This is a genomic window from Streptomyces cyaneochromogenes, from assembly GCF_003963535.1.
Taxonomy (GTDB): domain Bacteria; phylum Actinomycetota; class Actinomycetes; order Streptomycetales; family Streptomycetaceae; genus Streptomyces; species Streptomyces shaanxiensis.
The window spans coordinates 10,611,577-10,669,247 of sequence record NZ_CP034539.1; the positions used below are offsets into that span (position 1 = coordinate 10,611,577).

Annotated in this window: 44 protein-coding genes (2 of these 44 only partly in view); 25 read left to right on the forward strand and 19 right to left on the reverse strand. The window is 67.6% G+C overall.

What is annotated here, in order from left to right; translation table 11 throughout:
• Positions 1-89: the final stretch of a helix-turn-helix domain-containing protein gene (locus tag EJ357_RS47695; RefSeq protein ID WP_126399012.1), read on the forward strand. The gene continues 1,090 nt to the left of window position 1, outside the view; 89 of the gene's 1,179 nt are visible here — the last part of the coding sequence; its start codon lies beyond the left edge, outside the window; its stop codon occupies positions 87-89.
• A complete protein-coding gene (locus tag EJ357_RS47700) occupies positions 89-1,126 on the forward strand; it encodes a hypothetical protein (RefSeq protein ID WP_126387473.1) in 1,038 nt (345 codons plus the stop codon). Before EJ357_RS47695 ends, EJ357_RS47700 begins: the two co-directional genes overlap by 1 nt.
• 469 nt (positions 1,127-1,595) lie before the next feature.
• On the opposite strand, the gene EJ357_RS47705 is transcribed toward EJ357_RS47700, so the two are convergent.
• Positions 1,596-2,207, reverse strand: a complete 612-nt coding sequence (locus EJ357_RS47705; RefSeq protein ID WP_126387471.1) for a hypothetical protein — start codon at positions 2,205-2,207, stop codon at positions 1,596-1,598.
• A 131-nt stretch (positions 2,208-2,338) separates the two neighbouring features.
• The gene (locus EJ357_RS47710) at positions 2,339-3,616 is read right to left on the reverse strand and encodes a NucA/NucB deoxyribonuclease domain-containing protein (protein ID WP_126387469.1); all 1,278 of its coding nucleotides are present in this window, start codon (positions 3,614-3,616) and stop codon (positions 2,339-2,341) included.
• Positions 3,617-4,752: 1,136 nt separating this feature from the next.
• Here EJ357_RS47710 and EJ357_RS48830 point away from each other — a divergent pair.
• Both EJ357_RS48830 and EJ357_RS47715 read left to right on the forward strand, forming a co-directional pair.
• A complete protein-coding gene (locus tag EJ357_RS48830) occupies positions 4,753-4,890 on the forward strand; it encodes a hypothetical protein (RefSeq protein WP_175647237.1) in 138 nt (45 codons plus the stop codon).
• 757 nt (positions 4,891-5,647) lie between these two features.
• Entirely contained in the window at positions 5,648-7,399 is a 1,752-nt protein-coding gene (locus EJ357_RS47715) for a helix-turn-helix domain-containing protein (protein ID WP_175647236.1), read from the forward strand.
• On the opposite strand, the gene EJ357_RS47720 is transcribed toward EJ357_RS47715, so the two are convergent.
• Positions 7,380-9,596 (reverse strand): tetratricopeptide repeat protein, encoded by a 2,217-nt coding sequence (locus EJ357_RS47720; protein ID WP_126387465.1) that lies wholly within the window; start codon positions 9,594-9,596, stop codon positions 7,380-7,382. The two genes, EJ357_RS47715 and EJ357_RS47720, sit on opposite strands and share 20 nt — an antisense overlap.
• Positions 9,597-9,625: 29 nt before the next feature.
• A complete protein-coding gene (locus EJ357_RS47725; protein WP_126387463.1) occupies positions 9,626-10,069 on the reverse strand; it encodes a hypothetical protein in 444 nt (147 codons plus the stop codon).
• Positions 10,070-10,410: 341 nt separating this feature from the next.
• Between EJ357_RS47725 and EJ357_RS47730 the strand changes: the two genes are divergently transcribed.
• Entirely contained in the window at positions 10,411-10,977 is a 567-nt protein-coding gene (locus tag EJ357_RS47730; RefSeq protein WP_126387461.1) for a hypothetical protein, read from the forward strand.
• Positions 10,958-11,392 (forward strand): hypothetical protein, encoded by a 435-nt coding sequence (locus EJ357_RS47735; protein ID WP_126387459.1) that lies wholly within the window; start codon positions 10,958-10,960, stop codon positions 11,390-11,392. The genes EJ357_RS47730 and EJ357_RS47735 overlap by 20 nt, the downstream gene beginning before the upstream one ends.
• 121 nt (positions 11,393-11,513) lie before the next feature.
• On the opposite strand, the gene EJ357_RS47740 is transcribed toward EJ357_RS47735, so the two are convergent.
• Positions 11,514-11,987, reverse strand: a complete 474-nt coding sequence (locus EJ357_RS47740) for a hypothetical protein (protein ID WP_175647235.1) — start codon at positions 11,985-11,987, stop codon at positions 11,514-11,516.
• A 193-nt stretch (positions 11,988-12,180) separates the two neighbouring features.
• Between EJ357_RS47740 and EJ357_RS47745 the strand changes: the two genes are divergently transcribed.
• The 3 genes from EJ357_RS47745 to EJ357_RS47755 all read left to right on the forward strand — a co-directional run bounded on the left by EJ357_RS47745 (position 12,181) and on the right by EJ357_RS47755 (position 16,104).
• A complete protein-coding gene (locus EJ357_RS47745; RefSeq protein ID WP_175647234.1) occupies positions 12,181-14,373 on the forward strand; it encodes an NACHT domain-containing protein in 2,193 nt (730 codons plus the stop codon).
• 223 nt (positions 14,374-14,596) lie between these two features.
• Complete coding sequence (locus tag EJ357_RS47750) at positions 14,597-14,980, forward strand: effector-associated constant component EACC1 (protein ID WP_126387455.1); 384 nt, start codon at positions 14,597-14,599, stop codon at positions 14,978-14,980.
• Positions 14,977-16,104 carry a caspase family protein gene (locus EJ357_RS47755; protein WP_175647233.1) on the forward strand — a complete coding sequence of 376 codons (1,128 nt, stop codon included), beginning with the start codon at positions 14,977-14,979 and terminating at the stop codon, positions 16,102-16,104. Before EJ357_RS47750 ends, EJ357_RS47755 begins: the two co-directional genes overlap by 4 nt.
• 70 nt (positions 16,105-16,174) lie before the next feature.
• Here the strand turns inward: EJ357_RS47755 and EJ357_RS48835 are convergent, their stop codons facing one another.
• Positions 16,175-16,345, reverse strand: coding sequence for a hypothetical protein (locus tag EJ357_RS48835; RefSeq protein ID WP_175647232.1), 171 nt, complete (start codon positions 16,343-16,345; stop codon positions 16,175-16,177).
• Positions 16,346-16,873: 528 nt separating this feature from the next.
• Positions 16,874-17,299, reverse strand: a complete 426-nt coding sequence (locus tag EJ357_RS47765) for a hypothetical protein (protein WP_126387451.1) — start codon at positions 17,297-17,299, stop codon at positions 16,874-16,876.
• Positions 17,300-17,799: 500 nt separating this feature from the next.
• Here EJ357_RS47765 and EJ357_RS47770 point away from each other — a divergent pair, with 500 nt between their 5' ends.
• Complete coding sequence (locus EJ357_RS47770) at positions 17,800-20,244, forward strand: ATP-binding protein (RefSeq protein WP_126387449.1); 2,445 nt, start codon at positions 17,800-17,802, stop codon at positions 20,242-20,244.
• Positions 20,245-20,328: 84 nt separating this feature from the next.
• Here EJ357_RS47770 and EJ357_RS47775 read toward each other — a convergent pair whose 3' ends face one another.
• Positions 20,329-20,955 (reverse strand): hypothetical protein, encoded by a 627-nt coding sequence (locus EJ357_RS47775; RefSeq protein ID WP_126387447.1) that lies wholly within the window; start codon positions 20,953-20,955, stop codon positions 20,329-20,331.
• 361 nt (positions 20,956-21,316) lie between these two features.
• Between EJ357_RS47775 and EJ357_RS47780 the strand changes: the two genes are divergently transcribed.
• The 8 genes from EJ357_RS47780 (at position 21,317) to EJ357_RS47815 (ending at position 31,296) form a co-directional block, all read left to right on the forward strand.
• Positions 21,317-22,090, forward strand: coding sequence for a DUF6083 domain-containing protein (locus EJ357_RS47780; protein ID WP_228472875.1), 774 nt, complete (start codon positions 21,317-21,319; stop codon positions 22,088-22,090).
• Positions 22,087-22,569 (forward strand): hypothetical protein, encoded by a 483-nt coding sequence (locus EJ357_RS47785; protein ID WP_126387445.1) that lies wholly within the window; start codon positions 22,087-22,089, stop codon positions 22,567-22,569. The genes EJ357_RS47780 and EJ357_RS47785 overlap by 4 nt, the downstream gene beginning before the upstream one ends.
• Positions 22,566-24,089, forward strand: coding sequence for a UvrD-helicase domain-containing protein (locus EJ357_RS47790; protein ID WP_126387443.1), 1,524 nt, complete (start codon positions 22,566-22,568; stop codon positions 24,087-24,089). Before EJ357_RS47785 ends, EJ357_RS47790 begins: the two co-directional genes overlap by 4 nt.
• Positions 24,090-24,439: 350 nt before the next feature.
• A complete protein-coding gene (locus EJ357_RS47795) occupies positions 24,440-25,606 on the forward strand; it encodes a hypothetical protein (protein WP_228472877.1) in 1,167 nt (388 codons plus the stop codon).
• A complete protein-coding gene (locus EJ357_RS47800; protein ID WP_126387439.1) occupies positions 25,599-26,162 on the forward strand; it encodes a hypothetical protein in 564 nt (187 codons plus the stop codon). Before EJ357_RS47795 ends, EJ357_RS47800 begins: the two co-directional genes overlap by 8 nt.
• Before the next feature lie 4 nt (positions 26,163-26,166).
• Positions 26,167-26,817 (forward strand): hypothetical protein, encoded by a 651-nt coding sequence (locus EJ357_RS47805; RefSeq protein ID WP_228472878.1) that lies wholly within the window; start codon positions 26,167-26,169, stop codon positions 26,815-26,817.
• Positions 26,814-29,885: a coiled-coil domain-containing protein gene (locus tag EJ357_RS47810; RefSeq protein WP_126387436.1), complete on the forward strand. Its 3,072-nt coding sequence runs from the start codon at positions 26,814-26,816 to the stop codon at positions 29,883-29,885. Before EJ357_RS47805 ends, EJ357_RS47810 begins: the two co-directional genes overlap by 4 nt.
• Positions 29,878-31,296 (forward strand): Wadjet anti-phage system protein JetD domain-containing protein, encoded by a 1,419-nt coding sequence (locus tag EJ357_RS47815; protein ID WP_126387434.1) that lies wholly within the window; start codon positions 29,878-29,880, stop codon positions 31,294-31,296. The genes EJ357_RS47810 and EJ357_RS47815 overlap by 8 nt, the downstream gene beginning before the upstream one ends.
• 148 nt (positions 31,297-31,444) lie before the next feature.
• Here the strand turns inward: EJ357_RS47815 and EJ357_RS47820 are convergent, their stop codons facing one another.
• The 6 genes from EJ357_RS47820 to EJ357_RS47845 all read right to left on the reverse strand — a co-directional run bounded on the left by EJ357_RS47820 (position 31,445) and on the right by EJ357_RS47845 (position 40,164).
• Entirely contained in the window at positions 31,445-32,473 is a 1,029-nt protein-coding gene (locus EJ357_RS47820; protein WP_126387432.1) for a hypothetical protein, read from the reverse strand.
• A 138-nt stretch (positions 32,474-32,611) separates the two neighbouring features.
• Positions 32,612-33,385, reverse strand: a complete 774-nt coding sequence (locus EJ357_RS47825; protein ID WP_126387430.1) for an ATP-binding protein — start codon at positions 33,383-33,385, stop codon at positions 32,612-32,614.
• A complete protein-coding gene (locus EJ357_RS47830) occupies positions 33,382-34,890 on the reverse strand; it encodes a Mu transposase C-terminal domain-containing protein (protein ID WP_407698544.1) in 1,509 nt (502 codons plus the stop codon). Before EJ357_RS47830 ends, EJ357_RS47825 begins: the two co-directional genes overlap by 4 nt.
• Before the next feature lie 608 nt (positions 34,891-35,498).
• The gene (locus tag EJ357_RS47835; protein ID WP_126387428.1) at positions 35,499-38,771 is read right to left on the reverse strand and encodes an AAA family ATPase; all 3,273 of its coding nucleotides are present in this window, start codon (positions 38,769-38,771) and stop codon (positions 35,499-35,501) included.
• The gene (locus EJ357_RS47840; RefSeq protein ID WP_126387426.1) at positions 38,705-38,923 is read right to left on the reverse strand and encodes a P-loop NTPase family protein; all 219 of its coding nucleotides are present in this window, start codon (positions 38,921-38,923) and stop codon (positions 38,705-38,707) included. Before EJ357_RS47840 ends, EJ357_RS47835 begins: the two co-directional genes overlap by 67 nt.
• Positions 38,920-40,164, reverse strand: coding sequence for a metallophosphoesterase family protein (locus EJ357_RS47845; RefSeq protein ID WP_126387424.1), 1,245 nt, complete (start codon positions 40,162-40,164; stop codon positions 38,920-38,922). Before EJ357_RS47845 ends, EJ357_RS47840 begins: the two co-directional genes overlap by 4 nt.
• A gap of 431 nt (positions 40,165-40,595) precedes the next feature.
• Between EJ357_RS47845 and EJ357_RS47850 the strand changes: the two genes are divergently transcribed.
• From EJ357_RS47850 to EJ357_RS47865, 4 genes are read left to right on the forward strand one after another with little or no spacing between them, the layout of a single operon-like run.
• Positions 40,596-41,423, forward strand: coding sequence for a hypothetical protein (locus EJ357_RS47850; protein ID WP_126387422.1), 828 nt, complete (start codon positions 40,596-40,598; stop codon positions 41,421-41,423).
• A 50-nt stretch (positions 41,424-41,473) separates the two neighbouring features.
• Entirely contained in the window at positions 41,474-42,619 is a 1,146-nt protein-coding gene (locus EJ357_RS47855; RefSeq protein ID WP_228472881.1) for a hypothetical protein, read from the forward strand.
• Positions 42,616-44,109, forward strand: coding sequence for a hypothetical protein (locus EJ357_RS47860; RefSeq protein ID WP_126387420.1), 1,494 nt, complete (start codon positions 42,616-42,618; stop codon positions 44,107-44,109). The genes EJ357_RS47855 and EJ357_RS47860 overlap by 4 nt, the downstream gene beginning before the upstream one ends.
• On the forward strand, positions 44,106-45,470 hold the full coding sequence (locus EJ357_RS47865) for an AAA domain-containing protein (RefSeq protein ID WP_228472882.1): 1,365 nt from the start codon (positions 44,106-44,108) through the stop codon (positions 45,468-45,470). The genes EJ357_RS47860 and EJ357_RS47865 overlap by 4 nt, the downstream gene beginning before the upstream one ends.
• Before the next feature lie 320 nt (positions 45,471-45,790).
• Here the strand turns inward: EJ357_RS47865 and EJ357_RS47870 are convergent, their stop codons facing one another.
• From EJ357_RS47870 to EJ357_RS47880, 3 genes are read right to left on the reverse strand one after another with little or no spacing between them, the layout of a single operon-like run.
• Complete coding sequence (locus EJ357_RS47870) at positions 45,791-51,175, reverse strand: SAV_2336 N-terminal domain-related protein (protein ID WP_126387418.1); 5,385 nt, start codon at positions 51,173-51,175, stop codon at positions 45,791-45,793.
• Positions 51,168-52,175 (reverse strand): AAA family ATPase, encoded by a 1,008-nt coding sequence (locus EJ357_RS47875; protein ID WP_126387416.1) that lies wholly within the window; start codon positions 52,173-52,175, stop codon positions 51,168-51,170. The genes EJ357_RS47870 and EJ357_RS47875 overlap by 8 nt, the downstream gene beginning before the upstream one ends.
• Positions 52,172-53,719: a vWA-MoxR associated conflict system protein gene (locus EJ357_RS47880; RefSeq protein WP_126387414.1), complete on the reverse strand. Its 1,548-nt coding sequence runs from the start codon at positions 53,717-53,719 to the stop codon at positions 52,172-52,174. Before EJ357_RS47880 ends, EJ357_RS47875 begins: the two co-directional genes overlap by 4 nt.
• A 108-nt stretch (positions 53,720-53,827) precedes the next feature.
• Here EJ357_RS47880 and EJ357_RS47885 point away from each other — a divergent pair, with 108 nt between their 5' ends.
• On the forward strand, positions 53,828-54,247 hold the full coding sequence (locus EJ357_RS47885; RefSeq protein WP_126387412.1) for a hypothetical protein: 420 nt from the start codon (positions 53,828-53,830) through the stop codon (positions 54,245-54,247).
• Positions 54,248-54,261: 14 nt separating this feature from the next.
• On the opposite strand, the gene EJ357_RS47890 is transcribed toward EJ357_RS47885, so the two are convergent.
• Complete coding sequence (locus EJ357_RS47890; RefSeq protein WP_126387410.1) at positions 54,262-55,233, reverse strand: lipase family protein; 972 nt, start codon at positions 55,231-55,233, stop codon at positions 54,262-54,264.
• Positions 55,234-55,415: 182 nt separating this feature from the next.
• Positions 55,416-56,924 carry a toll/interleukin-1 receptor domain-containing protein gene (locus EJ357_RS47895; protein WP_126387408.1) on the reverse strand — a complete coding sequence of 503 codons (1,509 nt, stop codon included), beginning with the start codon at positions 56,922-56,924 and terminating at the stop codon, positions 55,416-55,418.
• A gap of 395 nt (positions 56,925-57,319) precedes the next feature.
• On the opposite strand from EJ357_RS47895, the gene EJ357_RS47900 reads away from it, so the two are divergent.
• Both EJ357_RS47900 and EJ357_RS47905 read left to right on the forward strand, forming a co-directional pair.
• Entirely contained in the window at positions 57,320-57,580 is a 261-nt protein-coding gene (locus EJ357_RS47900; RefSeq protein WP_126387406.1) for a hypothetical protein, read from the forward strand.
• Between the two features lie 2 nt (positions 57,581-57,582).
• Positions 57,583-57,671, forward strand: partial view of a helix-turn-helix domain-containing protein gene (locus EJ357_RS47905; protein WP_126387404.1) — the 5' end (the start) only. It continues 859 nt past the right edge of the window; 89 of the gene's 948 nt are visible here — the first part of the coding sequence; its start codon is at positions 57,583-57,585; its stop codon lies off the right edge, out of view.

Sequence of the window (57,671 nt, forward strand, 5' to 3'; positions counted from 1 at the left end):
CCGCACCGCCCAGCAGGCCAAGTGCGCCTCTTCTTCCCTCCAACCGGGATCCGGCTTCCACTTCTGTTGACCAGGGTGCCGGCGCCTGATGGGGGACATCGCCAAAGGCGCACTCACAGGCGCCTGGAGCCTGCTTGTCGGCTGGGTGCTGCCCACCGCGATCAACCTCGCCGTTCTCACTACGGTCCTGCTGCCCAGCCTTCGCCGTGTCCCGGCGCTCGGGCATGCTGCAGACCTGGTCGCAGGACGAGGCGCGCTGGCCTTCCTCACCGCATCGCTGATGGTGGGCCTCGTGCTCAACGCTCTGCAGAACCCGCTCTACCGAATCCTGGAGGGCTACCTACTGTGGCCCTCCTTCGCGTACGAACACGGCTGCCGCCGCCACCAGGCCCTCAGGCGCCGCCTGACCGACCGCCTCCTGCTCATGCGCCTCGAACGCCGCGCGGCCGACTCCAGCCTGTCCCCGATCCACAGGGCCGACCTCACCCTTTTGCTCCACAGTCCCCACCTGGCCCGCCACCGGCGCCTGGACCGGCGCAGCACTGTCACCCGCCGGGCCCTCCTGCAAGAGCGCCTCGCCCGCTACCCCGTCGGGGACGGCCACCTCGCTCCGACCCGGCTCGGAAACGCGATTCGCCGCTTCGAGGTCTACGCCTACGACCGCTACCAGCTGGATTCGCAACTGCTGTGGAACGAACTGACCGCAACCGCACCCGAACAGGCGCGCAGGCAGGTCGATACCGCGCGCACCAGCGTCGACTTCTTTATCTGCCTGCTCTACGGTCACATAGCGCTGCTGCTCGCCGCGGCAGCAACCCTCACCTCCGCCGCCGGCACTGCGGCCGTGGCTGCTGCGGCAGTCGTCCTCTGCGTCCTCATTCCTGTGTGGTACCGCTGTGCCGTCAGCGCCACCGATGAATGGGCGGCCGCTGTACGGGCTCTGGTCAACGTCGGCCGGCACCCTCTCGCCGCATCGCTCGGTCTGGACATCCCCAAGGAACTTGCCGCGGAGCGCACGATGTGGTCCCTGGTTTCCCGTCTCCCACGCATCCCCTACCACGAGCATGCCGCGGCCCTGGACCACTACCGCCGCCCACCCGCCCGCACCAGTGACGACACGACGTGAAGAACGAGCTCGCCGTGCTCAAGGCATCCTGCGGCCGCCGGCACCGGGGCTGGCGGGCAAGCCGTAGAGAGTTCGGTACTGATGGTGGTGCGGACCAGGGCGGAAGGGCGCTGAAGCCGGTTGAACACCAGTTGCTGGCGCACGCAGGAGTCGGCGCATACTTCGGGCAGCGCTTCGGCGATCACGCAGGGAGTGCGGCAGCCTGGGCCGCTTGCTGCGCTCAGGACGGCTGTGCGGCAGGACGGGCCGGATGACCAGGCCAAAGACCGAGCGAGGGCGGCGGATGCTGCGGCTGCGATCCGGTAGTGCGGGTCGAACGCCAAGGCCAGGAGCAGCATGCCAAGCGCCAGCGTGGCATCGGAGTGTTGAGCACTGTGCGCCAGCACGCGTGCGCTGACAACCGTTGGACTGTGTTGCCACACATCCACGGGACCACGCCAGCGGCGGGCGAGGCCGCTTCGGATTCCGGCTACTGATCCTTCCGGCTCCTTCGCAGTGCCTCGTCGAGTCGGGCGCGGATCTCCCGCTCTGCTGTCGCCTCGGGGGGTTCAGCCGGGTGCATGCGCGGAGGATGCGGATTGGCAGCTTCTGCCTGTTCTTCTTCTTCGAGCCGATTACTGCCCCGCAGTGTGCGCGTGGGAGCTGGTTCGGCGGGCCACACCAACAGCAGGTACTCCTCCCGGGGTACCTGAGCGCTCTGGCTGCGAGCGGCATCCCTGCCGCGGGCGTGGACTCGGAGGCGGTACTGGGTAGTGTCCGCGGTCGTCAGGGGCATGTCCGGGGCAGGGGGACCGTAGTCGAGCGATTCGAGCCGGAGACGATTGCGGGGGGCGGTGACGGCCGCTTCCACGATCTCTTCCCAGGGCCGTGACTCGTCGATTTCTTCAGCCGGTTCCCTCAAGGCGCGGATGCTGACCCGGACGTATCCCGATTGGATGCCTGTGCGGACAAGAGCCCCTCCTTGGAGCATCGGCGCGATCAGCCCGTTGGACCAGTCAGCCGAATGCACCGGGATCTCCCCGTCATCCAACAGACCGAAGGTGCCTTCCGTGACGAAGACGTCGTGCCATGAGGCGTCCATGTATCCTCCTCCCGCTTCAGGCTAGCTTCGTCGGCGCCTGCTGCCCGCCCGCATGCGACGCCGGGGAGCGGCCGGGACCGGCGCTGCTCCCCGGCGCGCGGGCTGCGTGAAGTGACGCACTCTCAGTGGAGCTAGGGGGTCACCACTACACGGAACGGGTCTTTGTCGAGGACGCGTTCAGACCGATACAACCCGGTGTGCAGTCCGCCCTGGGAGCTGTTCTCTGTAGCGGTGATCATGCAGACGCTGACGCCTGTGGGGCCTTGCCCGGCAGGGATGCCGGGGAACTGGCATCCGTCGAAGGTGCGGCGGGTGCCGCCGGCTGAGAGGCCTTGATAGGAGCTGGCGACGGGGTATTCGTCGCATGATTTGCCGGACACGCTGGGCGCATCGCCACACGCCTTCTCGCGGTTGTCCCCGTTGACCGCCGGATCCGTCGTGCGCGTCAGTGGAGCCTCGAAGGTGGCTCCCGGCAGTCCCGAGGCTTGGGCGCGTGAGACATGGGAGGCCAGGTCAGGGTAGGCGGCCCGGCTGTAGTAGACGGCCGAGGCGTACCACGGCACGACGCAGCCGGGGACCGGACGGCCGGCGGTGTTGTTGTCACACCGGAACTGGCGGAACACAGGGACCACATACGTCGTCGAGGTGTAGCCCGGGTTCGTGAAGGTCAGGTTCCACCCTGTGCCGCACTCCCCGACGGCGCCAGTAGCAGTCGCTGTCGAGTCGAAGAACGCCTCGCCCGTGTGCCACTGGTTCAGCGGTTGGATCGGCTTTGCGGAAAACGAACCGCTCTCCTTGGTGCAGGCATACCCGACTCGTGCATTGCCGTTGTAGGAGGCCTTGAGCGCGTCGCCCCAGCCACTAAAGGCCGTGACGTCGAGCTGATGGGCTATGCGGGATTCACTGGTGCTGCCGTAGCTGTAGTTGATGAGGAGGAGATTGGCCTCACCTGTAGTAGTCCTTGTGCCATTGCGCACGACATACGTCTCGTAGTAGACCGAGTCGATCCGGCAGGCCTGAGTGCGCGTGGCATACACCACGCCCTGGGCGTCCTCGCACCACTGAGGCGGTGCAACTGCCGCCAGTTGCGGGTTGGATTCGCCGCTCGGCAGGGCCGGTATGGTGTCGGGAGCTTTGTACTCGATACACGAGCCCCGGCCGTTCTCATCCGGCTCAGTGCAACTCGCCCCCACGTCAGAGAGCCGGCTTGTACCCGTTTCGCTCGTGGGTTTGTCGGAGCCCGGTGTGGTTTCCGGGGTCAAGCGCGTTAATTCCGAAACAACGGCAGCTTCATTGCTGCTGTCCTGACTTCCCATCATGGCGGCAGCGGGAGCCGCACCAGCGAACACGGTGAAAGCCGCAGCTGTCGCTGCGATCGCGAACCAGCGTCTCTTTCGGTACTGCTGCACGACAGTTCCTCTCAGACGAACGCACCACGCATGAGCGCGCACCACTGAAACCTCACCGAACGCAGAAGGTCAAGAGTCGAAAGTTCCCGATGGGCTATTACACGCCAGGACAGAACGTCCGAAAGCGAAAGTCATTCACCTCGGGATCACCACAGATTTACGGCTGCTTCAGAATCCGCGGCGTCGTCGTAACGGGCCACGCCGGTATGCTTTCTGCCGCTCGGACGCCCATGGAGTCGGACAGGCGCTTGTTCTTCGCGGCCTCGTTCCGGAGCGGCACGCCAGATGACGGCCGCCCGCTCGGCCACCTCGCCGCTGTTGGCGCGGGCGGCATAGGTGGCGAGCCGGGACAGCATTTCTGAGACGGCCTCGTACCCGCCCCGTCGAGACCTGGGCCGCGGACACACTCACCGCGATCCTCGCCGGACACGCCGAGCGCGTGGCTAGTGAAGCCCAGCGGCCGCCTGCATCGAAGCCCTCCTGGGGCCCGCTGGCGCGAGGGTTACAACGGCTCTTCCTCGGCCCCACACGTAGCCGAAGTGCCGCGCCATATGAATCAGCGCCCGGCGCAGCGGCGCCTGGCGCTCCTGGCGTCGCATGGTGGGAGACCGGGTGATGGTGATGGCCATCTGAGTGCGGGCGCCGTCCCCGACGGGGGCGAGCGGGTCGAGGTCGAGCAGCTTGCCGAGAGCGGGGGAGGGCTGGTCGTGAGGGCCTTCGGCGCTCAGGCGAAACTCCGTGGTGGGCGGCCCGGCCCACTACAGCCGGGCCGCGTCACAGGCGACGTCGGGCAGGACCTCAGCGGCGCTGCACGGTGCACGCCCAACGGCGCGGTCATGATGGGGTATTTCGCGGAGGGCGAGAGCAGGGAGGACGACACCGTGATCGGCGTGCTGCAGGCCGTTCTGCATTTTGGAAGACGATCGTGGCGTGTGGGACGAGAAGACCTAACCCCTAGGGAATCCTTCTGACCTGCATGGTCGTTCTTTTAGCGGTGCCTGACCGGCAGGGGTGAGGCTCGTCTCTCCTAGAACAGGGAGGGCCTCGTTCTTTCGTGCGGGGTCTTGGCAGGCCCGCCGCAGGCGATCCGGGAGGACGCGTCCGGCGGGTCCAGGAACCACAGGTTGGCACCGCAAATGAATACCCAGATCCTGCTCCTCCTTGCGGTCATCGCCGTGATCGTCGGCTGCGCCGTATTCGCCACCCCGGCGTACACGATGCCTACGACGGCGGTCGCTTCTGGAACGGCGCCGGACTCTCGCCGCACGCCGTGAAACTGGTTGCGCGGCCCCTCAACAGGGGCAGACGCGGGTATCGTGCGCCCCCGGGCGCATCCTTCACGCCCCCGTGCTTCCTCCGTGCCCGGTGGTCCGCTCTCATGAGCGCTGACGTCCATCTTCCCTATGGCGTAGGCAACTTGGGCCTGCGCGCTCAGCGCAGAGCAGGAGTGTCACTGCCGTTGCGCGGTGGGGGTGCACTGGTTTGGGTCCGCCTCGTAAACGCGTACGGGCGAGGTAGCGGTAATGTCATGGTCGTCTTCCCCTTCGGCATCGGTTGCCGGACGGGAGGGGCCAGACGGTCCACCGGCCAGCTGACCCTTCACCCTTCCGTAACCGCCGCAGAAGGAAGGAGGCAGGCGATGCGCTCCTCCCCGGATCCCCCGGACCCGCGGGACGGAGACCAACGCCGCACTTAGCCGGGTCTCATACCCGCAGAGCCCCTCCGGTGCTACGGAGAGGCTCTGGAGTGACGGTAAAGGTTCGCCGACCCCGGACCCCGTGGCTGACCCAAAAAATCTTCCACGGGGTCCACCCAATTGTGGGTGGCCCCTAATCGTCACTGGTGTCGGACACCAACTGTGGTCGTCCGCAGCGGCCTTCGGGGAGAGGGCAATGCGCCTTGATGGCACAAACACACTGCTCAAGAGTCTTCGAGCAGCGTGAATTAACCCCCTGCTCCTCGGAGGCGACGCACGTAAAATGTACCGCGCCTGAGGGAGAGGGGCCTGCGATGGCGAGGGGTTTGGCGGTCATGTTCTCCGGCGCTCGTCTGCGGCAGGCACGCGCCGAGGTGCAACCGGGCGGGCTGAGCGCCGAGGAGCTTGCCAAGCGGGTGGGAGCGAGCAAGGCGCAGATCCTTGCCTATGAGCACGGTCAGCGCGTCCCTGACCCGCCACGCATCCGCCGGCTCGCCGAAGCATTAGGCGTCCGTCCGTTGGAGCTGGCGAACCAAGCTGGCATGGCCTACTGGCAGCTGGCCGACCTGCGTAGAGCCAATGGTCTGCGAGCCAGTGACCTCTGCCGGGAGCTAGAGCTGAATCCGCACAGCTACCGTCGGTTGGAGACGACAGGACTGAGTCCCGAAAGCCGCTACGGCATGGCGGTGCGCCTGGCGGGCACGCTGGGTGTGTCCGTGCAGGTACTGGAAAGGCATATCGCCAACGTTCCCGGAGTACGCCAACGCCTCGATCGGGTACGGGAGCTTCTCAGCACCCTCGTCGACACGCATCTTGCCCCGGGGTGTGCAGACGTGCCTGAACCGGAGGACGAGGTCGTCAAAGCCGTGGCTGCCCACTACGCGCGTTCCGCCCCGACTGTTGCACGCATCCTCCAACAGCAGATCATGGCCCTGCGGGAGATGCACCACCGGCAGGCGACGGAAGCAGCAACCGCGCACTACGGTGTCACGTCCGAGGACCAGGACCGTGCTCGCCGGCGTATGCAAAACGAAGCCGTACGCATTCATCAGTCGATCGTCACTCTTCCCCAGCGCATGGACGCCTTCTTCCGCGCGCAGTTGTCACCACATGGCTGGGAAACGCTGGGGCAGTTGCACATCGCCCGCTCCAGCAAGGCCGCACTGACCGCAGCGCAGAACACCCTGCCCCATGCCCCGTCCCTGGTTCCGTTCATACAGCCGGCGTCCATACAGGCAGGAGCAGGCAGGACAGCCCCCTACATGCTTTCTAGGGACGGGCAGCACCACTACGCCGCGTTCAAGCCCTGGTACGACGCCCTCTACCCGTGGGTGCAGGAGAGCCTGCGGCAGTTCGAAGCGCAGTTGGAGGCAGGGGAGCCACCCTCCCATGCCTGGCTGCGTCATTGCTTTGCCCAATCCCAGACTGTCCTGTTCAGTTTCGACGGAGTCCTGTGCCGGCTGTTCGCCGACAACGTGCGTTCGGTCTCCGGGCACTTGACCCAGGCGGCCCATAGCCTGCAGTTGGGCACCGCCCCGGGCGGAACCGCAGACCCGGTTGCTGTGCTGCGCTCGGTCGTCGACCAGGGATCGCCTGAACAAATCCGCGAGCTCGACGGAATTCTGACGTCGTATGAAACCGAAGCAGCCCGTCGCGCGGAACCCCTTCCCGGCGCCGCGCAACTGCTGGGAGTTCTCAGCCGCGGCCCTTGGCGCATCGCCGTCGTGACCGACCACGCGAGCGCTGCCGTGCAGACCTTCCTGACACACCTGCGCCCCGACACCGGCGATGCGCCCAACCTGGTGGACGTCTTCGGACGCCCCACCGACCCACGGCTGATGAAGCCCAATCCGCACGCCGTTTCGCTCGCCACCAGTGTCCTGGGCGGCGACCGCTCACGCACCGTGCTCATCGGCGAGTCCCTGGCCGACGCCCTGGCGGCCCAGGCAGCTGGTGTGCAGTTCATCGGCGTGGCTTCACAGCGCAGCCAGGCCCGCAGGCTCAAGCAGGCCGGTGCGGCCAATGTTGTGGAGACCCTGGCGACCCTGATCGCGGCAATCAGCAGGATCAACGGCACGCGATCGTGACACCGTCCGACGTCCCAGGACCAGCAAGACCTTCCAGAGCCCGCGCAGCCCGCTCAGTCTGTACATGACCTTCCCCCAGCACGGCCGACAACCCGTCGCGTACGTGCAGCAGCAGCGCACGGGCCCGCACGGTGTCACCCCTGTCGCGCAGCACGCACCCAAGCCGGTACCCGGTCCACAGCGTCTGCGGATGCACCTCGCCCAAAACCCGCGATCGAACCGCATGAACTCTCTCGAACTGCTGCTGTGCTCCTGTCAGTTCACCCTCGTCCTGCATCAGGCAGGCGAGGTTGTGGAGCGTCGTCAATGTCCTCGGATGCTCATCCCCCAACTGTTCACACCGCGCGGCAAGAACGAGCCCGTACTCTCTGCAGGCCTCCCGCAGCAGGCCCAAGTCATGTAATACCCGGGCCAGTTCATGCTGGGCCGACAGCGTGTGGCCGTGCTGCTCGCCCAGCAGGCGTCTGCGGACGTCGAGCACGGCTGACAGATGCTGCTGTGCTTCTTCCAGCCGGCCCAAGTCATGTAATACCCGGCCCAGTTCATGCCGGGCGGTCAGGGCATGGGCAAACTCCGCACCCCGGGCATCACGGTGCGCTTGCCACACCTTCCGGTACACGGTCTCGGCCTGGCCGAGCTCGCCGACGTCGTGCAGCGCTCCGGCCAGGTTGTGCTGGGCGGTAAGGGTTTCCGGATGTGCCGCCCCCAGCACACGCATCCGGATCCGCACCACCTTCCTGAACACCGCACCTGCCCGCCGGGAAAGGCCACGCGCCTGCAGGAAACGGGCTGCCATTTCCGCCGCAGCGGCGGCCGACACCTGGCCGGCGTCAGGCAGAGAGGCCAGATCGTCCTCCTGTTCCACCAGCTCCAGTGCATGCGGCGCCAGGACAGACCACGCAGCCCAGGAACTGGGCTCTTCGGGCTTGCCGACCTGCTCTACCGAGCAGGCGTCCTGCAGCAGACCGGTGACGAGGGACAAATAGCGCGGAGTACGGCTGACGTCTCTGATCAGCGGGTGCACACGCAAGCACTCCGGCGATCTCGCCGATTCCTCAGACTCATCCCCGTCATCGCCTTCCGGCGCAGGACACAAGTCGATGAGGCTCAATGCCGCCAATGCACGCAGCGTCCGCCACAGGGTGCCGCCGTCGATGCCCTCAAAACCGGGATGCCGTTGCAACACCTGTGCACGCAGAACCAGGGCATGGGGCACGGGGGCGTCAGCGAAAACGGACAGCAGCTCCAGGACGTCAGCCGCATAACGAAAGCCCCGGCGGTGCAGCAGATCCAGAGCCAGGCGCCAGGTGTCGGCAATCACCTGAGCCGGGTTGAGGCCCTGCCCCGCCGGCCCGTCCAGAGCCCGGCGGAACGCGTCGAATTCGGCGGGAGTCTCAGGCTCACGAAAAGCATCCGGCATCCCCATCACCTCGGCTAAGTAGACCCCTGCCATACGCAAAGCTAAAGGCAGCCCACCTAATCGGCGCGCCAGGCAGGCCGCGTCATCCAACGCTCCCGCATCCGGTCCCGCGTGATCCATCAGGACACAGGCAGCATCCCGCCCCTTCAGCGGCAGCACGGGATGCATGACCGCGCCGGAGCCCCAGGCATCCGCCGTTCCGTCACATGTCGTCACCAGGACCAGCCCGCACGGACACGAATGCGGCCGGATCCACCCTGTACCCGCTGCCAGCAGCCCTGGACCGTCCAAGAGACGCGGGTCATCCACCCCGTCAATCACCAGCAGCCACGGCAGCTCGGCGCGACTGAGCCGATGCCACAAAGCGTCCACGACACCGTCCGCTTCAAGCAGATCACCAGCGACCCCTATACGGCGGGCGACCGCCCGAAACCCGTCCTCGAACAACGCAGCCTGCCTGGCATCAAGCCACCACACACGGTGCTCCGACATAGGACTGGCCCGCATCTGCAGCATATGGACGATCTCCAAAGCCAATGCCGTCTTCCCGCTGCCGCTCAGCCCGTGCAGGACATGCAACCGGCCATCACCACCACGGCGGCACTGATCGAGCAGACAGTTCAAAAGCTCATCCCGGCCGCGCAACGGCAAGGCGGGATTCCGATACCCCAACGGCGCAGCGAGCGTCAGCGCTTGCGCCCGCCCCGCCGCCGCGGCGACCACCATCTGGCCGACCTCCAGACGACCGGCAGCCACCGCACCGTGCTGCGCGACCAACTGCTGAGCTCCGCCGCCTCCGACGGACATCAATCCCGGCGAGACCGTGTGATAGGTAAAGGGCTGCCCCCCAGCTGCACATCTCCCTCCACTCGCACCACCGCACCGGCCACCGATCCGCCTTCCGCGCGCACTTGCACATCTCCGCCCGCGGCAACGCCCCCAGCCCCGGCCTGCAGGCCAGGACCCCCCGATCGAGCAAGCGCGACGATCTCAGTCAGCTTCTCCACGGCAGCGAGGCGTTCCTCCACGTCAACCGACTCAAGCACCAGCTCCAGACGGGTCTGCCACACCCCCTCCCACCGCCCCCGCTGCCCCAGCAGATCGCTGGAATCTGCCAGCGCGGTCTCCATCTGGTCCAGCCGCGTCAACTCGGCGGCCTCCTGCTCGGGATGCCCGCGCCCCAACAGCCGGGCGACCGCCCGCCGCACCGTTGCCCAAGCATCTGTCCCCGCTGCCTGCACCACGGCCATCCCTCCGGCTGCCGCCACAGCCGCCACCGCCTCAGCCGACATCGCACCCCCCGGTTCCCGACGACAGGCGACCGCTTCGCACCCGGCCGCCGCTGATACCGAAGGTATTCCTCAACGCCGCTGCCATCACGCCTGGAAGGAAGCCGATCATTTGATCAGAATCGGCTTCCCGTGCGTAACTCAAGGAACAGGCAGACGCATAAATGATCAAGCCGACGTAGGAGAATCAGTGATAAACGCACGCAGGCACCCGCCCGGCTACAGTCGTGCCGACAACCCTGCAGTGACGGCCCTCTCCGGCGCCGATACTGACGGCGCGTTCTTCGAGGGGAGAGGTCGCCTTGATCCGTCCGCGGCGCGACAAGCGGAGGCGGGAAGCACAACTGGCGGCGCAACGCAGCCAATACAAGAAACAGGTAGGCGATCTGCGCCTCTTCCTGCTTCTGGAATGTGCTCCCCTGGTCGTCGACCCGCTCGAGATCGCAGACCAGGCGTTCCGTCGCGCGTTCGCACAGCCAGACCGCACCTTCACTTACTGCGACATCCGAAAGATCGCAGAAGAAATCGTGCGTGAGAAAAGGCAGGACGCAAACACCCGGGAATACGCTGACTATAAACTGGAGGACGTGTTCGATGCCTACCTCACCGAAGACCTGCAGCCCGTTCGTGAGGTACTGCGTGCCATCGACGCACTCAGCCTCGGAGAACGCCGCGCTGTGGAGGCCGAATTGATCCATCTCCTGACCAGTGAAGGACTGATCGAAACAGTCGGCGGCGCACCATCGACACGCCGAGGTCAGAAAGCGAAAGGCCTCGCCAAGCTGGCCCGGGCAAATGCCAACCTGTCCCTCCTCGAACCATTTTTCTCAACCATGAGAGGAACGTACAGTGGCCAGCAAGACGGATAGCGACCTCGCCCGCGTGCTGTACAGGTACTACATGACGCTTCAAGCGCGCCTGGCCGGCGACGAAAAGGACCTCGACCGCCGGTTCGATAAAATCATCTCCGACATCGACCGCCAGAACCGTCGAACTGCACTGAGCCGGATCAGCAGCGGCCGGTGCATCGCATGCGTCAGTACTGCCCTGCGCTCCGCACGCACAACCACCCTTGGCCAAGCCGGAGCAGGCGGAGCGGTCGCAGCCCTCGCCGCCAAACTCACTCAATACGCCCAAGGTTTGGCCAGCCTTGCGCTCACAGCGGTCACTGGAGCCGTAGCAGCTGTCGCCGTAGCCGCCATAATCGATGCCCGCAAACCGAAACGACGGCCCGGACAATCGCGACGCCGAACGGAAGAAGCCACGTCCACGCCCCACCCCTGAGGAACTGGCGTGACGCAGCACAGACAGAAACCCGAGACCACCCGCCGAGCAATATCGCGGACTGACCCCTGCACCGTCGCATGTACGCGCCGCCCGCCTCTGGTGCCCGCAGACGGGAGAACTAGAGCGTGAACAGCTCCTGCTGCTGGCAGTCGACGATGTCCCGCCGTGGGTAGAACAGCCCGAGCAGCATGAAGGTCTTGGGCCGCCTATGAACGTTGCCAACAAAGCAGTGAACCGCTCGGTCCGAGGTGAACATGCGGGTGAACCAGCGCTCGCGGAGCTTGTCCTCGACGCCCCGTTGGCCGTACTGGCGTAGGTATTTGCGATAGGACTCGCCGGCCTCCCAGTCCCTGAGGGCCATGTCGTGCCCCGAGCAGGCGGATTCGCCGCAACGGAAGCGGTAGCGGAACTCCAGCGGCACCCATTCGAGTTGGCGCAGGTCCTGGTCGAGGAGGTCCATCTGGCCCGCCAGGGCGGCTTTGGAAGCGGGCCAGGGTTCAGCCGGCTCGAAGCGGAAGTCGACGCCGTCGGCCGGGCGGAAGACGCCCAGGGACGTGTTCTGTTCTTCCTGAGCCCGTCTGATCGCGCACATGGACGGAGCGATCAGCGGCCGTAGCAGTGAGTAACGCCGGAGCCAGCAGGAGGGCCGTCTCGCTGTGGAGTCTCCCAGCTAGCCGAGCAGAGGGCAGCGGGCCAGTGTGTGTGTCTATCCACCTGACGAGGCGGTAGCGCGTTGAGACGATGTACGGGTGACGGGACCAATGCGCAGGGCCGTCGTCGCTGCGATGGCTGTTGTGGTCGCCGCGGTTACAGGCGGGCTGGTGTGGGTGCTGCGTGCCACCCAAGACGGGCTTTCCGATGCGGCGAGTTGGGCACAGCTGGCCGGTGGCTGGGTACTGGCCGTCGCCGTTGCTGCTCCACCGGTCTTCCGGTGGATGCGCCAGGACAGCACGTCACCGGCTGTCTCCCGCGCGGATCTTGAGGAGTCCCAGGAACAGCTTGCGGCCGTCGTCCGAGCGCAGTGGCTCGAGGAGATACGCGTCCGCCGCCTGGAAGACCCTCAGCCCGTCGCAGTCCGCTGGACGGCGACCGCGCGGCCTGTTGTCGACCGCTTCGAGAACCTGCCTGCGCCGCCCCGCCGCGTCGACACTACAGAAGCCGGCATCAGCAACCTGGCTGCGTGGTTTCGGGCTCTGCGGCGACGGCGTCTGGTGCTGATCGGAGAGCGCGGATTCGGGAAGACGACGCTGGCTGTTCTGCTCGTACGGCACGTGCTCGCCACCCGCTCGCCAGGCGAGCCCGTGCCGGTGCTCCTCACCATGGCAGACTGGTCCGACGAGTCCTTCACGGCCTGGGTCACGAGGCGCCTTTCCCGCGACTATTCCTTCCTCACGCCAGAGACCGCGCATCGCCTGGTCCGTGAATGCCGGGTCATCCCGGTACTCGACGGTCTCGACGAACTGGCCGCCGAGGATCGGCCGGGCAAAGTCCGCTCGATCAACCAGGCCATGGCCGGCACCGATGCGTTCATCCTGACGTGCCGCACATCGGAGTACGCCGAGGCCGTCGCAGGTGCTGATGTCCTGACCAGTACGCCGGTACTGGAGCCGGAAGCAGTCGACGCTGCGGCGGCCGCCTCCTACCTTGAACGGCGGCTTCCACCGCGACCGGGTGCCGGCTGGGCACGTCTCCTGGCTGACCTGCGTCTGGGTCCTCAGACGGCACTGGGGCAAGGCCTGGGCAGCCCATTCGTGCTCTGGCTGCTCGAGGCCACGTTCGTCGAGCAGGGGCGTGATCCCACCGTGCTGTTGGAGATGACCACCGGCCAAGAGGTCTCTCGATGCCTGCTCGACGAACTCGTACCGGCACTCGTCGAGAACAACCGACATGTGCCGGACGACGACGTCGCCCATCCCTTCCGACCGTTGGCGGACTGGGAGACGGAGGACGTCCGGCGATGGCTGACCTTCATCGCCCGCCACCTGGCCGACCTCGGGACCTATGACCTGGGCTGGTGGAACATGCATCTGATCCTGCCCGACGGTGTGCGCCGGCGCTGGTTCGGAACTCTCTCCGCCCTTGCCTTCGCCACCTTTGCGGGGGTCGTCGCAGCGTTGTGGCTCGGCGCTCTGGGAGGAGTCCTCGCAGGAGCCGGCCTGTGGCTGCTGATGATGTGGCAGGGGCCCATCGAAGACGAAACAGCCCGCTTGCCGCGAGCGGCGACGGGGGGACTCTTCGGCAATCACCCGATCAGGTCACTGACCGATCACCTCAAGAGTGAGGCCCGCGGTGCCGTCGGCCACGCGCTCCGGTTCGGGACCATCGCCGGGGTCACCGCAGGATTTGCCTTCGGCTGGCCGGCGGGGGTCACGGTCGGGGCCACGGCCGCCGCTGCGGACTGGCTGATCCGCAGCATTTCAGGTACCGGCATCGACCTCAGCATGGTTTTCACGGTTCCTTTTGCGCTGGTCTGGGGCTTGATGTTCGGTGTCGCCCACGGGCTGGTATTCGGATCCACCCTCGCGCTCCAGTACCTGGCGGTCATCGTTGCGGGTCCCGGGATCGGACTAGCCCTCACCCTGCCGGTGTTGGTCGCTGTATGCACCTGGCGTGCTCTTCCGCCCCACCGCAGGCACGGAGCCGTCCGCGGTGTCTTCCTGTGGGCTGCCTCAGGCGGCGCCTACATGGCGTTCCAGCACCTCGGCAGCGACCCGCTCATGGCGATCGGAACGGCGGCCGCCCTTGGTGTGGGGCTAGGGCTGATCGAGGGCATCGTGTCCGATCTGACCTACTTCATGCTCGTCAGACCCGGACCCGCCTACCTGATGACCGTCGCGATTTTGCGCTACCGCTCCCAAGCGCCGCCGTATCCACTGAAGTTCCTCGCAGACTGTCGTCGGATCGGCCTGCTTCGTCAGGTGGGGCCGGTCTATCAATTCCGGCATTCCACTCTCCAAGACCACCTTGCCGTCCGGTGAGTGCACCGCCACAGTGCTGCCCAGGCCCGGCGACACAGCCGGCGGAAGGACAGCACGCGGGACTGGCCCCTGACGGCGCTGGAGCGAATTGACGCAGGACAACCGGACGGCTGGCCCCGAACAGAGAGCCGGGGCGGCTGGTTGAAGGGGTGGTCAGGGTCGGCGTGGGGCAGGATGCCGGGTGCGGCAGGCCGGTTGGCGCTGACGGAGGGGGCTGGCTTCGGTGCGCGTTGAGGTGCTGATCGATGAGGAGCGCGAACTGCGCTCGCTGCGAAGCTGGTTGGGGCAGGAGCCTGAGGTGCGCAGGTCCGCTGTGGTGGCACTGCGTGAACGGTCGGTGGAGCCCGGGGCGATGGGTGGTGTGCTGGATGTTCTTGAGCTGGTGACGGGCAACGGATGGAGCGCTGCGTCGTTCGTGCTGGCGGTGGCTGCGTGGCGCCAGACCCGGTCACGGGCGCCGCAGGTCACGATCCGGCGGGGAGATGTCGAGGTCAGCATCTGCAACGGGTCGGAGGCCGAGCTGGCTCGCGTTCTTGCCGTGCTGGAGGACGGTGTCGACGAAGGCCCGAACACCGGACGGCATGCTGCAGACGGGCCGCAACAGTGAGATCGCTGCCCGATCCGGCCGCGTCCCGGGCGGTACTGGTGGGAGTCAGCCGCTACTCGACACTGGAACCGCTGCCTGCAGTGGCGAACAACCTGCCCGCCCTCGCCGATGCACTGACCGACCCCGCATCGTGGAACCTGCCTGCCAGTCACTGCAGCGTTGTCGCCGAGCCAGAGACGCAGCGCGACATGCTGGACCCGGTCAAGGCGGCCGCCGACCACGCCAGGGACACCCTGCTGGTGTACTTCGCGGGCCACGGCCTGGTCGACGGCCGCGGTGAGCTCTTCTTCGGCCTACCCCTCTCCGTCCAGGGCCACAGCTACACCGGGGTCACCTACCAGGCATTGCGCGAGATCGTCACGGACTGTGCAGCACAGCGCATCGTCATCATCCTGGACTGCTGCATGAGCGGACGGGCCCTGGGACTGATGGGCGGCGAGGACCTCCTGGCCGACCAGGCAGAGATCGACGGAAGCTACCTGCTTGCCGCCGCCCCCGAGAACGGACGTGCGCTCGCCCCGCCCGGGGAGACCTACACCGCCTTCACCGGCGAACTCCTGCATATCCTGCAGCACGGCATCACTGGCCAGCCCCGTGAACTGGATCTGAACACCGTCTACCAGCGGCTGCGCAGCGAACTCGCCGCAAAAGGCCGGCCGACACCGCAAAAACGGGACCGCAACACCGCCGGACGCCTCGTCCTGGCCCACAACCGGGCCTATCGCCCAATCCCCGCCCCAAGCAGAGCAGCGGCCAGCGAGACGGATTGGCCCGACCCGGACGAGTGCCACACGCCGCTCGCCTTCCTCGACGCCCTGGCCGAGACCAGAGTACTCACCGGCCTGACAATCCCCGCCCTGAGTGAGCGCACCGACCCGCCTGTGGCACCGGCCACCATCAGCCGACTCCTCAACCGCACCACGCTGCCCGCCACTTGGAAGACCACCGGCATCTACCTGGCCGCCTGCGGCCTCCACCCCGAACAGATCAAGGCATGGCAGTCAGCCTGGCAGCGGCTGCGTACCCACGAACAGCAAAGCCCGGAGCCACCGCTGGCGCCCCCGCAGCCACCGGCCCAGACTTGGCGAGCCCGTCTGCCAGGACGCAGGCGCAAACGCCACTAGCCGCCCGGCTTCTGTGGAGAGCCTGCCTGGGACGTGAGCATTCGCTCTGCAGCAAGGGGGACGCAAAGCATCAGCGGCCGACGGACGACGAGACGGACGACGGCTCGGGCGCAGGCTTGTCATTGCTGCTGGAGTCGGGAGAGAAGAACCCCATCCAGGCCCCCACCACCAGCAGTCCCACGACCACAATTCCAGTCCCGGACTTCTTCGCTCCCGTGCCCTTGCCTTCCGACCGGTTCACCCAATGCCCCGCCCGGTAGTACTTGCCAGAACGACCCGCCACGCAACACCCCCGAGGTCAGTCTCACAGCGACAGCCCACCCGCCGCAGTCACAGAGTGTTGCAGCGCACCGCGAAGTGGGGTACAGGATGAACCGAATTTGGCTGATACACGCCATGACATAGCGTGATGAGATCAACACGCATTCGCAGTACGCGTGTTGATCTCGAGGCTTTGGAAGAGCCGTGCCCCGGCTTCGAATGCGAGTCTGGCTGCAGCGGCCGTGGCGCAGCAGATCAGGACTCGGTCCACGGTGGGTCTGGCGTGTAGTTGAGGCCGAGCAGAATCGGCAGTGCCATTCCGATGGGAGCTCCCACTTGTCGACCCACCAGCCGACCTGCCGGCCCTGGAAATAGTTGTCGCCCCCGCACCAGCCGCAGTCGAAGACGAACTCGCCATCCGCGATCTGTACGGGCAGTGACACAGTGCCCTGTTCGTCCATCCCGTCATCCTCGCGCGCACGCCACCGATGATCATCATGTTCTGCCCTCACCCCGCCACAGTCTCCTCAGGGTCGGACCGGCCAGCCACCAAGTCATACAGCGTGAAGTCGTTGCCGAGCGGGGTGTCGAGCAGCAGAATCCGCGCTCCACGGATTCGGCGCCGCCACAGCGGTGTCAACTGAAGATGGAGGACACGGGCTTCGGCCTGCAGTACGCCCAGGGCTGTCGGTGCGAGACAGCGGCCTGTTCGCAGAGGGTTGGCCCAGCCGCCAAGGAGCGCTGTGGATACTGCCTCAGCCCACTGAGCCCCCCACCGCAGGCCCAGCACATCGGTGGTGAAGGCCCGCATGGCCCCTTGCTGCCCGGTCACCGCCGCTGTTCGGGCCTCAAGAGCTTTCACGATGTCGGGCAGGAGGATGTCGTACGAGGTTGTTCCTGCCTGCACGACCGCTACCGGGTCGGTCCAGGACACCCCGCCGCCGATCGGGAGGATCTCGCAGTTGTCCCTGAGGTCGGGCGTGGACCTGACGCTTACGGTAAGAACGTACGGCTTGCTCGCTGGGGCCGCGGCGACCGGCTCAGCTTGCCCAGTACGCAGATCGATTCGGACTAGATGCCAGCATAGGCCCGGATTCGGACCGGATCCGCTGCTGCCGGGTTGTAGGAGTCCGGCGGAGTGGGGCGGCGGTCGATGGTCATCGAACGGACCTCCTCGTCGCGTCGGGCGGAAGTAGCTTCCTCCTCGGCCTCCGTAAGGCAGCTTTCCAGCAATAAATCTTGAAATGCTGGCCAGCCTTCGGGAAATCGGCGCATCGCGGCGCAACGTTCGACAGCGCCTCTGCCGCTGCTGTCACAAAAGGGGGCTAAGAACCGCCCGCGGGTCATACGCTCCATGGACGGCCCGGGCGAGCCAACCGCCTGTGCACAGTGGAGCGTCGCCCATGCAGTGGCCCGGGGGAATGAGACGGGGACATGGAAGAAGAGGACAACACAGTCGGGGCGCCAGCGGGGCCGGAGCGCGATGTATCGGCGGACGGTGCGCTCGGCGGCGGCCCTTACTCAAACACGAGTGCCAGCACGGCCGGATCGGTAATCGTGGGGGACTGCAGCGTCGTGATCGACGCGAACCTGACGTCGACCGTAACTCCGCTCGAGCCACAGGCCCGCCCTCATCCGGTGCGCCGCGATCGGGCGGAGCCGCTGAACCGGCCTCACCGACAACTTCAGGGCCGTGCCGCTGAGTTGGCTGAGCTGGGCGAGGCTGTCCGGGCCGCTCAGGACAGCGGCGGCATCGTGCAACTGGTGGGGCCAGCCGGCGTGGGCAAGAGCACGCTCATGCGGCATGCGGCCCGACTCCTGGCACCTGGACCGGACGGCGCACTGTTCTTAAGCGCGGCCCGCCGTGAGGTGGCGGACCTCGCTCAGGAGATGTTTGAAGCCTGCTACGAGGTCGAGGACTACGCGCCTGCTGGGAGAGACCTTCGACGCCTGATGGCCCGCGTGCGGATGACCGTATATATCGATGAGGCCGATCTAACCACCGAGCAGGTGGCCGAACTCGCGGACATGGCTCCCCAAGCGACCTTCGTCTTCGCGAGTCGCGATCGGCTGCCGGGCGACGTCGACGTCGTGGAGGTGCCGGGGCTAAGCCGTGAAATGGCACTGGACCTGCTGGTTGCCTGGGGGCTTCGGCGCCCCCAGCATCAGGGCAAGCTCGTTGAGGCCCATGACTTGTGCACACCTATGCTTGGACGACCGCTGCTGCTGCTACGCGCGGCCGGCCTGGCCCGGATCGAGTCGTCGGACGAGCCGACGGTACCCCGCCCGACAGACGCTGAAGCCATCCTGCAGAGGCTGTTCGATCGGCTCGACACGGAGCAGCAAAACGTCCTCAGGCTCTTGGCGACACTGGACGCAGAGTTGAGCCCGTCCCACGTCGGCACCCTGTGCGGTATCTCGGACCCGATAGGCGTGTGCGCGGACTTGACCGACCTGGGGCTGGTGCAGGCAGAGGAGCGTGGCTACCGCATCGCTTCCGACGCGCTGGATGAAGCGCAACGCCGGAATCGTCCGTTCCCCGCCGAGCAGTTATGCGACCACTTCAGCCGGTGGGCCACCCTGCCCACGATTACCCCGACCCAAGTCGTCTGGCACGGGGCGGCGTTGGAACGGGCGATGCAGTTGGCCCAGGAGCAAGGAGTCCCGCACGTTGCGGTGAGCCTTGCAAGAGCGGTCTCACCCCAACTGGCCCGTTCACTGAGGTTAGGCGTATGGATCCGAGTCGTCGACGAGGGTCGGCGGGCCGCCTGGCAGGCGGATGACGAGAGAGCCAAGGCCTACTTCACCCATGAGAAAGGCATCCAACACCTGCTCACCGGTCGGCACGTCACTGCCACCGCTCACCTGGCCGAGGCGGCTGAGCTGTGGCAGCAACTCGGCGACACCGACGCCGCGGACGCCACGCGGGAGAGCATGACCGCGATCCGCAGCCCAAGCGGCACCGCCGCTGGTGTCTCGGTGCTCCCCGGTGCTGCCGACGCTGCCGGCGCAGGCGCGGCGACAGCAGCATCCGCTGGGATTGGGTGCGCGCCATGGATGTTGATTGCCATCCTGAGCGCCCTCTTTTCGACGACCCTGGTGTACACAACCCACAACGACGAGCCGAGAAAGGGGGCACAGCAAACATACGTCGAGGAAATCGGCGAGGCCCGCCAACGCCTCTTTAGCGGCCAGCTCATCTACACAGACCCGCACTCGATGGGCCTCGTGGCAGGCGCGCAGCCACGCCGATTCCAAGTCGCCATCCGGGGCGCCTGGCGCCAGGCCAAGCCCGGTGAAGAGCAAGCCCCTGTGAAGGCCGGAGCGCAGATCGGGGTGAAACTTCACTGCTCGGGCAACGTACGATGCACGCCGCTGTCCTCAGAACGCCAAAACGTACTCTCACGGAGCGACAAGGCCACCTGGACATGGGCCCTGAGCGCGCGCGATGCCGGGAAAGCCAGCGTCGCCCTCACGGTGACCGCCTACCTCGGCGACGGGAACACCGTGCTCGTCGAGAAGCCGCCACAGATGTTGAGCCTCGATGTCGCAGCGGCCCCCAGCGACAACAGCTGGTACTCCTGGATCACGGATCTCTGGCGCTGGATGAGCAACGCAATCACCACACTAGGAGGGATCGCTGTCTCCCTCAGCGCCATCGCCGCCGCGGTCGTCATGCTGGTCCGCCGGAGGCTCCCACCGGCCGACGTAGCCGACAACGGAACCCCTCAGCCGCCGCGCGGCATCCGCCGACGGCTACGAGTGCCACCTGTGCGACAGACTCGCCCTCGCCCCGTTCACCCCCGCAGGCAACACACTGAGGTACGAACGTCTCAGCCAAACCAGCGCGCAGCTGCTCACCGTGAACCTCGGGAATGACAAACACTTGAAGCTCAACCGCCCATATGTCGCTGCATCGGCAGAATGTCAGCCCGAGTGAACATAACTGCACCTTCGGTGCTGTCAGTGCTCAGTCTCAGCGGACTGCGTCTCGGTCTCAGGAGTAGTGGCCGACTTGGGGGCCGTGTAGAAGACGGACCTTCCTTGCTTGGTGCGCTCCGCCTGGCTCTTGGCCACGAGACCCTCGAGCGTAACCCGCACGACCTTGTCCGCGATCTGACGCTCAGGGTGGGTCTGGCCGAGCGCCGCAGAGATCTCCGCAGCGGAGCGCGGTTCCTTCAACTCGAGAAGGTGGCGGCGAATGAGCTCGACCAGGGTGGGCTGGGCCGCCTTCGTGGCACCCTCCGTCTCGGCCGCCGGCTTCTTGGCTGCTGCCTTACCCGGCGCGGCCGCGGGCTTCCGCGTCCTGGGCTTCCCGCCGCGAGCGGCAGCAGCCTTCCGCCGGGGAGAGGGCACTGTGGCATTCTCGGACTTTGCCGCAGTCTGAGCTGGCGCTTCCGTGATCCCAAGCACCTGCCGCATGTTCACCAGCACAGTGTGGTCGCGCTGCACTGCGGCAAGCTGCTCCTGCAGGGCGGCGATCTCCGCACTGATACGTTCCTGCTCCTTGGCGTTGCGTTCGAGATCACCGGTCACCTGGGCGACGTACTGCGATGTCAGATCGGTGGCGGGAGCCGTTGACTCGGGCATGGTGCTGACCTTTCCTCGGCGAATGACCGTGCTGCGGGGCTGCACCGCATGCGAGTGGTGCCCCTCTTGGGCGAGATGTCGGCGGCCCGGCGGGGGAGCCGCAAGCGCCGCAAGACGCCTCGGCGTACAGATGGTACGGACAAACAGCGCTGGTTGTTCCTTCCCAGCGTTGTCTTCTCGCCCCGGGTCAGTCTCAGCGCTGCTGTGTTCCGTTCCGGTGAGGCAGTGCTGCGGGACGAGTTGGTGCCTGCGGCTGAGGCAGTTGCCAGAACACCTCGCCTGACTCCTGGTTGTAGCGCCAGGCGGACAGCGTGCGGATGCTCACGAGTTGGTCGAGCATGTCCGCGGTCTGATGGGGGGAGTGCCCACACAGACGGGCAAGGATGTCCATGTCGACGCCGCGGTGGTCATGAGCGCAGGTGTGAGCGGCGAGCACGAGTGCCGTCAGACGCACGGCCGGTGGTGCAGTGGCAGGCAGAGCCAATGGCGCGGGGTGCAGGGCCCAGTGAGCAGCGTGGCGGCGTGTACGGCGACCGGGCACTTGGCCCAGGAGTGCCGCATCCCGCACACCGTCCTCTGCCCGGCCCGCACCCCCACCTGCCAGACCAGCCCTTACCTTGAGGCGATCCGCCGCCAACTCGCCGTCCGCACCCGCCGCCTGAACGACACCGGCGCACTCACTCCCGGTCCGCCCACTGCAAGCGGACAGTCCGACGACCCCGACACCCACGACGGCCCCGCCCGGCCCGTCGTGCAGCTGCTGCTGTGCCGCTACCTCGCCGAGCACGCGGTCGAACACCTCCGCTGCGTGGCCCAGACCCGCCACCGTCACCGCTGCCCCCACCCCATCCGCGCCCTCACCGGACCCGCCGGAACCTGGAGACTGCTGCCCACCGGACCCCGCCGCGGCCAACTGGCCCTGCCCGACGTACTGATGGCCATCTACGACCTGGGCCACCTGCCCTACCGCGGGCAACTGCGCTGGCGCGCCCAGCGCTGCCCCCAACACGACGCAGCCCCCGGCGCCGCCGACCTCGCCCTGGCCGAATGGCAGCCCTTCGATCCCCTCCTGCACGCGGCACACATCCGAACCCGCCTGCCCCACCCTGAAGCCCGCCGGCCCGGAAGCCGGTGACGATGCCCAACCACGCCCTGGAGATCACGCTGACCCGGCCCCTGACATCGGTCGAACTCCGCCACGCTGCCCAAGCCTGGCCACTCGCCGCCAACCACAACGCCACCCGCCTCATGGCCCTCGCAGACGCCAAAACCGACGCACGTGCCGCCCACCGCCTGCGCCAGCGCCTCACCATCCGGCTGCCCATCGACGTGATCACCAGCCACTACCCGGACACCCACGGCCGCGTCCTGCTCAACGTCGCCTTGCCACCCGACGCGCGCACCGCTCTGCAACGCGGCGCCCGCCGCGCAGGCCTGACCCCCGAACGCTTCGTACGAGAGGCCCTCCACCGCGCCCTGGCCGAGCACGCCGACCGGGAAGCCGACCGACTCGACCGCGCCGTACGCCACCTCCTCGCCAGCACCACCCCTGCGCACCTGCTGTCCGCCGTCGGGCACGTCCTCACGCGCCCACTGAAAGGCCCCACCCCATGAACCCCACGGACGAACAGACCGCAGCAGTCGACGCCTTCCACACCGGCAGCCACCTCGCCCTGCAGGCAGGCGCCGGCACCGGGAAAACCACCACACTCGCCCTGCTGGCCCGCACCACCCCACGCCGCGGCCGCTACCTCGCCTACAACCGCGCCATCGCCCAGGACGCACGCGCCCGTTTCCCGAACACCGTGCAGTGCAAGACCGCCCACGCGCTCGCCTGCGCAGATGTGGGCCACCGCTACACCCGCCGCCTGAACGCACCCCGCCGCCCGGCCTGGCAGACCGGACAAGCCCTCGGCATCACCAAAGCCCTCCGCATCGCAGACCGCGACGTCACCCCGAAAGCCCTCTCCAACGCCGCCCTGCGCACCGTGACCCGCTTCTGCCACACCGCAGACGAGGCCATCACCCGCCACCACGTCCCCCATCTGCGCGGACTGGAAGGCACCGGTCTCCACGCCCAACTCGCCGCCTACATCGTGCCGTTCGCCCGCAAAGCCTGGGCCGACCTGCAGCACCCCGACGACGGCGCCGTCCGCTTCGACCACGACCACTACCTCAAGATCTGGGCTCTTGCCCGGCCCCGCATCCAGGCCGACTTCCTGCTGCTGGACGAGGCCCAGGACACTAACCCCGTCGTCGAACAGATCTTCCTCGCCCAGCGCGAGCACGCACAGCTCGTCATGGTCGGCGACTCAGCCCAGGCCATCTACCACTGGCGCGGCGCCAAGGACGTCATGACCGGCTTCGACGGCACCCACCTGACCCTGTCCCAGTCCTTCCGCTTCGGCCCCGACCTCGCCGCGGAAGCCAACCGCTGGCTGCACCTCGCCGACGCCCCGATCCGTCTCACCGGCACTCCCGCCGTGCCCACCGAACTCGGCCCAGTCACCCAGCCGGACGCCGTGCTGTGCCGCACCAACGTCGGCGCCATGGCCCAGGTCATGACCCTCATGGCGGCCGGCTACCGGGTCGCCGTGGCCGGGGGAGGAGACAGCCTGCAGGCCCTGGCCCTTGCGGCCCGCGACCTGAAGGAAGGCCGCCGCACCCACCACCCCGAACTCATCCTCTTCCCCTCATGGGGCGATCTGCAGGACTACGCCGCCCACGACGCGGCCGGCCGCGACCTGCAGCCCCTGGTCAACCTCGTCGACACCCACGGCACCGACGCCATCCTCACGGCCGTCGCCCGCCTCGCCCCCGAGCCACACGCGCAGGTCACCGTCTCCACCGCCCACAAGGCGAAAGGACGTGAATGGTCCCGCGTGCTCATCGCGGACGACTTCGCCCGTCCCAAGAACAACCCGCCCGACGAGCAGACAGGCCCCCCGCCGACACCCGATCCCATCGACGACGCCGAAGCCCGCCTGGCCTATGTAGCGGTCACCCGCACCCGCCAACGCCTCGACCTGGGCGGACTGTCCTGGATCCACGACCATCCCGACGGCCCCCCGGTCGGCGACGACCGCGCCCGTCCACCGGCGCTGCCACAGCCTCCTGCCGCTGCCAGGACATGAAGCCAGGTGCCCGCCAGATCGGCCTGTCGGCCGGCCCGCACCCCTTCCGGGACGGCCAGGCTCGACGCGAGGCCCCGCTCCAGCACGACGGACGATGGACACCTCGGCTATCCCGATGCACCTGACACGCGCTCACTGCTGCGGCTGGGGATGGACAAAGACAAGTTTTGTGGTTCCAGGCCCTTTGAGCCCGGTAGCGGTCATGCTGGTCCAGGGACGCACGTGATGCGGGGGTGGAGGGGGACTTGCCGGATCAGCCTGACTTGTTCTCCGTGCAGCAGGAGGACGACGCGGAGGGTCTAGAGCACATACCGCCATTCGCGGCACCGGTCGCTGCTGCACCGAGCGCAGTGACACGCGATCCGGTGGCACTGCGCATCGCCGAGGCCGTCCGGGACGTGTTCGGCGACTTCGGTTCCGAACACGGCCTGAGCCGCGGGGAGATAGCCCAGGCGTGTGCTGCGGTGGCCTCCGCCGGCGAGTTTGATGCGAGATTCAGGGTCTTCATCAAGCTTCGTCTGCTGGAGTCGCTGCGCGGCAAGGCCCACGACCAGCGGTATGTGTTCAACCCGACCAGCGGCGCGGCGCTGTTGGTCTATGAGCGGCTCGGGGAGGCTGGCGGTGTCCAGGAGATCACCATGCTGCTGGACCGGACCCGCGAAGGCCTCCTGAACGGCTCCCTGACCGAGGAGCAACTGGCCGCCAAGATTGCGCAGGCCCGGCGCAGCTTGGCGAACTACACCAACCACCTGCTGCGGCTCGTTCGGACCAGGCCCATCGAAGAACTGCTTGGCCAGCGCCACCACCATGCCCACACCACCTCGCTCGAGGAGGCGAAACACCTGGTCCACGCCGTCGCCGAGCAGTACCCCGCGCTGCGTCCTGCCGGTACCCGCCTGATCCAGGAAGCCCTGCGCTACACGGCAGCCGTCAACGAGTTCCACGACCGGCTCATGCAACAAGCCACCACCCGCCGCGACTTCAGCATGCTCCTTCCCGAGCAGTACGTGACCGCGGCCCGGCGGTCCTCCGCCGATGCGCTTGCGCAGGTGTTCGCCACGACCGTCTTCGATCCGCCGCACGTCCAGATCACCACGGGCCAGATCCTCACCGCCGCAGCCGACCACCAGCCCCCACCACCACGGCAGCGCCTGCCCCGCCCCCCGTCGCGGCCGCCCGGCCCGGACCCGGTCGAGGCCGCACGAGCCAAGGCCGCGCTCGCCCGCCAGCGACGGGAGGCCACCGTGACCCTGCTCATGGCCGGCAAGGACGAAGCCGACGTCACCGCCGCCCTGCGGGCCCTGCCCTGGCAGGCAGCGGTCAAGCATCTGGTCGAGCTGCTGCGCGCCGCAGCGGACCCGGCCATCCCGTTCATGCTCGACATCTCCCGCGAGGTCATCGTGGATGGTGCAGGCCCGGTCACCTACGCCTCACCGGTGACCGCGTACCGCATCCCCGACAGCCCCCAAGGCATGGACGACGACACCGAAGCCGCACCGCAGAGCCCCCATGAGTGACCCCTACCTGCTGGCACGCGCCCGGGCCCTGCGCACGGTTCCCATCCCCGCGGACCGCGCCGAACTCAGCCGGCTGCGCCGCGCCGTCGACGATGTGGAGCGCCGTCTGGTGGAGACCGTCACACCCGACGGTATCCAGGAGCTGATGGCCGGCTGGGCCCCCGACGTGGAACCGGCCAGCGGCGCCCTGGGCGACAGCGACGCCCACCGCACCGCCTCGGCCGTCCGCCTGGTCACACTGGCCTGCTGCATCCGCCACTGCTGGCCCGACCCCAGCCAGCCGCTGTACCCGGGACAGCCCGCCGCGCAGGAGGACGTCATCGCCTCCCTGGCTCCCCTCCAGGACGCCCTCACTCCCCGGGAAGGCGTGGCCGCACTGGGCCAGAGCGCACACTTCCTGACGGCCCTGCGGTTCCTGCGCGCCTGCGGCCACCTCTCGGCGGACGCCGGCGACGGCATGATCCGCCTCGGACCCATGGTCGCGCTGTGGTCCGAGCGTGATGTGGCCGAACTCCGCGGCGGATACGACGTCCTGCCCGCTCCGAGGAAGGGATGAACCGGTGGACGTACCGGCCCTGCAAGCCCTGTCCCACAACCGGCGAGCGGACGTCCGAGCGGCGGTCTGCGCCGTGGAGACCGCCATGCTCCCTGTCCGGCCGACCCACTACCGCGCCCTCGCGGAGACCCCGCTGCGGGTCGTGGTGGAACAGGTCCTGGCCGCATCCGGACGCGCTCTGCTCGCGGTCGGCGGCGGCTACCTCACCGGCTACACCGACGAGATCAGACAACGTCTGGCGCACGAAGGGATCGGGATTCTGCCGCGTGACGACCGCGCCGTCCTCACTCTGATCCTGCTGTTCAGCGTAGCCATTCCACGAGCGTCCGGCATCACCCTGCCCGAGCAGCTGTGGACCCAGGGCACCCCCGTGCCCAGGGATCAGCTCAAGGACTGCCAGGTGTCCGACGTGGCCCTCACCGGCGCGTTGCAGCGCCTGACCGACGCCGATCTGGTCCGCCGGACCAAACCCGGCTACGTCCTGGGCAACCAGTTCCTGCGCCTGACGCCGGCCGTGGGCGCCGAGCTGTTCGAACGGCTGATCCTGCTCGCCGACCCCGACGGTCCCCTCGCCGAATCGATCCGTCGCCGCCGCGCCCTCCGCGCCGTGCCTCCGGCTGCCGCTCCCGACCACGAGGTGCCCGACACACCATGACCACTCCGCCCGCGTCCGATCCGTCCCGGGGCATTGTCGGCGACCGCCAACTCGTCGGTGTCCAGACCTTCGACATCGCCCGCCTTACGGCACACGCCGTTCCGATTCTCCCGGAGACCTTCATCGCCGTCTCCGGCCTCGGTCCCAAGGACGACTCGAACGGCTCCGGCAAGACCAGCTTCCTCATCGCCGTCTCCCTGCTGCTGGCCGACCCGCAGTGGCGCCTGGAGGCCAACGGGGGCCGGCACGCCAGCGGCATCCTGTTCCGTCCCGACGCAGCCGGCGTCGACCAAGCTCACCATGCCTCGCCGGTCACCCACGGCTACATCGTCGGCGTCTTCGCCGACCCTACCGACCCCGCCACAAGCTCGTTGACCGTGTGGGTCCGCATCGCCACCACCGCCCCCTACCTGCAGGCCAATTGGACCGAAGGCCTGCACCTCGCCGACGCCCCCACCGATCACGAGCGCAGCATCCAGGCCGACGCCCTGTGGCGCGAGCTGGGCACACGCCAGATCCTTTCGGCCCGGGCCATGGCCGAGAAGCTCTACGGCACCGCCCCGCGCTGCCTCACCTACCTCGACACCGCCCTGCGCCCACCCGTTCCCTCGCTGCTCAGCCAGCAGCTGACCGAGATGGAGCCCCACGACATCGGCCGGTCCCTGATCGCCCTGTCGGGCATGACACACCTGCTGGAGGAGGAAGAGGACCTGCGCGGCCAGGCCCTGGAACACCAGATCAACCTCGACAAGGCCCAGACGGAGCACGCCCAGGCGCTGCTCGCAGAAGACGACGTGATGAGCGGCGTGCACGCCCGCGAGGCCGCCCGCCTCGCCCTCCAGCTCGGTCACGAGGCATGGCGCCGCTACCTTGCCGCCTCCTTCCGTGACGCCCACGACAGCGACCAGCGCATCGCCGCGGCCATGGAGGAGGAGAGGCAAGCGGCCGCGACAGTCGCAGACTTGGTGCAGGACGCCGAGGACCATGTGACCTCGTTCGGTTCCGCCGCGGACCTCGCCACCCAGGAGAGCGAAGCCCGCCAGACGTGGTCCGACGCCCAAGAACATGCACGCGAACTGTCCAGCAAGATGACGGAGTTGACCACCCAGCAGGCGCTGCTGCACAGTCAGCGGACCACGCTCCTGCCCCAGGCACAAGGCTGGGACGGCAGCGACTGTGCCACCGCGGCCGCCCGCCTGGAACGACGCCAACGCGATCACGCCAAGGCTGAGCTGCAACGCCTGGATGCCGAAGACATCGCCACCCGAGCCCGCACCCACCTGCACAACGTCGAACGGGGCCGCAGCGGGAAGGCCGGCCACGCCATCGATCTGCTGAGCGAACACCGCATCCCCGCGCACGGCCTGCTCGACCAGCTCAACGTGGACGAGGCCGCCCGCCCCGCGTGGGAACCGCGTCTGGCGCCCTGGCAGGACGCGATCGTCGTCGAACCCGAGCATGAAGAAAAGGCCCGCCGCCTTCTGCATGCCGATCTGCCCGGCGCGCAGATCATCTCGTCCGACGAAGGGCAAGAACGCCTGCCCGAGGGCATGCACAGCACCCTGAACGTGGCACGCTTCCTCGGCACCCTTCAAGAACGTCTGATCCCCTCGGCCGACGGCGCTGCCGTCCATGACCAGGCGCTGGCGCTGACCGTGACGGGTGGCTTCACGACCCCGCTGGCCGGGCGCGAAGCCCGGCTTCGACAAGCCCGCGACGATCTCATAGCCGCCGAGCAGGGCATCGCTGAGGCCGCCGAGGCCGTGACCGTTGCTGCCGCTGCCCTCACCCTGGCCACGACCCAGCACGTGGCCGCCGAGGCCGCTGAAGAACTCGCACGCCTCCGCACCCGAGAGAACGACCTTCAGACACAGATCGACGAACTGACCGGCCGCGTCAACAAGGCCGCGCACGACGAACAGAAGCTCCAGCAGACCTGGAAGGAAGCCGTGGCCCGGCACGCCTCCCACGAGCAGCTCCTCGCCAATGCAAAGCTCAAACTGGAAGCGGTCAGCAAGGCGCTCAAGGAACGGCACCGCACCCTGGCGGCTCTTGAACGCCAGCGCAGCCAAGTCGCAGCAGCCCAGTGGCAGCTGCAGTGGGACGGCACTCTCGAAGACGCCGTCCGCCTCTTGGACTCGGCATCGGACCAGGCTCGTTCACCCCGGCCGGCGACCCTGCACCGACAGGCGCAGGACGAACTACGCAAGGCCTACGAGTACTACGGGCTGGACGGCACCCCAGGCGCAGACGTCGGCGAAGACCTCCGCGCCGGAGAGGAGACGATGCGGGCCTTCTCCGACACCGACCCTACGGTCCTGCCCACCCTCACCTTCATCGACGTGGCAGCACCGCTGGACAACCGCCTCGCCGGCCACCGCGACCAGGACGAGGTGGCCGCAACGCGCATTACCCGCGACCAGCACGCCCGGGAGCAGGCGATCGCAGAACTCACCACCGGGGTCGCCACCTGCGTCCGCAACCTGGAAACCCTCCAGGACATGATCGAAAAGCACCTTGACGGCCTCTTCGCCCAGATCAGTGCCGCCTTCAACGACCTTGACCTGCGTGGCGACGGCCACGGAGCCAAGCTCGAGCACATCAGCGTCCGCCCCCAGGGCGCCGGTGACTGGCAGTGGCAAGTCATCCCGCGGTGGAAACGCTCCCGCAGCGGCGGATATGTCTCCTACCGAGAAAACGCCAACAGCGCCCAGGTCAAGGTGCATGCCATCCTGCTGGTCCTCGCGGCACTCCTGGCCGACTCCCAGACCCAGGGCAGAGTCCTGATCCTGGACGAACTCGGCAACAGCCTCGGGGAGGTCAACCGCAAGGACATGCTCGCCGCCCTGCGTGACGTCGCCCGTGACCAACACCTGACCATCCTCGGCACCTGCCAGGACAGCGTCCTCGCCGACGCCGCCGATGTCTGCGGGGAACTGCTGTGGTTCGTCCACGCATCAGCGGCCGACATCATCAACCAGCCCACCAACATCTGGGCCTTCGACAGCAACGGTGACCGTACCCAACTCACCGAAGACTGGATCACCGCAGGACGCGCCCATGTCTGATCCCACCCCCAGGCCTCCACTCCTCATCGGCGAGGCACACGGCCGCGAGACCGTCCCCTTGCGTAATCTGCCGCCGGGCATAACCGCCGTCACCCTGCCGCGCATCACCAAGGACGCGGACGACACCATCCACGTGCGCGTCCCCAGGGACCAGCGACGGCGGGTCAGTCCCCGGCAGGTCGACCTCGTCGCCGACCACCCCGTCAGCCCCTATGAGCCGCCGCCCGCCCTGACCACCCGACAACTGATGAAGGTCCTGCGGACCAAGACCACCAAGCGCTGGCCCACCATCCAAGCCGACCTCGGCGACAACGCCTGGCAGACCGTGGTCGACCTCATCCGCTGCGGCGCTGTCATCCTGCGCTGCGACGTCGTCAACGGCACCGCCTACAGCCCGCGGTCATGGACCCTGACCCAGTCGTGGGCCGAACTCGCCGAGGACAAACTCGCCGAACTCCAAGGCCGCCAGCACCCCGAAGACCTGCACCGCGAGCTCCTCGACGTCATGGCCGACGTCCCTCAACTCGCCCATGAACACGCGCTGCTGGCCAAGACACCACCCGGGCGCGTCCTGAAGATCCCCGAAGGCACCGCCACACGAGCCGAGGACTGGCGCGTGTACGAGGTCGCCATCCGGGCCGCTGGCATCTGGTGGCCCGCCCAGGACACCCCCCGCAAGATCACCGCCAAGGAACTCGCCGGACGCAGCCTGCGCAACACCAAGAGCGCCTGGACCCCAGCCAGGCAGCAGGCCTTCTCCAACCTGATCGGCATCCCCTTCGACCAGGCCGTCGACAAGGCCGACACCGAACTACGCATCCGTGGCCCTCTGCAGTGGCGCGTCGGAACCGTCATCGCCGATGCGGCAGCCTGCAACCCCTGGCTCGCCCTTCCCGCCCGCGGTGTCCGCGCCCTCGGCATGATCTCCTGCGACGCCCAGGGCATCTTCCTGATCGAGAACGAGGACACCTTCGAACAGGTCTGCAAGATCCGGGAGATCGCCGACACCTGGCTGTGCATCTGGGGCAAGGGTTACGCAACCGACGGGCTGGCCGAGTTCCTCCGCGGCCTCGACGGCCTGCCCGTTGCGGCATGGGGCGACCTCGACGCCCACGGCATCCGCATCATCGGGAACCTCGCCGACCGCATCGGGCGGCCCGTCACCCCCGTCGCCATGACCGTCGACCTCTACCGTGCCGGCACCAAATACCACCAGGAGCCCTCGAAACTGGAGGAGAACCGCAAGCTCGCCGCCCGGCTCGCGTACCAGGGCATCGAGGCCCTGCGCGATCTGGCCGACGAGATCGCCCGAACCGGCGGGCACGGCTGCGAGCAGGAGACCCTCTACGACGAAGTCCTGCCCACGCTCCCAGGCCTGCTGAAAGCCGTGCACCTGCCCGGCAGTTGCTGACTTCGCGCCAGGCGGACAGGGCGGGGCGGCAGGGCTGTCTTCCACTACCCCTGGTCCTCCCGCCATGGGCGGCGGTGCCTGCCGCGAATGGAGACTCTCGGCTGTGCCGTGTCTGTAGCGCGCAGTGCGGGCGGTCGGCACACACAGCTCATGGGACGAGGGTGCCAGCGGGCAGGGACAGGTCGAGCCGGGGCAGGCGTCCGGCGTGTGCGCGCAGATGGCGTGCTTCGGCGACCATGGCGGGGGCGAACATGCCGTCCCCGGGCGGGTGGGGTGTCAGGCGGTGGTGGGCGCGGGCGCCGGCCAGCAGCGGGCGTGCCCAGGCAGGCACAGCGTGCAAAGGGCAGTCCCGGTGGACGACCCCGTGGAGCTTGATGGCGGTGACGTCGCCGGTGATGTCGAGGTCGCCGGTGAAGCGCAGGTTGCTGAGGCCGGCCCGGGTGAAGGCCAGCACGCTCAGTGCTCCTGCGATGAGCGGGTGTGCGAGAGCGGCCAGCGCGGCGGCCTCCTCGGACGCGATCTCGAGGGCAGGGGCGGCCTGGACCAGCTGCGCTGTTGCCATCGCGCCGGTGCAGGGGTGAGCTGGCCGCCCGGGCCTCAGCGACGCCGCCCGAGCCTCCCGCGGCCGGGGGGCGGGGGACTGCCCCGCAGCCACCACGGCCGGTCCCGCCATCGGTGGAGCAGGAGGGAAGGAGGGGCGCGCGGGTATCGGTCCCGGCTCGGCGAGGAGCGCCTCGAACTGGCCCCGGCCGCTGATACGGCGCTCCACGCGGGCCAGCGCCGGCGGCAGTCCGCGCGGGGCCTTCTGCCACAGCAGTGTCAGTTGAGCTCCCGTCGACTCGCGCCAGGCGAGCAGTTGGTCGATGCGCCGGATGGTCAGCAGGTGGGCCCGGGGGACCACCACGTGCCGCACCCCGGTCGCGACACCCCAGGCAGCCGCGGCGAGCCAGGCCGCGTTCACCGAGTCCAGCCACACATCGGGGGAGTTGGGCCCGGGGGCCAGCCGCTTGCCCAGCGCATACAGCATGTCGTGCGCCAGCGCGGCCGGGCTGCCGCTGGCCGGCGTCGGCTGCACGGTGATGCGGCCTTCCCCGGGCCGGTGGGCCTGCAGCGCCGCCCGGGTGTAGAACAGGTCGTCCTGCTCGTCCACCACGATCGTCACGTCGTCGTAGACCACGGCCACCGCCTCCCTTCCGGCCGTGCACCGCACAGACTGGGCCCTGCATGTGGAAGACGCCAGGGCCGGTCCGTGCGGAGTCCGAGGTCGATGGCGGCGGCCCGGGCTCGACGGGCCGCCGCGCATGTGCGGCCGTTGCTACATGCCGCCCAGCTTGCTGTACACCCAGTTGACGAGGTCCTGCTTGACCTCGGTCAGGCCCTTCTTCTTCATGCCGTTGAGCATGTGCTTGGTGATGGTGGCCCAGTTGCGAAAGTTGCCGTGTGCCGCGGCCCGGTCGATGTTGCGGATCATCTGCGGGTCCACCCCGGCCCACAGCGAGTGGAACGCCGGCAGCGTGCCGACGACCTCGGCCTCGGGCATGCGCGTGAACTTCTGCCAGATAAAAATCCGCGACGCCAGCATCGGTTCACGCTTGAGGACCTTGTAGCAGCCATCGCCGCCGGCGAAGATCACCGCGATGTCGGTCTTGCGGTCGTCCCACAGGTGGCGCCAGTACTCAAACGAACTGCGGCCCATCCACTGGGCCTCGTCGCACACCAGCACCCGGAACGTCTGCGACAGCGTCTCCTTCAGGAGCGTGTCGAATTCGATCGGCCGGGTCGGCGGTTCCCCGGGCAGCCCCAGGGCATGAAACAGCCCGTGGCGGATGTCGCGGGGTGTCGGCCCCGAGCGCAGCTCCAAGCGGTAGGTGTTGTCGGGGGCGATCTTCCGCAGCGCCGAATTCACCGACATCGTCTTGCCGTATCCGGCCGCTCCATAGGCGACCATCATGCCCTTGGCGTCGATCGTCGCCTGGACGTCGTCCAGGGTCGTCATGAGCGCGTCGGTGGCCACCAGACGCGCATCGAGGCGATGAAAGTGGTCCTCGTCCTCGGCAGGCAGCCTGCCGTAGTCCATGTCACCGCTCACGCGTTCTCCCCAGGGGTGTCGTTTCCCGGCTCGTCCGCGGCTGGGGGGATCGGGCGAGCCCAGCCATCCGGGACGGGCTGGTGCGGGATGTAGCCGGGATCGGCCCGCCGCAGGTCCGTGGCGGCCGAGTCGGCAAGCTCTGCCTCGGCCTCCGCCTCGGTCAGCGCACCCAGACGCTCGGGCGGGGCGGCTGTGGTGACGGCCTCGAAGCGCTCGCGGCGCAGCCGTTCCGCAGCCTTCATATCCGCGCGAAGCCGCCGCGCCTTCGCAGTGCGGGCGTTGCGGACCTTACGGACCTGCTCCTCGCTGGCCGCCTCGGCCAGAACGGCGCTGCCCAGGTGTACGCCGTCAAGGCCGAAGACCTCGATGGTCATGTCGTGGTGAGGCAGGTGACGCACCGCGACACGGACGCCGGCCTGGCCGACCATCCAGGGGGCGATGTAGTGGCGGTTACGCCACTGCACTCCCCGGGTGGTGATGACGCGGGTGCGGCCATCGTCCTCAAGCCCGAAATGGGCCAGCTGTTCGGCGGGGACTTCACGCAGGGGAGTCGGGTCGGACCGCCATGCCTCCATCGGGGTGAGGCCGTCCAGAGACTTGGGCCGGTGCTCGGTGTTCCACCAGTGCACCCACTCCAGCAGCAGTTCCACGAACGCCTCGAAGGGGAGCGCGGGCTCGTCCGGATCCGCAGTGTGGCCGCCGGTGAGTTTTTGCCGGTGGACGTAGCGCGGCATGGAGACGAACAGCATGTCCTCAACCGCCCCGTTGAGCGCCTCGATGGTGCCCTTCAGATGCGGGGTGTAGGCCGGAAGGTCGACGACGGGCACGGCGAGGGCACCCAGCGCCGAGGCAACGGTCTTGCACAGGAACTCTTTGCCGCGGTCCACGCGGATCAGGCCGGGCAGCCCGCCGGCTGGGCCGAACGGCTCGGAGCGGTCCAACGCCATCCGCAAGGCCGCCAGCACTGCGTCTCGGCTGGGTGCGTGGGGCGTCACAGCCAGGCCCATGATGACTTTGCGGGCGCAGTCGATGAACCACGTCAGCCAGGGCTGCACGAGCTCGCCCTCGACCCATACCCGAACGGGCACACACTTGTGGTCCCCTTCCCAGGCGGCGTTGCGGTGGGTGGCCGGGCGTTGCCCGAATACATCGAAGGCACGCCGGGCGGCCTCTCCCTTGGCGAGCCCGGCCCGCTCCCCAGGCGTCAGATCCCGTCGCAGCGCCCGGTGGATCGTCGACAGCGACGGAGCGGCAGGCAGCAGGGGATCGGCCAGGGCCCGTTGCTGCAACTCGCGGTGTACGGCGGAGGCGTTGCCTCCCCAGAGCACCAGCAGACGGCGGATCTCCGGTGTGATGGTGAAGCGTGTCCGGTACGCCGCATCGAGGCGGCCGGTGGCGCGCGCCTTGGTGACCCATCGCCACACCGTCCGCTCCGACCGTCCCACAGCCGTGGCGACCAGCTGTACGTGCGCGCTGGTCAGTTCGCCGTGCTGGTCCAGCGCCATCAAGCGCGGCACCGCGGCCAGCCGCCCGGAACGGGCAGTGAACAACGGTTTGTCGGCGCCGGGCGCGCCGACAGAGGAATCGCTCATCCAGTCTTCTCCTTACCTTTTCGAACGAATGGGTGCTGGAAGTGGCAGAAACGCGTTGTGCCGCACTGGTACTGGCGGACGCGGGAGGCCCCGGCCGGCACGGGGCATCCGGGGAGGCGTCACGCAAAAAAAAAGGGGGGTTGCCCGGCGGGGTTTGTAGGGGCCGCGCTTCAGGCGTTCAGGCATTGTGTGGCGGTCTGCCCCGCTCCGCGTACGAGGGCCTTCCCGGATAGGGGGACAACTGCGGGAGGCGCGGTTGCGCGGCGCCCTCTGGCATGGGGGAGAGGGGCTCGCGGGCCTGCCATCGGAGTATGCAGGCCCGTTGCAAGGGCGCTGCGGTTGGTGCTGCGCAGGGGTGATGCGCCGCTACCGGCCGCAGGTGTCCCCGGGCCGCCTCAGGCGGTGGAAACAAGTACCGGGCTCGGTGTGTCTGTGTAGGGGCCGCCGGGGCCGTAGACGGGGTGCCTGAAGCCCCCGGAATGCGGGTTTCCCGGCGGCGCTGTTGGCCGGCCCGGTGCTGCTCAGGTGTGTTCCAGCATGCGCCGGATCCCGTCGTTGATGAGGGAGGTGCGCGTTTCCGGCGTGAGCCAGGTGGCCGTTGAACCCTGAGGGGTTTTGTCGACGAACAGGACGTCGTCGACGGCATCGGCCACCGGGAACAGGTGGCTGATGACCGTGACTGTCTTGTCTCGGGTCATGCTCCTGAGGACGTTGAGGGTGTCTTCCAGACGGTTGTTGTCCAGCGAGGCGAAGCCTTCGTCCAGGAAGAGACTCTCCACCTTGGTATGGCTGCGATTGTGGCGTTCGACGAGGGCCAGTGCCAGCGCTAGGGAGGCCTGGAAGGTCTCGCCGGCGGAGAGTGTCTCCGGGTGCCGCATGTGATTGGTGGCGAGGTCAACGATCCGGAAGTTCTTGCCGAATACGTAGTCGCCCCCGGAGATCTGCTGGAAGGTTCTGCTGCCGTCCTTGATGAGTGAATCGGTGCGCTGATCGGTGAGATGCTTGAGGAAGTTGCCGTCGGTGAGGTGTTCACTCACGCTCTGCCATTGCGCGGCCTGTCGGTGGGCGGCTTTGAGGGCGGTGTCCAGCGCTTCGGCGTAGGGGATCTGGGACTGTGCGAGGCGCAGGTCGGTCTTGGCCTTGGCATGCGCGTCTTCTGCTTGGAGTGTCTTGCGGCTGAGCGGGTCGAGAACGGCGCGGGCGAGCAGGTCGCTCTTCGCAGGCACCGGGAACCCGGGTTCTGGGTCCCTCTCGTCGGCGGTAGCCTCGGCTTGGCGGGTGAGCTCCTTCTGGAATGCGTGGACCTCGTCGGAGGCGTGCTGGGCGGCCTGTCCGAGTGCGCCGGTCAGACGCTGGTGCAGGGAGGCGAGGGCCATGCAGTAGGCGTCGACGATGGCCAGGTCACTGCCGTCCGGGACGGGAGGCAACTCGTGGGATACCGCGTCCCCGAGAAGGGCTGCCGCGTCGGTGGCCGCGTCCGCCCAGCGTTCCACTTGCTTGATGAGATTGCGTGTAGGGGTCTCGACTGAGCGCCGACGACGCGCGTCCAGGACCTGCAGACTTTCGCTGTGCAGTGTCAGGGCCTGCCGGACTTCCTCACGCTCCTGTTCTGTGTGTTCGAGCTGTGCGAGACGTTCTCCGGCCGCCTTCTGAGCGGAAGCGATGTCTGGCAGGGAGGGCAGTTCTGCCGGTGCGGACTGGGTGGGACGAATTGAGGCAGGGAGCTCTGCGACCTCTGTCAGCAGATTCCCCAGCTCGCTCTCGTGCTGCAGCCGAGTCTTGTCCAGCCGTTTGCGGTCACGCTGCAGCCGACCACGCTGGCGTTTGATCTCGGCCCGGGCTGCTTCATTCTCAGCCTGAGCCGCCCCCAGCTCCGTCTGGGCTCTGGAGTGGGCCGCGAGGGTTTCGCCTTCTGCGTCGCGCACCGGCTGGACAAGCGCTTTGACCGCACGGGTGATCTGAGCCCGGTTCACTGGTTCGCCCTCGGCCAAAACGTGCGCCTGAGCTGCCGTCTGCCGACGCAGCGTGGCCAGGGCGATGGCTGTGGCAGGAAGACCGTCCGGGTGTAAAGCGTCTACCAGTTCCTGCACCTGGAGCAGAGCCGCGTCCATACGCTCGCGGGCAGCCAGCTGCCCACGGCGGTGCTTTTCGACCGCCCGCTCAGCCCCCTTCAACTGGGCGGCTGCCTCCGCTTTCGCCTCCACCGCCGGGTTGACGGCCTTCATGTGAGTGCGGACCTTGCTTTTGGCCCGACCAAGCGCCTTGCTGTCCAGCAGCGGCGGAGGAGTGAAGTCACCAGGGACGGGCTGGGCGCACACCGTGCAGGCGTCCCCGGGCACCAGACCGGAACCTGCCGCATGCGCCGCCTCCCCGCGCTGCAGCGCGGCGAGGGCTTCCTGGGCGGCTTCCAGCGCGCCGCGGCGCTCCTCCAGCCTGTTCGCCAGGTCCGCGAGGTGGCTGCGCTGTTCCTCCACAGTCTCGAGCGCTGTGTGCTCGGACTGCCGATGACCGGCCGCGGCATTTGCCTCCTGCAGCGCCGTCCGGACGGCCTCCTGCACCTGGTCCGTGCGCGCACGTGCCTCGCTCACCATGCGCTCGGCCCGGCCGGCGGCCTCGACGAGGGCCGCCTTGTGCTGCTCGTGCTCCTCCAGTTCCTGCCGTGCCTGCGTATGTTCCTGCTCGTGCTCCTCGTGCTGAAGCTGCTCCTGCTTCAACCGTTGTTCGACGGTGTCCAGGCTGGCCGCACGCTCCGGCAGGCGGGACAGGACTGCGAACGCGCTGGAGAGGGACCGAACCGTGTCGCCAGCCTGTGCGGCCGTCTCCAAAGCGGCCTGGGCCGTCTCCAGTTTCGCGTTCAGGCCGTGCCCGGTTGCCTCCTGTTCTGCTGCCTCGGCATCGAGTTCCTTCTTCTTCCGTGCCAGCGCCGCCATCGTGATGCTCGCATCCGCAACAGCACGCTCACGCAGCAGCTGTGCCGCTTTGTCCAGGCCGCTCTTGCGGTGCCTGTGTTCGATGGCCTGGCTCTGTGCTGAGCGCAGTACATCCAGTTGCTCGCGCCGACGGGCGGCGATGGCCCGGGTGCGGTCCAAGTCCAGTATCGCCTGGGCCGCAGAAGCAGGGGGGTCCGGCAGGAGGTCGTGGCGGATCCGGGTCGCCTCGTTGATCTGCGCATTCAGACGCTCGAGCCGTGCACCGGCCAGCTTGCGTACGCGTGCCAGTTCAGTGATGCCGAAGATGTGCCGCAGGAGGTCGGCACGGACGGCGTCGGAAGCCTTGAGGAGGAGGTCGAACTTTCCCTGGCGGAGCAGGATCGTGCTGACAAAGCCGTCACAGTCCAGCCCGATGACTCGGGTGACCGCATCGGTGACCGCAGCCTTGCCGTCGATCCGGGCGTCGCTGGCCCCTTCAGTGAGGGGCTCCAGCACGGCCTGCGGCCTCTTCTTGCGGTCCGCATGCAGAGTGCGGTGCACACGCCATTCGCGGCCGTTCGCCGAGAACTCGAACAACACGTCCATGTTGGGGCATCCCGTGCTGATCAGCTCATAGACGTCTGCAGCGCTCTTCGACCACGAGCACACGCCGTACAGGGCGAAGATGATCGATTCGAGGATGGTGGTTTTGCCCACGCCGGTATGGCCCAGAATGGCGAACGAGCGCTTGTCGCTGAAGTCGATGGTGCACGTACCGGCGTAGCTGCGCACTCCCGTGAAGGTGAGCCGTAGGGGCTTCACGGTGCCTCCGTCGTGGTGTCTTCCAGCGCGATGCGCGACGGTTCCTCGGCGTCCTCGGGCCACGAAGGCGTCCGGTACAGCGCAAAGAGGATCGCCTCAAGGATGGTGGACTTGCCCGAGCGCGTGTCGCCAGGCGGATGCCCGTCGGTGACATCGATGGTGCTGGCGCCGGCGTAGTTGCGCACTTCCGTGAGGGTGAGCTGCAGGGGTTTCACGATGCCTCCTTCCAGGTGTCCTGCAGCGCGGCGCGCAGCAGTTCCTCGGCTGGGGACGGGGTCTGTGTCTCGTCGTCGAGTTCGCTGAGCAGGTGAAGGAACGCCGTGACCGTGGACTCCGCGGCCTCCCCGCTCAGCCCCTCACTCGCCAGGTAGGCCCGGAACGCGTCGGGGAGTTCCGGCTCGTCTCCGGGATCGCGGTCAAGCACGGCGCCGTCGGCTGCCTCACGTGCAGGGGCCGGGTTGATGAGCACCGCGTGGGGAACGATCTCAGCGATCTTTTGGCTGAGCGGCCCGTCGGGGTCTTCGCCAGTGATCGTCGGTTTGAGGAAGGTCTCGTCGTACTGGTCGGCTGCGGCCTTCAGCTCATCAAGGGTCCCGGTGAACTGGGCCAGCCGTCGGCCGCTGGAGAGCCGCCGGGGCAGTGCCCTCACCGGGCGTCCGGGATCAGCGTCGACGATCACTACGCTCTTGGATTCGTTGGCTTCACCGAAGTCCATGGGCAACGGACTGCCCGCGTAGCGGGCGGTGAACTTGAGACCTTCGATGACCTGTGGGCGGTGAATGTGGCCGAGGGCGGCGTATGACACCACCGGAAGATCCGCGGGAGGGGTCTCGAAGTCATCGCCGACGGCTCGTTCGCTCGGGGAGGTCGTGGCACCGGCGACAAACACATGGGCCGTGAACACGAGGATGTCCCGGTCGGCGTCATACCCCTCATGCAAGGCATCCAGCAGCTCACTCTGCAGCCCGCGCATCGCTTCGGCATAGTCGGCGTACGACGTGCCCGTGGTGGAAGAGTGTTGCCAGAACCGGTTCGGGTGCACGAATGGCAGAACACCCAGCCGGATTCGCTGCTCACCACCGCAGGCGTCGAACGTGAGGACACCGCCGTCGCGTGCTGGGCGGCGCTGGCCGATGAAGAACAGGCCCCGGCCGCAGGACGGGCCGGTCATGTAGTCGAAGAAGTCGAAGTGCGCTGCGGAGTCGTGGTTGCCGGCGACGACCACGGTGGGGGCGATGCCGGCGAGTTGGCGCAGGGTGCGCATGGCGCGGAACTGGTCGTGGATGGCGGGACGGGACAAGTGGAACAGGTCGCCGCTGTGGATGATCAGGTCCGGCCGGCTCTCTTGGGCGATGGCCACGATCTCGGCCAAGACCGCGTCGAAGTCCTCTTCGCGTGAATGCCCGTACAAGGTGTGGCCTAAATGCCAGTCGGAAGTGTGGAGCAGTCTGCTCATGCCTTCATGCGCCCTTCTGGAAGCGAGGCGTAGGAGGGCACCAGTGGTGCCCTACGAGCCCGGGACTGTACACCAAAATCACTGGGCAAATCATGGGAGTCCCGAGCACCTGCTAGCGTGCGGGCATGGACGAGCATTTGGTCGCTCTCGAGAAGCGCATGCAGCAGCTGCAGGAGGCGATCCGGCAGGCGCTCACGCGACACAACAGAGCCCAAGTAAGTTTCTTAGGTGCAGAGTTGACGCGCATCCGACATGCCTGGATGACTCTGTGCGGACTCACTGACGGCCCGGACGCGGCCCAGTCGGGGCCTGGGCCGGCAGCCGTCGAGCCCGACCAGAGCGAGCTCGCAAGCGAGCAGAACCATCAGGCGCTGACCCTCCTAAATCCCGGAGAAAGACTGGGAGTCCCGAGCGGCTGCTAGCATGCGGGCATGGACGAGCATTTGGTCGCTCTCGAGAAGCGTATGCAGCAGCTGCAGGAGGCGATCCGGCAGGCGCTCACGCAACACGACAACGCCCAAGCAAGCCGCCTCGGCGCGGAACTGACGCGCACTCAGCACGCCTGGAACGTACTGTGCGGACTCACTGACGTCCCGGAAACGGCCCGGCCAGAGGACCAGCCTGAGCCCGCACCGACGGCCGCCGAGCCCAACCAGGCTGTGCCCGTACGCGACCAAGTCCACCAGGCGCTAGCTCTCCTCACCGTACCCGCCTCGCCGAAACTGCTCAGCCAGGTCCACCAGGCCTTCTTCTCCAGCCCGCTGAACACGGCGCGCCTCACCACCCTGCGCCGCGACGAGGAACGCTCCTTCCGCTCCGCCCCCTACGGCCGCGCCTACTACATCTGCCCCGCGCTGACGTCCGATCTGCTCTCACCAGCCCGCGGGCTGCTCGCCCTGAGCACCTGGCCACTGCAGCAGCGTCTGGTGGGACCACTCACCCAGCGCGTCCACTTCCTCACCGCAGCCCTGCGGCTCGCAGACGCCGCCGAACACCTCTCCGGCGAGACCAGCCTGCCACAGCCCGTCCAGCAACTCCTGCTGCACTACAGCCGCAACATCCACGGCGACACCATCCGAAGCCCACGTGACCTGGACGCACTGCGACGGGCCGCCGCAGCCGAACTGGAGATCCACGCCCACGACGACGCCGACCACCGCGCCGAAGCGGCGCAGCGAGCACGCCAGAAACTCGGCGACGCAGAGCAGATCTTCGGCAACACCCTGCGCAACACCAACCGCCTGCGCCGGACTTCGTAAACCACCCCTTCAACCAGCACGGCTGTGCCCTGTCCCACCAAGGAAGAACAGTGAGCTCGCTCGACGCACGACTGAGCGCATTACGCGGAACCGCACCGCCCACCCCGCACAATGCACGAACCCTGGCAGCACTGAACGCCAACCCGAGCTGCGACCGCCGCTCCCTCATAGACGCGGCCGGCATCGACAAAGCCGCCCTCGCCGCCCACCTGGGCCTGCCCCAGCCGCTGAGAAAATCAAAGCTCGCCCTCGACTACGGCCTCGCCTTCGAACACAAGGTCACCGCCCAAGCCGGAGCCCCACTGGTGCCGCTGCTGCGCCAAGCCCTTGGCCTGACCCTGTCCGAGGTGGCCTACGAGGACCTCAACAGCGTCGGCAGCGACGAGGACAAATCTCCCCTGAAGCGACGCTACTCCCGCACCCGGTCCCGCATCCTCAGCGCAGCACACCGCAGGCCGGACCTTCACCGGACCCTGCTCGACCACCCCGTACTGCGCCTGACCGTCGCCGGCCACCAGGTCTACCTCGAGCCCGACATCGTCGCCTTCCAGAATGAGGGCGCCTTCTACATCGTCGAGATCAAATCCTTCCCCGTCATCCACGGACAGCCCGACCCCGCCAAGGTCGCCGCAGCGCTGACCCAGGCCGCAGCCTACGTCCTGGCCATGCGTGAACTCCTCGCCGATGACGGCCTCCCGCCAGAGCGCGTCTCCGAAACCGTCATCCTGATCAATCCACGTAACTTCACCCAGCACCCCACCGCCACGACCTACAACGCCCGCCAGCAGATCAAGACCTTGAGCCGTCACCTCAAGAGACTCCGGCGACTGCCCGAACTGCTGGACAAACTTCCCCCCGGAACCACTTTCGACCTCGCCCCCGGACCCGACAAGAACCCGACCAGGCCTCGCGGTGAACTCACTGCCGCACTTGCCACCGTGCAGGCCAGCTACACCACCAGCTGCCGTCACCACTGCGATCTGGCGTTCCACTGCCGCAACGAAGCCCGCCACCAAGGCAGATTCGAGACCCTGGGAACCGCAGTCCGCGACGACCTGGCAGGAATCGACACCATCACCACAGCCCTGGCCCTCACCGACGGCCGACTCCACCCGGCCCGGGACCAGCAGGACATCACCCAGGCCCTGCAGCAGGCACAGCGCATTTACGAAGACCTCCAGACAGACACCGCATGAGCCTGCTCACCTCGCTGCTGCGGATGCGTGCCACCGCCACCGGCAACGCCCTGCGCGCCAGCCACCTGCGCCACCTCCACCTCAGCGACCAGCCGCTGATGCTGCTGGCGCTGAAGCGGACAGGCCCCGCCGCACGCCCACTGGCCGTCATGCTGGGCACCGACCCATACCGGCCCCAGCTCCTGATCGCGCCCCCCTCAGGAAGCACCACCCCAATGCTCGCCGCCCTGGCAGACACCGTCACCGCATACATCGACGCCTGCCAGCGACACAGCGAATACCTGCCAGCCGTCTCCGACAACAAACCCGCACGCCGGCGCCACACCGACGCTCCCCAGATCCTCGTCCCCAACCCCCAGACCGTGCAGCACCTAAAAGATCTCGGCGACGCCCTGAGATTCCGCCGTGCCGACGACCAGAACTCCCAATCTGTTCAGCGCCTGGGCCACTGGCTCACCTACCTCACCGACCGCGCCGACATCCCCGGCTCAGCCGCCCTCATACCCCTGACCAGCTTCCTCGGCATGCACTGGGTCACCGGCCAGAGCCCCCAGGAGGACGACGACCTCGCCACCCTGCTGGCCTGGATCGACCCACCCCGCAACACAGCCTCGGGACGCGACGCCGCACTCAAGACAGAAAATCCAGCCACCCACCGCCTCGCAGGCCCAGCCACCGACGCCGCCTTCGACAACGACCACCTAGCGCCCCTGTTCGACGCCCACGCCCGTACCCGGACCCAAGGACGAGACCAGACCCGCACCCTGGCAGAACTCGAACGCCTGCTGGCCGCCTACATGCAACCCACCTGGGACCTGATGTGGCACGCCTACGCACTCCTGCAAGCCCTCCCAGAAGCCACAGGCAGCACACGCCGCTGGGACCACGAACGCACCGCGTTCACCGACGAATGCATCCACCTGACCCAGGACGGGCGCCCTCGGCCAGCCCGCGACCAAGCCGTCGCCGCCGCCGTCCGCCTGGCTCGCATGGAACACGCAGCCGCAGCCTTCGCCGCAGAACGCGCCGCCGACGACCCCTTCGCACGGGCGGAACTGCGCACCACCGGCGCAGCCTTCGGCGGAACCGTCACCGTGATCGACTCAAGGCACACCCTGCGCGGCCCCACCGGACGGCCCCAATGGCGGCCCCGGCTCATCGTGTCCACCACGGACCAGCTGCGCATGGAACCCGGCCAGCCCCTGGTCTGCCATGCCCACCGCAAGGCCGCCTACACGATCTGCGACATCACTCGCCGCGGCGGCGACACTCTCGTCGAGCTCGAGATCACCGCAGGCATGGGCCCCGCAGCCCGCCCCAACCACGGCATCCTGCCCGAGCCTGGTGCCTTCCTCGTATTCACCATCGCACCGGACCACTACCGGATGCCGGAATTCCCCTCACGAGACGAGACACCCTGGACCCACGGCGGCCCTCCTCCCGACCATCCGGACCACACCGACGAGGACGAGAGCGACGAGAGCCAGTGACACTCCCGCACCAGCCATCGCCGCAGCAGCGGATGGACCATGCCTCCCGCGCCATCCTGGAGCGACTGCCCACCCTCACCCACCGAGGCCTCGTCGTGGACTCCCCGCCCGGCGCCGGCAAATCCACCCTCGCCGCCCGGGCCGCCGACGTCCTCACACAATCCAGCCGCCCCTGCGCCGTCATGGCCCAGACCAACAACCAGGTCGACCACCTCGTGCGTCGATTCGCCCGGCACCACCCCCACCTGCACACCGCCCGGCTCACCGCCACGGACTACACCGTCCCGGACGACCTGCAAAAACACCCCCGCGTCCGAATCGGCACCCGGATCGAAGACCTCGAAAAGACCGCCGACATCATCGTGGGCACAGCAATGAAATGGGCCACGGTCACCGACCGCCGATGGCCATGGGCGATCATCGACGAGGCCTACCAGATGCGCTCCGACACGCTCCTGGGGACCGCTCGCCTCTTCGACCAGGCACTCTTCGTCGGAGACCCCGGCCAACTCGACCCCTTTTCCACAGTCGAAACAGACCGCTTCCACGGCCTGACCCACGACCCCATGAACAGCGCAGTCGCCGTCCTGCTCGCCAACAACCGCGACCTGCCCGTCCACTCCCTGCCCGTGTCCTGGCGCCTGCCGCCCTCAGCCGTCACCCTGATCAGCGACGCCTTCTACCCCTTCACGCCCTTCCACGCCGGAAGCAGCGAAACCGACCGCACCCTCACGTACTTGTCCAACGGCATGCGCACCCCCGCCGACGCAGTCATCGAACATGCCGCCCGAACCGGATGGGCCCTACTCGAGCTACCGGCCCGCATCACCCACCAGCTCGACGCCGAAGCCTTCCACGCCATCCTCGGCATCGCCGAGCGACTGCTGGTCCGTCACGCCATCACCACCTGCGAAGACAACCCACAGGGCCACATCCTGCAGCCTGGAGACATCGCCATCGGCACCGCCCACAGCAGCCAGGCCCACCACATCCGCGCACTCCTAGCCCGCAACTACCCCCAATTGCACGGCGTCACCGTAAACACCGCCAACCGACTCCAAGGCTCCGAATTCCGCGTCACCATCGTCCTGCACCCCCTCTCCGGCCGCGGCGACGCCTCCGCCTTCCACCTCGAAGCAGGCCGCCTGTGCGTGCTCACCACACGACACCGCCACGCCTGCATCGTCGTCGCCCGCGCCGGCATCGCCGGCCTCCTTGATACCCACCCCTCCAACGACCCCGTCCACCCCGGCGCCACCTCCAAGGTCCCTGACGGCTGGGAGGCACACCACTCAGTCCTCGCCCATCTGACCGACCACACCATCAGTTCTCAGACGCGGCGCGGCCGCCGCCGCAGCTAGACAGCTTGAGACACACGCCTGCAGCAACCCAAGCCGGGTACGAAGGCACAGGCAAGCAGGCCGGGCCCCAGGACCGGTGCATCGTCAGCAGCTCGCGCATGTCGGCTACCTCACTGAGGACACCGAGGTCCTCAAGCACGCTCGCTGCACATGGGAGAAGAGACTGTCCGACCCGCATCGCCCGCGGCGATCCAGGCGCCTCCGATGCCGAACAGCGCATACGCCTGAAGGTCAGAGGCGGGCCAGCGTCCAACGTATCTGTGCACCGAGGCGATCGCGTGCCGGCCGGCCACGCCTGCGCGACTCGTGTTCCAGAAGCCCTACCCCGGGAGTGGCTTCACCAGCTTCGTAGTGCGGGAATCGACATCCTTGGCACAACTTAGGACTGGCAGGTCGTGCTCAGGCAGGCCGCTCATTTCGACGGCGGTCCGGCCGAGGAGGTGAGCAGCCTGGACGGACTCGCCGGCAGCAAGCGCAGCGTAGAACCGGGCGGCGTAGGTCAGGGCGTCGACGTCACCGATGGAGTCAGACATGCTGATGACGAACGGGACAGCGTCGACGAGGCTACCGAGCTGGGCGCCGGAAAAGGATCTGTTGAACAGCGCGACCAGCGGCTTGTCGTCGACGGCTGCGATGGTCCGTGCGAAGACGTCGGGGGTGAGCATGGGCTGATCGTGGAAGCCCTCGTCGCCCTGCCCCAAGGCGATCAGATCCTGTCCCCTGCCGCCGCTCAAGTGCACGATGTGTGGGCGGAACTGGTTCAGTGCCTCCAAGAACGCGTCAGCAGCCGTCGGTCGGCTAACGAACTCGACCAAGACGCGGTGCGTGGCGCTCCGCACTGCCGCAAGGGTCCTCAGCTGCTCCCGTCTGCTGTCAGAGGCAGTGCCCAACAACAGCACTCGCAGTTTCTCCGGGCTTGGTCTCCGAAGCTCCCTTCGTGTTGTGTGTATGTGCCCGTCCGCTACTGATGTAAAGATCCCGGCCGCGACCTCACCGGCAGCAGCAAGGCCAGCGGCCCGCTCTTCCTTCATGAGCTGCGCCCCAAGGTGCGCTGCCTCCCTGCCGTATTGGGCCTCCTTCGCGCTCCAAATCTGAGCATCGCGAGCGGCCTTGTCCGCACGGTCCTCGAACACCTGCGCGCTGCGCAGTCTGACCCGTTGGTTGTTGACATTCTTGGTCTTGCCAGCGGCCGTCCGTTCCCTTGCGGCCCTTGCGCGATAGTCGGCTTCCCTTCTCCGGAATTCGCTGACCTTCTCCTCCGCGTCGGCGCGGGCTTTATTCTTGGTTTCCAGCCAGCTTCGATAGGAATTGACCAGCGAAGAAGTAGGCCTCCGGGTCGAAACAGCGGTGAGTGGCCTTACCAACTGCTCGATGGAACCCTCGTACACCCAGTCGGGTTGGCGATCCTGGGCACGTGGTCCGAGCGGCACGAAAAGGTCCTTCCAGGCCGGACCGAACATCTCCCCGATCAGGATGCGCAGGGCGTCGGACACGGCGAAGTGCACAGGTGAGTCGGGGAAGCGTGCCGCCTGGAACGACTGCTCCGTATAGAACGTGTTGTGGGCAAGCCGCGAGGCCTCCGACACGGCTTCACCGACAAGGCTCAAGTGGGTGTCCGTGACCTCACCAATGGAGGCCCCGACGCCGATCAACAAATGATGGGTGACGGCAGCGCTCTGCAGTTCGGCCAGCACTCGGCCCATGTCCCGAACGGCCGTAGGGCCGTTCAGTGCCATCAGCAGATCTGTTCTCTCGTCAGTTGTCACTGCGCGGACTACACCGTCGGTACTTGCGCGGCGCATGCTTTCGGTCAGGGAATGCCTGATGTCCTGCGTTGACGTCGGTGTCAGGTGAGGAGTGTCTGTGTTCTGACGGGAGCTGACAGCGCGCGCTTCGAGGGCAAGGCATAGGGCAGATGGCCACCGCCGGGAATCGGCGGCCAACTCGCCTCCTACGTCCTCCAGCTCGTACGGCGTCGTCATGTGCGTGGCCAGGGTCTGGCGAAATCCCTGATCCTGGAGGAGACGGGCAGCAGACACTGCCATGAGTAGAGGACGCTGTCGGTGCCGCCCGGTGACCATGCCCACGAAGAAGCCGTCGCAGGACACCAGCGCGCCCGACATTTTCGTCAACGTGCCCCTGTCGAGGGACTTAGTGCCTTCGATAACGAGCCCCATACTGACTGGCCGAGCCAGCCCACGCAGCCCAGTCCATCCGCCGATCCGCCCAAGGCCAGTGACTCGCACGGATGATGCGGATCCATCAGGGATGCGCCCCCAACTCAGCCGGGACGGTAGAAGCCGCTCCCAATCATGGCTTTCGAGGATGTTCTCGCCCGTGACCACCAGGGCGGCGTCCAGGTCCCCCGACCCTCTCCACACGGTTCGGCAAGGGATCTCCTTGCCGTCTGTGCGCACGATCCGCAACAGCGCTTCATCCGACATGTGAGCGCACGTGAGCACGAGACGGGGCGTCAGTATGATGCCAGCTTCGGATATTGTGTCCGGACTGCGTCTCCCCGTCACCATGACGACACGCGGGGACGGATCGAAAGCCCGCCCCCGGCCCGTTTCTGGAGCACCGGAAGCCCGCTCGGAGGCCGTCGGCAGTTCCGCCGCTGGCGCCACCGGCCGCTCTTCCCCGGGCTGTCGGCCGTCGTCCACCTGCCAGCTGTCGCCTGCAGCGTCCGTGTTGGTGCCCCGCATCTGCTCGCTGAGGCTGTCGATGACGAGATTCTTGGCCATCTCGTCGAGGATGATCGTGGGCCCGGCAGGGAGCTGGGGGAGGCCGTGCTCAAGGTGGTGGAGTAGCTCCCTCCCCGGCAGACTCGTCATGGCCCGGAACCGGGCGTCGAGGCGGAACTCCTTTCGGTGGGCCCCGATGAAGTCGAGCACGGTGAGTACAGCCTTGCCCGGGCTGCGAGCAAGGGCAACCCCCACCTGCCGCACGAACTGCATGCCGCTCGACACCGGATGCAGCAGGAGCAGGGTGTCCACCTGAGGGAGTCGGAGGCCTTCACCGAAGGCGGCAGTGCAGAAGACAGCATGCAAGTCGCCGCTTCTGAGGGAGGCGAGCACCTCCTGACGGGCTGCGGGGTTATTCGACGCGGTGAGAGTCATGGCCTGGAAGCCAGCGTCACGGAAGTACCGAGTCATAAATTCTGCGTGTGCCACGGACACGCAGAAGCCGACCGCCCGCATGGCCCCCACGTCGGCAACCCTGTCCCGGACGGCGTTGATGACTACCCGCGCTCGTGAGTGGTCGGCAGTCAGCAGAGCGTCAAGTGAAGCCCGGTCGTACCTTCCCTGCTTCCATTCCAGCGGTTCGAAGTTGGTGCCGTCCGCAATGCCGAAGTAGTGGACGGGACTCAGGAGGTCATCCTCCAGCGCATCCTGAAGACGCATCTCCGCAGCGATACGCCCGCCGAAGAACACATCGTGGATGCTCAGGCCGTGCTCATGCTCGGAAGCCGCAGAAAGCCCGAGCAACTCCTGCGGCATGAAGCGGTCCAGGACGCTCAGATACATCGACCATGATCCTCCACGGAACTCGTCGATGACGATCACATCGAAGTGATCAGGGGACAACTCGTCCATGACCCGGCTGAGAGCCGGCACCGTGGCGAACACATGATTCCAGAACGGAGGATTCAACCTGGCGCCATGCAGGGGCTCTCCGAAGTCCGGGGTCATCAGGACATTCCGGAATGCCTGCCGCGCTTGGTACAGCGCTTCCTCGTTGTCCGCAATGAAGAGGAGGCGCAGGTCCCGTTGGTGCTGCTCGCGCAGGCGCTTGTAGTCGAAGGCGGACATGATGGTTTTGCCGGTACCGGGGGGAGCGAGCAGGAGGTTGCGGTGCCAGCCGTGGCTCTCGCGCTCGGTGTTCAGACGATCAAGCATGTCGCGCTGGTGGACCCGCAGAACGAGTGCCCCGTCGGTCTGGAGGCTGTCCGGGGTGACTTCCTCGTTCGGGTCCGGCTCTTGGAGATCGTCCGGGGTACCTGAGGCGGGAGTCTGCTGAACGTCGTCTTTCTCGTCACGGGAGGGCTCGCGCGCGAGGCTGGCCTGTTCAGTGTTCGTGCGAGGGCCGGGGGTCTCGATTCCGAGGAGTCGCGCTGTTGCCGCAGCCGCTTGGGCGACGGGCCGAAGCCCGGTGGGCAGCATCTCCTTGCTGTTGGGGGAGTGCAGCGCGGCGACGATTCCGTGGGGGACCTGAGGGTGGGCTGCGAGGTGGTCGGTGAGGGCGAAGTGCGTGTCCCACGCCTGATCGCGGCTGAGCATTCCGCGCAGATGTTCCGCCGCGGCCGGGTGGAACCGGTACACGATGTCCGCGTCCTCGTGACGGCTTGCCGTGAGCAGGCCGGCGGTGAGGAACTCCGCGGTGTCGGCCAGGGCGGCCTCGGGAACGATGCGCTCGCGGATCACGTCGAGAACGGGGAGGGTGAACGCGTCCAGTGACGAGGCGGCGATCGCCAGCCGGACGGCGGGGGAGTGCAGGCTGTCCGTGAAGGCCTCTGCCGCGGCGGTGACGTGAGTGTCAGTTGCCGGCGCACCGGACGCCACGGTACTCGGCTGCGGACTGCGGTTCCTGGAGGGTACGCGTCCTGAGGCGGGGACGAGGACAGCCTCGCAGCCGCTCGGGTCGGTGCGCATCGTGGCCCGTGTCCAGGCGAGGACCTGGTGGGCATCCAGCTGCAGTACGGGCAGTGCCTGCCAGGGCTGCGTCCCTGGGGCGTCGTCGCGGAAGAGGCGGGGACGGCGGTAGGCGAGGAGCCGTCCGGGCGATGCCGGGATAGACGCGGTGGCGGTGGTACGGGGCAGGTCGAGACCGGAGCGGTGCCAGAGGCGTTTGGGGAGCGGATTGATCAAGGCTACGGGGGCGGTGCGGCCCCAGGTGTGGAGTGTCTGCCACAGGTCGCTACGGCGCCAGGCGGGAGCCGCGCAGTCGGAAACAACGAGCAGGAGCCGGTGGTCCGGCTGGATATGCCGGGGGTCGGATGGATCCAGAGGGAGGGGGCGGCCGTGGTGATTGTGGAGAACAGGCGGGGCCTGAGGCGGGTGCTCAAGGTGCCATACGCGGACACTGCGGAAGGCAGACAGAGCGCGCAGCATCTTGGTCAGTGCGCGTGAGGTCTCGTCCCAGACGGCCATGGAAGTGCCGCGGTCCACAACCACGACGGCTTCCAGCCAGGGTTCTGCAGCAGGCGCGAGCTGGGGGACGAGCACACCGGTGCGGGTGTAGTGATCGACGGTGGCGCCCAGGTCGAGACGGCGGTGAACCCGGGACGGCCGGAAGCGGCGCAGAGGGCGCAGGGCGCGGCCGATGTCGAGCGCGTTCGGCAGGGCTGGGGCGCGGCCAATGCTCAGGGGCCGGCCGGGCACCGAGTGAGTGCTGCTGTCGTCCTTCAGCCAGACCGAGGCGGTCCCAGGAGGGCTTGCGTCCGAAGCTGATTCAGAGGCCGGCGGATCGTCGCAGGAGTCGTCCGGTCCCGGTTCGGGCTGAAGGGGCACCTCGGCGAGTGACTCTTCGTCGGCCGGAAGCAGGTCGGCGGCGATGCCACCGGTCCAGCTGATGCCGGATCTGGCCGCGGCGAGAAGAAGAGCGTCGAGGGCATCCCGGATGTCGCCCTCCGCGCCGTCGCTGATGTCGCCCGGGCCGGCATGGGCCAAGGCGGCCAGCAGCCGTGCGGCACGGTTCTCAGCCACGCCCGAGCCCTTGCAGCAACAGCTCCTGCAGCCGCGTCCGCTGCTCCTCGTCCTGCACGCGGCTGCCGCGCAGGAGATGGACGGCGCTCAGCAACTGGTCGACGGCGAGGTTCTCGCCGCGGTTCAGCCGGTCCACGAAAGCGTTCACCAGGGCATCGGTGGTGTCCTCCTCGACCTTCTCCAAGTGAGCCTCGACGATGCTGGTGAGGGTCGAGACGGTGAGGGCGGGCATGTCGAACCGCACACAGCGCCGCAGAAACGGGGCCGGGAAGTCGCGTTCACCGTTGCTCGTGAGGACGATGACCGGAAACTGCTCGCACTCCACCAGGCCGTCTTCGACCTCATGCCGAACGCCGGGATCGGCCGTGCGGACGGTGACGTGCCTCTTCGAGTGCCGGGCAAGTTCGGGAATCTCGAAACGGCCGCGTTCCAGGACGTCGAGGAGGTCGCTCGGCAGGTCGAGATCGCTCTTGTCGATCTCGTCGATCAGCAGGGCGCGGGGGAGACGGCCGGGCACCAAGGCAGTACCGAGAGGGCCGAGTTGGACGAAGTCCCCGATGTCGTCGCGCGCGGAACGGGTGGACCGGCGTGCCACTCGCCCCCTGGACGCGACGGGACGGCCGATGGCGCGGAGGTTATAGGCGTGGATACGCCCCAGGGCGTCGTAGCGGTAGAGCGCGTCGGCGAGGGTGCTGCGGGAGGTGATGTGCCAGCGCAGCACACTCCCGAGCCCGAGTTCGGTAGCGATCTGCTCGATGACGGAGGACTTACCCGAGCCGGCCGGCCCGGTCAACAGCAGGGGCCGACGCAGATGGAGTGCGGCATTGACCGCGTCGACCAGTCCGGGGTCCGCCTGGTAGGTGCTCGCCGGGGAAGATGACGGCACGGCGTCCGTAGCGCCGGTTTTGCCCGTCGGCGCGCGCCACGGAGGCGGGGGAGGCAGTTGCTGAGGCTGCTCGGGGACGCTCCCCGTACCCGTGTAGTACGGCGTCCAGTTCATGCCTGCTCCTTCGGCGTCACGTCTTGCGGGGCGACGACCGCCCGGCCGGCGCGTCGCTGGCAGAAGTCCTGCCAGTGCGCGTCGTGCCATGTCGTACGGATATCAGCCAGATGACCGGGAACGTCTTCACCCAGTCCGTTCTCCAGCCGCTGTTTGAAGGCGCGGACGACTTTCTCCGGCAGTGACTGCCAGTGCTCCGCGACCGCGTCCTGAAGCGCCTGCGTGTCGGAGACGCCCTCACGCCGGGGCCAGATCAGGGCCGGGGTGTGGATCAGGAGTTCCTCCAGCATGAGGTCGAAGTCCTTCGTCGGCAGAGTGCTCACTCCCCACACGCAGCCGCCCATACGACGACGGTCGAGTAACTCCTGCAGCGCTTCGACGCTGCTGAGGTCACCGGAGCTGAGCCACGACGGTCCGGCCTGAACCTTGGCCTGCAAGGAGGACAGCAACTGGCTCCCAGCGTGCAGCATGTCGTCGAGACTGACGCCGGACGGGGGTGTCAGCAGGCCCGACCAGCGTGTCGTGACGTCGTAGTCGACGCCCAGCATCCGTCTCTTGCGGACCACTCGCCACTCCTCCGGGGAGGAGTCCAAAAGCAGAAGGGTCGGGACTGACACATCGACCCGCACCAACTGCTCGCCCGCCGCTCCCAGCCAGGACAGCGCCCACCCTCGGGCATCCTCCAGTGCGGACACCAGGCCAACTCGCCCGGGCTCGCACGGGAATTCTGTTGCGTGCACCACGGCCGAGCCGAAGAGAAGCGATGCCTCCACACGGGTGACGTCTTCACCGCCGTCGTCGGCGGCGACCAGGACCAGGCGGGGCGTCGCTCCGCTCAGTTCCTTCAGCCGGCTGTTCAGAGCGATGGTGGCTGCCGATTTGGCCGCCCAGGTGGTCAGTTGCTGCGGAAGAAGATCTGCTGGACTGAGCAGGTGAGCGAGGGCGGCGACGAAATGCACCAGTATCCGGTGCTGTCCTGCCGTGGTGATGGCCGACTGGTCGAGGACTGCGTGCTCGACCAGGTCACGCAAGGACGGGCAGGGCACCCGGACCACCACCTTCAAGGGGAATCCGGCGCGGGCCGCCGCCTTGCGGAGCAAGTCGTCCGTCAGAGCACCCCCGAAGACCTCCTCGAGGACGGCTACGGCGTATGTGCAGAGGTCCAGATCACGCTCGAACTCCAGGACGCGTTGGACCGCAGGGTGGCCGACACGTTCCTGTTCCAGCCCGCTGAGCCAGTCCGTGAGCTGTTCCCTGCTGTGGATGCCTTCCGTGCCTTCCAGCGGACGCAGCAGCTTGGCCAGCCTCTCGCACGCGACGGCACCAAGAGAGCCGGCGGAGCGTCGCGCGGCGGCCTGGGCGTTGCGGGCCAGCCACAGCGATTCACTGTCACCAGGGGTGCCGTCGAAGGTGTAACTGCCGGGCTCCTGGGTGTGGATACGGCCACGCAGCTCCTTGATCAACTGAGCGTCGACGGTCAGGAACTCCTCAGCATTCGTCACCCCGTGCTCCAGCAGCTCGGCAAGCTGGACACTCAGGTTCATGTCCAATGCCGACTGATGTGCGGAAGCAGCGAAAAGAACCGACACGCGCACCGTGCCTTGCTGGACTCCGGCTGTCACGGACTGCGGACCCACCAGTGAGGCGGCCGCGTGGCAGGTGTCGACGATGACTATCAGGCCATCGAGTCCATTCTCGTTCGTCACCGCACCGATCGTGGACGACACATCCAGTTGGTGGACGAGTCCGTCCTGCGCGTTTCCCGAGGTGACGAAGTACAGCGGGCCACCGCAGCCACCTACTCCATGGCCCAGCAACGCCAGGACGAGCGGGCCACGGTCCTCCTTCGCCCGATCGGCTGCCGCGGCGATCGCCGTTCCGACAACCTCTTTGCCCAGGCCAGTGCCCACGAGCAGCGACCCTGCTTCGCCTTCACCCCGGTCGACGCAGGCACCGAGATCCGGGTCCACCAGCGCGCGGTGAAGACGGCGCGCCGCGTCTTCCAGGCCCGGCAGTTCCTCCGCGCCGCTGCACTGGGCACCCACCACCAGCACATGGCGGGGTGCCGCTGATGTGGCGAGGCCAGTCACGGCAGAAGAGCTTCCGCGATCGGCCCGGCCACCTCCGCATGTTCCAGGTACTTAGTAGCTGTATGGGTCCACAACCCACCGGACTTCACGGGCGCGGTCTGTGCCTTTACCCCTCTGGCGCTCGGCGCGATCCAGTCCGCCAGCCGCGGACGCCCGACCACGACGTCGTTTCGGTCCCAGAAGTTGTGCCACGCCCCCACCCCTTCCGGGCAGGACGGCGGCCGCGGCACCAGGCGCTGCAGGACCACGCCGCCGAGCGCGAGAGGGGAACCAAGCGTCACCCACAGGGCCACCGGCCCTTCGTATTCGTGCAGAGCTTCGTAGGCCACAACGGTGCCCAGGGAGTGTGAGACCACGACGAGCGGCCGAGTGGGATCCAGTCCCTCCAGCACCCGGGAGCGGATGGCCGCCCCAAGCGCGGCCCTGTCACCGTGGCGGTTCAAGTAGCGTGCGACTTGGGAGAGCTGCAGCGCGAAAGCCTGACCACCCGCCCATTGGGCACCTTGGCGAAGACCGGGCAGCTGGAGCAGCGTCGTGGTCACCGCCACCAGTCGCCGCCCGGACTCGCCCACGCCCTGCGCGCGGCCGTCGGAGGAGACCGCATCAAGTTGGTGCCGGGCCTGTTCGATGAACCTGGCGTCGCGTGTACCGGAATCCGGTGGATACTGCTCGGCGAGTTCATCCACCATCGCCTTCAGCAAGTCGGAGAGCACCTGCTCGTCGGACGGATCCAACTCGCCCCCCGGCGCGCCTCCCTGGGCTCCTCGGGCGTTGAACAGATCGCTGTAGTCCGCGAAACGCACATCCGCGAGCCAGCCTTGGGTGAGCGCCGAGACCAACTCCGCCCGTCCGGCCGCCCGCACACCGGTGGCCAGCGCCCGGAGCCATTGCTGTCGTTCCGCCTCCGCGTCGCGGAGTCCACCGATCCCGTGAACGAACACGAGCTGCGGATTTGCCGTCCCCACCACGAGCCTCCCCCGGCCTTACTGTACGAAGACCATCCTGCCTTGTGAGGAGCCAAGGACGTGCCTGAACCTCCGCACATGACAAACATTGCTCAGCTGCCACGCTTCGGCATCCGTCAACACGCGCGCCCCATTTCGGGGAACCCACGCCTGAATCCGATGAGAGGAAGCTGCCCCGGTCCTTACTAGAACTGCCGCCCTGCGACTCTGTTGAAGGACGTCTGGTAGGCCTCCAACGCGGAGCGCGCACGTTCCTCGTCGCCGCCGAACAAACCGCCCTTGAGCGGGCCCCACTGGGCGCCCTGAGTCTCGAACTCGTACACGAGGTCGGCGACTGGGTTGCCATGATGGTTGGACCGCCACGTCGACCGTCCGTACCAGTGGGTGCGGCTCCACGACCTCCCTTCCGGGTGTGCGGCCGCGCGCACGTTCGTCACGTCCTGCGCGAGCACCCCGAGCACCGCCTCGGCCCTGTCGAACTCCGCGCTGTAGGTGTCATCGTCCGGCAACTGGTCAGAGAAGACCGGGCGAAGGATCTGGTGGAGCCACTCGGCAATCGGTGTGTGATACCGGCCGTTGTTGCGTTCTGTGAAGTCCTTCAACGAGTCGCCCAAATCCCTCCCGGTCAGGGTGGCGCGTGCGAGGGCGTTGGAGATCAAGTCCGTGGTGCTGCCGAACGCCTGGTGCGGGTCCGTCATGTCGATGACCGGCGCCGGTTTCTGTTCGTAGCGGTCCCTGACCGAGGGGTCGACGACAAGCGACTTGAGGTTGGCCCAGTTGCCACTCGACGTACAGGCGAGCGCGGCCGTCATGATGCTCACCATGCCGGGGATGTGCCGAAGACCAACGAGCGCGGAATTCCCGCTTTCCTGTTTGATGGCCGCCGCGACGAAGGACCGGATGCTGTTCGTCCAGGGTGTCAACGATTCCGGTGTCCCCCATCGTGACGCGACCTGGAGCGGCGCACACAACGGCACGGAGAGAGTCCAAAGCTCTCGGGCCTCCTCGGCGATGCGAACGATCTGCTCCTCGTCCGTGCCGCCCAGCGGCCCGGCCATGCGGTCCTGGTCTTTCAGGACCGCGAGGACACGCTGGACTTCCTGTGAGATCAGATCGTCCAACTCGATGCGGCGCGAGGGTTCGGGGAGCATCTCCTTGGTGAGCCTTCGAAGGAGGTCCACTCGGTCCGTGGCCTTCGCCTGTTCGACGGCGGCCAGGGCGGTGGCTGGGTCGGGCCTTCTCTCACCGAGCTGACGACTGATCGTGGTGACGAGTCTGACCACGTTGGCCGTGTGCTCCTCCCCGAACAGGTCCGAGTAGTTGAGGTCGCTCAGCACGCGTCCTGCCCCAAGGTCCCATTCGGGGACGGCTCCCGCGTCGAATCTCACCGGGATCAGCCAGACACGTCCCGGCGGTCTGAGACGTAACTCCTCGACGGCGAGCGACAGTTCCTCGTTCATGTAGGACTTGCCCTTTGCCCTGGAATTGTCCGAGAAGCAGGCCAGGAAGACGAGCGATCCGTCTCTGATCGCCGCGCGGATCTCGGTTCTCCAGGCATCGCCAGGCCCGAGGTCCTGGCGGTCTCGCCAGTACGGGATCTGCGCCGCCTCCAGGACAGCGCACAGGCCATCCACCCGATCCGAGTCCTCACGGACGTAGGAGATGAAGACGTGTTTGGCCACTTCGTCGCTCATGGGTCGGATGATAAATCCAGGCTCTGACACCGAGAGTTGTTTCAGAGCAGGCCGCCATCAGCGACTCGGCCGACGTGACGCCGCAGCCCTCGGACAAGGCTGCACGCGGTCAGCCAGTACTGCCTGAGCACCTTGCCTAGCCACACCCGGGACGGCGCAGAGCCTTTGGACGGTTTCGGGTTAACTCAATTTTTCAGGGGCCCTGAGCAGGGACGAAAGGCAAACCCGCCTGGTTCGCCGGTGAACACGTCGGTTTGGACGGACGCTGATACGACTGGCCGCGAGGGTGCCGACACCGGCACCATGAGGTCTCGACGGCGGGGCACGACCCCGCATCAATCCCACCCCGAAACGCCCGAGTTGGGTGTCGGGTGCCTGCCTGCCTGGAGTTGCACATGTCTGCCCTGCCCCTGCCCGCCAGCCCCGAGCCGTCGGCATTCTGCTCCACCCACCTACCGGAGCGCCCTCAGCAGAGCCGGCTCGGCATCCCCGAGGTTGTGGTCGTCGTCGTGGTCGTCCTGGCATCGGCAGCCCTGGCCGCCGGAAACCGGCCCGTTCCGGCCGCGCTGGTCGTGGTGGCCGCTGCCGCGGCTGACCTGATCACCGGCCGTCGTCCGAGCGCACTCGGCAGGCCCTCCCGCCGCCGCAGGCGGTGAGAATGGGCCGTCCCACCAAGCCCGTCGACGCCAGCGCCCACCCCCGGCTGCGGGCCCTGGCCGCGTACCTGCGCCAGCTCAAGGACGAGTC

Coding starts and splice junctions, on each gene's coding strand:
- EJ357_RS47700 (WP_126387473.1), top strand. CDS start 89: ATGGGGGACATCGCCAAAGGCGCACTCACAGGCGCCTGGAGCCTGCTT.
- EJ357_RS47705 (WP_126387471.1), bottom strand. CDS start 2,207: ATGGACGCCTCATGGCACGACGTCTTCGTCACGGAAGGCACCTTCGGT.
- EJ357_RS48830 (WP_175647237.1), top strand. CDS start 4,753: ATGAATACCCAGATCCTGCTCCTCCTTGCGGTCATCGCCGTGATCGTC.
- EJ357_RS47715 (WP_175647236.1), top strand. CDS start 5,648: ATGTTCTCCGGCGCTCGTCTGCGGCAGGCACGCGCCGAGGTGCAACCG.
- EJ357_RS47725 (WP_126387463.1), bottom strand. CDS start 10,069: ATGGCCGTGGTGCAGGCAGCGGGGACAGATGCTTGGGCAACGGTGCGG.
- EJ357_RS47740 (WP_175647235.1), bottom strand. CDS start 11,987: ATGTGCGCGATCAGACGGGCTCAGGAAGAACAGAACACGTCCCTGGGC.
- EJ357_RS47745 (WP_175647234.1), top strand. CDS start 12,181: ATGGCTGTTGTGGTCGCCGCGGTTACAGGCGGGCTGGTGTGGGTGCTG.
- EJ357_RS47770 (WP_126387449.1), top strand. CDS start 17,800: ATGGAAGAAGAGGACAACACAGTCGGGGCGCCAGCGGGGCCGGAGCGC.
- EJ357_RS47775 (WP_126387447.1), bottom strand. CDS start 20,955: ATGCCCGAGTCAACGGCTCCCGCCACCGATCTGACATCGCAGTACGTC.
- EJ357_RS47790 (WP_126387443.1), top strand. CDS start 22,566: ATGAACCCCACGGACGAACAGACCGCAGCAGTCGACGCCTTCCACACC.
- EJ357_RS47800 (WP_126387439.1), top strand. CDS start 25,599: ATGAGTGACCCCTACCTGCTGGCACGCGCCCGGGCCCTGCGCACGGTT.
- EJ357_RS47810 (WP_126387436.1), top strand. CDS start 26,814: ATGACCACTCCGCCCGCGTCCGATCCGTCCCGGGGCATTGTCGGCGAC.
- EJ357_RS47815 (WP_126387434.1), top strand. CDS start 29,878: ATGTCTGATCCCACCCCCAGGCCTCCACTCCTCATCGGCGAGGCACAC.
- EJ357_RS47830 (WP_407698544.1), bottom strand. CDS start 34,890: ATGGCGCTGGACCAGCACGGCGAACTGACCAGCGCGCACGTACAGCTG.
- EJ357_RS47845 (WP_126387424.1), bottom strand. CDS start 40,164: ATGAGCAGACTGCTCCACACTTCCGACTGGCATTTAGGCCACACCTTG.
- EJ357_RS47850 (WP_126387422.1), top strand. CDS start 40,596: ATGGACGAGCATTTGGTCGCTCTCGAGAAGCGTATGCAGCAGCTGCAG.
- EJ357_RS47860 (WP_126387420.1), top strand. CDS start 42,616: ATGAGCCTGCTCACCTCGCTGCTGCGGATGCGTGCCACCGCCACCGGC.
- EJ357_RS47875 (WP_126387416.1), bottom strand. CDS start 52,175: ATGAACTGGACGCCGTACTACACGGGTACGGGGAGCGTCCCCGAGCAG.
- EJ357_RS47880 (WP_126387414.1), bottom strand. CDS start 53,719: ATGAACCTGAGTGTCCAGCTTGCCGAGCTGCTGGAGCACGGGGTGACG.
- EJ357_RS47895 (WP_126387408.1), bottom strand. CDS start 56,924: ATGAGCGACGAAGTGGCCAAACACGTCTTCATCTCCTACGTCCGTGAG.
- EJ357_RS47900 (WP_126387406.1), top strand. CDS start 57,320: ATGTCTGCCCTGCCCCTGCCCGCCAGCCCCGAGCCGTCGGCATTCTGC.